The organism is Elusimicrobiota bacterium, assembly GCA_016788905.1.
Taxonomy (GTDB): Bacteria; Elusimicrobiota; Elusimicrobia; order FEN-1173; family FEN-1173; genus JADKHR01.
This window is the reverse complement of the sequence record JAEURZ010000007.1, coordinates 1-56,663: the sequence shown is the minus strand read 5'-3', so window position 1 is coordinate 56,663 and position 56,663 is coordinate 1. Positions and strand designations below refer to the sequence as shown.

Genomic DNA, 56,663 nt, shown 5'->3' with positions numbered 1-56,663 from the left:
GGACGATTTTGTGCGGGAGATGCCCGGCGTTCAAAAGCCCGCGGGGTACGATGGTTGGAGCAAAGAACAACGCATGTCGTGGATCGCTCGAGGACGATACATCGCCCCACGGGCCTCCCAACGTCAGGAGATAAAATTCAAGACCACGGATCAATGGTTTTGGTATCGCGCCCATCGTACCGCGGGAGTGGTGCGGAAGATCGCCGAGGGGTTTGGCGGGAAAAAGCCCCTGTGGGCGTTTACCTTATCGTGGCAAAAAGGGTGGGAACATGGGCAAGACCCTGCCATGATGCGGGACGCCGGCGTGGATATGAACGCCATCATGCTCTACGAAGCCGATGCCGCTCAATACCGTGGGTTGGTGAGCCAATGGAATAATTACACGGAGAACGCTGCCTTTAACTTGGTGGTGGGAAATACGTTTGACTGGCGACTTCACCAAAACACACTGAACCCCGCCGGGCCTGAGGCCATGGTTCAACGAACGTTATTGGCTGTTGAAAATTTCCAAGACGATCGGCCTGCCCGAGGAATTTTCATGCACGATCTGGCCCGGGCTCTTCGCGGTGTCCTGGGTCCGTATCCCCCTCAAGAGTGGTTTTTAGCCGCCGGGAGTGCCATCACACGGGTTCGGGAGATTCATCGGGTCACTCCCTACAGAATGAGGCTGGTGGTTCCTTCCTCCTGTACCCCGAACCTGCCTCTCACGGGGACCGTGGCTTTGGACCCGAAAACCACGAATCGCCCCGTGACCGTTCGGTTCTACTCTTCCGCGGACATGCTTCTTACTCCTTCCTCCTTTGATCTGACCCCAACGAAATCGTCGGCTTCGTTCACCCTTTCTTGGAAACCAAACGAGAAGTCTCCCTTGCGCGGGGATCGGGCTTTCGTTGCCGTGCGATCTTCCCGGGAGGGAGGAGGCAACGAACGAGCCCAAGTTCATATGGCGTATATTCAAGGGGTTCGAAAATCTTCCTTTCCAGCGAATCAATCTTTTCTCAAGGAGCCGGGCGTCTCCCGTCAACGCCCCAAGGAATAACAAATGACAAGTCCCTCTCCGTTTCGCCTTCGAGGTTGGATCCTTTTCATGGGATACATGGCGCTCCTTCTCTGGGCCTTTTGGCGGTCGGGTCGCCCCGGCGAGTTCGTGCACGAAAAGGTTGACTCCAGGGCCCCTCACGCGGGGCACTTTCATGGGGACGGGGCCATCGCCGTCCTTGATATTCAAGGACCCATCGCTCTCTCCATGGGGGGGTTTGGAGGGGACGGCACCGCGGGAGGGACCTTGCGACGTCTTCGTGAATTACGCGAAGAAAAGGAGGTGAAGGCGGTCATTCTTCGTATCAATTCGCCGGGAGGAACTGTCGCTTCCGTTCAGGAAATTTATGAGTCCATCCGGATCCTCCAAAAGAGTGGGAAAAAGGTTATTGCTTCTTTTCAAGATGTGGCGGCGTCGGGAGGTTATTATATCGCGGCCTCAGCGGATCGGATCGTGGCCAATCCGGGGTCCATCGTGGGGTCCATTGGGGTAATTTTTCATCTGAATAATTTGGAGGAGTTGGCAAAAAAAGTGGGGGTAAAATCTGTCGTCATCGCGTCGGGTAAAATGAAAGATATGGGGTCCCCGACACGATCCCTTTCCGCTGAAGAGCGACAGGTTTTTGAGGGTTTGGTTCAAAGCGCCTACGGCCAATTCTTGTCGGCGGTTTCCGAAGGGCGAAAAATGCCCCTGGAAACCCTTCGCCCCCTGGCCGATGGCCGGGTTTTCACTGGGGAGCAGGCCCTGGCTGTGGGGTTGGTGGACGTTCTGGGTGGTTTTGATCAAGCGATCGAAGAAGCCAAACGCGTCGCAGGTCTTCGGGCAGACAAACCCCGTCTGATCCTTTCGGACCGTCCTTGGGACAAAATATTTCAGCTTCTCAACATGGGGGCCGCCGGGCCCTGGGGGCGGCTGGCCCGCTGGGCGGCGCCTCGGGCCTCGCTCGAATATGTTTGGGAATAAGGGGGACCTCATGGAAACGAACCCGTCGCGCGGAGGGTTGGACCTTTTGGGGCGCTTAACTTCTGAACCTGGGCAGGCACTGGAAGAAATCGTGTCGAAACCCCATTTGGTTTCAGGCGCGTTGGTGGCCTCCCTCACGGGGCTGGGGCTAACGCTGGCGGGGCCTCTTCCTTGGGACGCGGGTTTCTTCCCCCTGGGGTATCGATTCCTGACGGTGTTTTTCGGAACACTTGTTTCTTGGCTCGGTCCCACTTTAGTTCTCCATATACTTTCCCGGATATTCAATCATCAGGGGAGCCTTTCTTCGGCTCTGGCGGTGACGGGATGGGCCGGTGCGGCTTTGTGGCCGGCGTTGGCGTTCCGTCTCCTGGGGACCGGGGCGGGCCCCCTCGGGTTACTCACAACGGGAGCGATCTTCCTTTTTTACCTCTTGTATTACGGGGTGTGGTGGTGGGGAATCCAACGGGTCTACGGTTGGTCCAAGGGGCAAGGGGTGGTGCTCCTCCCCGTTTGTTTCCTGGTCACCTCCGCTCTTTCGTTCGCCCTTCGCTTGGTTTCGGGAATTGTTAATTTCGTGGGGACCGTTTTTCCTTTCCCCTCTTGATTTGTTCTCTTTTAGGGCCCATACTGATTGAGTCGTTGACAAAAACAGAGAGGGAGGAACCATGATTTGGGTCGTCGCTTTTCTTTCGTTGGGGATGGGAACTGTCGGTTTCATTTACGCGGTGACGCTTTACAACGGGTTGGTTCGGCTGAAAAACAATGTGGCCAAAGCGTGGTCCAACATTGATGTCCTCTTGAAACAGCGCCACGACGAGTTACCGAAACTCATTGAGACCTGTAAGCAATACATGAAATTCGAATCGGAAACTCTGGAAAAAATAATTCAGGCGCGCGGGGCCGTTTTCTCCGCCCGCGAATCCGGCAACGTGCAATCCCTTGGAGAGGCTGAGGGGAAATTGCGAGGCTTGATGGGCGGTCTTTTTGCCTTGGCGGAAAATTATCCGGACCTTAAATCGAATCAATCCTTCCAAAGTCTTCACACCCGGATCGCGTCCCTGGAAAGCGCCATTTCAGATCGGCGCGAACTGTACAACGAGAGTGTCACCTTGAGCAACACCCGTCGGGAGATGTTTCCCGATTCCTGGGTGGCGGCTTATGGAACCTTTCCTTCCTACCAAACCCTGAGGTTCGATCCTTCGGAAACCAAAGACGTCGACCTTCGCGCCGCTTTCAACACGCACGCTTCCTAGCATGAAGGGGTTTTCTACCGAGGGCCTTTTCGGCTCCGGCGTTTTTTTTGCGGCGGGGGCGATCCTTCCTTTCCTGACGGGGAGCGCCTCTCCCCGCGGCCTGGATCGATGGGTCCTTATCCTCTTTTGTGCGGCCCTGGCTGGGATTTCATTTTGGAAGCTTTGGAAATATGTTCGGCTGGTCCGCGCTGTGGAGGATACCCCAACGGCCAAAGTCGGGTCGGCGTCCCAAGGCGAGGTTGAATTGGCGGGGACCGCCGTGGCGGTTGAGGGAAAAACCCTGGTCTGTCCTTTAACCGGGAACCGGTGTCTCTGGTATTCGTTTAAAGTGGAACGCTACGAATCTCGGGGGAAAAGTTCCTCTTGGGTCACCCTTTCCTCGGGTCAAAGTTCGGAAGCTTTTGGACTTCAGGATGAGACGGGGACCGTTTTGGTGGTGCCTTTTGACGCGACGTTTCGCCTCCGTCAATATCGAAGGTGGAAAGGTTCCACGGCCTCTCCATTGGCCCCAGGGGGGGACCGTGGATTTTTTAGCGGGTTCCATTCCTATCGGTATACGGAGGAGCTGATTGTCCCCGGAGAAACCGTCTACGTTCTTGGATGGTTTGAGTCTCTCAGCGGAACCTCTTCTCTCCAGGGGGATCTTCATGAGAAATTGCGGGAGATCAAACGGAAACCCCAAGAGATGATGGCTCGTTTTGATTCGAATAAAGATGGAATGATCAGTGGCGAGGAATGGGACGCCGCCCGGGCCGTGGTGGAGGCCGAAATGGATCGAGAGCGAGCGCTGATCCCTCCTTCCGCGGATGTTCACCTGGTGCGTTCTCCCCCAGCGGACACGCACACCCCCTTCCTCATTTCCTCCTTTTCTCAAGAGGAATTGGCCACCACCTACAAAAGGCGCGCTTGGATTGCCCTGGGGAGTTTTTTGGCGTTTGGGTCCATTTCTGTATTTGTTCTGAGGTGAATGGGATATAATAGGGAAAGGTCATGGATTCGACACCCCCTCCTTCACCGATGGAAGTAGACACCTACGCTTATCAGCGGGAGGAACTTCTTTCCCTTCTTCGACGATTGTCCAAAACAAACGAACCGTTACTGATCCATGGGGTCCCCTGTTTGACTTCAGACGACGCCGCTCGTCTGTTGCACAAGACCCGTCAAGGGACCTCCTTCTCCGATCGGGAACGGAGAGTCCTGACTGAGGCGGGGTTCGATCTGCACAATATTTTTCCTAAGCTGTAGTGAATGATGCCCGATCCGCGCCCACTTATTGAAGAAACGTTGGCGCGGCGATTTAACCGCCGTTTCTGTGTCCTCACCAATCGGGGAACGACCGCGCTCACGGCAGCGCTTCACGCTTTGAATCGTCCCGCGGGAACGCGGGCCCTCTTCCCCGCCGTCATGTGCTCCATTCCTGTTTTCGCCGCACGGTTTGCGAAATGGGAGCCGTCTTTTTCTGATGTGAACCTAAAAGACGCCAACTTTGATCTGAATCATGTGGAAGGGGTGTTGAAGGCCGGCGGGGTCGGGGTCGTCATCCCCATTCACATGTTCGGAAAACCGGACGATATGGAGCGATTATCGGATCTCTGTGCGCGGTATGGCGTTGACCTGATGGAAGACGGGGCCCTTTCCATGGGAGCCGAATTCAACGGCCGGCCCGTGGGGTCCTTCGGGCGCATATCTTGTTTAAGTTTTGTTCGTAAAATGTTGCCCTTGGAGATGGGGGGGGCGATGTTAACCGATGAACCCTCTTTAGCCGAGAGGGCCAGAGCGTTTGTTAACAAATTTCCAGAGGAACAGGTGTCCCGGCGGAACGAGGTCTCTGCCGCCATGAAGGCGTTTCATGCCCTGACGGGTTTCGTGGCGGCGGGGAACTGGGTCCGGTCAACACTTCTGACTTCTTTCGAAGGAGAATTTCGCCGGCTCCTTTTGGCCTCCACAACCGAGGAGGATTGGTCCTCCTCTGTCGTCTTGGACGAATTGGAGAAACTCAACGATTCGCTCCAGTCCAGGCGCGCCCGGGCGGAAGTGTATGAGAACGTTCTGGGGGAGGGGCCCATTCAAGCGTTGGACCGAACTGGGTCCAGCCTTTTCGCTTACCCGGTTCGGCTGCCGGGGGTGGCGGTGGAAGATTTTCTGGCATTTTCTTTAGATCAAGGGTATACTTTTAAACGAATCGCGTACCCGGATATTCACCCGGTGTTTGGCCCGAAAGGGTTCTTCCCCAATGGGGAGACGGTGGAACGGGAAGTGATCGGGTTACCGCTGGATGAGGACCACCCGGTCTCTGCCTTTTGGGAATACGCAGCGGATTTTCGGTCGGCGGTTGAACACTATCTGAGGGTTGCGCCCCCGCTAACGAAAATGGATTGTCGGGGAAAATTGGAGTTAAGAATGGGAGGAACGGTATGAAAGGAAATGAAAGGTTCAGATTTTTCGTCGTTTTTATCGTTGGTGTTTTTGGACTAACCGCTTGTGGGGGAAAGTCGGAATCGTCGGGTGGGACTGAAGTAAAGGCGACTTCTGGCCGGGGAAATCCCGCTCAGATAGACACGAGTGAGAGAGATCTTAAACAGGAAGAAATTCAGAAACAAATCATGGAACAGCAACACCACTCCCAGCAAATGGCCAATCAGCAACGTCAAATGATTATGCAGCAAACCCAGGCCCAGCAAGCTCAGCAGCAAGCGATTCAAAACAGTCTTCAGTCTCAACGACAAACCCAACAGGCCATCGACGCGGCCAATCAGGCGCGCAAGGCCGGAAACCGTTAAACTCGTTTCTTCGGACAGGAGGATCACCCGATGACAGAATCCGACCGATTTGACAGCCAAAAACTTGTGACACTGGTGGGCTACTTTGCTACTCCCTTTGCGCTTTTTTTGGGGGGGCTGGCCGTGGCTTTTTCGGAAACGGACAGTTGGGGGAAATCCTTTTCTCTTGGACTTCTTGGATTTGCGGCGTTCTTTAATGTGGTTTTTCCCCGGTTCCTCCGCCAACAAGATGTCGTTAAAAAAAGTTGGAACGTAAAGTTTCGACTCTATATGAATCTTATCGTTAACAGTGTGGTGATTTTCCTTCTGGGGGATAAGTTTCAACCGTTGTGGCTTCTCCTCGCGCTGACGCCTTTTGCCACCGCGATTTATGGAAACCAAAGGAGAACGCTCACCAACGCGATCACCGCTTCCGTTATTTTATTCCTCATTCAGGCCCTCCGTTCGGGAGGAACCTCTGCGGATTGGGCGGTTGTTTCCGTTGAAGTGGCGTTTATCGTTTTAATCAGTTTGTTGATTAATGGAGTTGCGAATATGGCCGGGCATCCCGAAAAGTCTGTCCAGATGCCTCACGTGGGGTGAGCATTCTCCTTCCGGGTTCCCCGCTTTTCCCGTGAGTTCTGACGCTGTGGGGGCACCCCAGACTCAGCTGGATCTTTTTCCCCAGCCCCAACAATCGAAAATCACGCGAATCATCAAACGTGATGGGCGTTTGGTAGCCTTTAATAAACTAAAAATCACGAACGCCATTTACCGCGCGGCCGCCGCCTTGGGTGGGCGTGACAGGGCGCGCTCCGAGCATCTGGCGGATCAGGTGATTCAACGCATTCACGTGGCCTACCCGGCCGGATCCACCCCTTCCGTTGAAGATATTCAAGATTTTGTTGAAGGCGTCCTTATTGACAATGGGCACGCCAAAACGGCCAAAGCCTTCATTCTTTTTCGGCATGAAAAAACTCGGACGAGAGAACAAAAGCCCGAAATCGCGGGCGTTCAGGACAACATCCCCTACAAGGTTCTCTGGCGAGTTCTCTCTTGGAATGTGGACCATGGGTGCCATACGGTGAACGCTTTGAAAGAGAAGATGCAGAGAGGATGGCGATCATTGATTCGGGACGCTGAACGGTCTTATCATGAGGAAATCCGTCACGTGGCGGGTCTGATCGTTAAGAGACTCCCGGACCTGCGATTGGTGATCGTGGCGGGGCCCTCCAGTTCGGGAAAGACAACCACCACAACGAAAATCAGTGAACGCTTGAAGGAGCGGGGGCACAGTTTCCTTCTCATGAACCTGGATCATTATTTCAAAGACCTTTCTCATCAGCCCAAAGACGAATACGGGGACTACGATTTTGAAATGCCCTCCGCTTTGGACCTGGACCTGATTAACGAACACCTTGGGCTTTTGTTGGAGGGAAAACCGATCCGTATGCCCTTCTATAATTTCAAAACGGGGCTCCGTGAAAAAGAAACGAAGGAGTTTCAGTTGAAAGAGAAGGAGATCCTTTTGATCGATAGCCTTCACGGCCTTTACGATGGAATGACGCGGAGCATCGCTCCGGAAAACACCTTTCGTTTTTATATTGAGGCCCTCTGCCAAATCAAAGAGGAGGGGGGCGAGTTCGTTCGATGGGCCGACCTCCGCCTGATGCGAAGGATGGTGCGCGATAGCTGGCACCGGAGTTATGACCCCGCCATGACCGTTGGGCATTGGCACTATGTTCGCAAGAGTGAATTGCGTTATATCGTTCCCTATATTCACTCGGTGGATTATATTTTTAATGGATCGCTTCCCTACGAACTCCCCTACCATGGGGCACGCCTACTGCCTTTAATGCCAGGTATCGTTAAACGGTTTAAGGATGATCCCAAAAAGGTAGATGCCTTTCTTCGCGCCCAACGGGTGGAGCGGCTTCTCTGTTCTCTTACGGCGAATGTTAAGGAAAGTGACGTGCCCGACGATTCCTTGTTAAGGGAATTTATTGGGGGGGGGCGCTATCACTATTGAGAGGGGATATTCAGATTCACCCCGACTTTACGCGATTATTTTCATGATGTACAATAAAAGCCGATGATTCTTAAAAGCGCAGGACAAACGATTGAATCCCCATCGTCTGAAACCACAGAGGGGTCCCGATCTTTTACGGGGTGGAAGACGATTTTGTTTAATTGCGATTGCCACAGTTTTCCGGAGGTGGCGATCCAGTTGGTGCGGGCCATCCGGTGTGATTACCAACGGGGGCTCGCGTTGGCCAATGTGATCCATTACACGGGGAGTGCCACCGTTTACACGGGGCCTCGCGAGCGGTGTGAGGCTGTGGCTGAAACGTTAGGGACAATCGGTCTTCGTGTCTCTGTCTGTTCATAGAACAGAGAACCCGATTGAGTAAGTTCGATTAAAAAAGGGAGGATTGCGATGCTGGGAAAAAAGACAGTGGTGAAAAAGAAACGTGTGACAGGTGAAAAGACCGGGGTCGTTGCTCCAAAAACGAGGCCCCCTGTTGCCCGAGCCGAGGCTCTGCTTCCTTCCCCAGAGGCCTTGGGAAAAAATTATATCGGGATTGATTTTCCCCAGGTGGGAGAAATTTTAACGAGCCCCCATTACGCCCTTCGTGTTTCCACGAGCGCGACGGATGGGGTTGAGGTTTCTGTTGATGGGAAAGAGTGGCAGCCGTGTCGTGAGTGCGTGGGCTTTTGGTGGTATGACTGGTCCGGGTATGGGTCCGGGGTTCACACGGTGGTCGCACGAATCACGGTGGGGAAACGAACGTTGAAATCGAAGCCCCGTTCCTTTACGGTTATCGTCTAACAACGGACCCGTTTCAATGAAAAAGCTTGAGCTGATTACACGCGTTACCCGTGACGCGGGGGTTCGTCGGGGCCAAGCGGTGAAGGCGGTGAAGGCGGTGGTTTCCTCGATTCGGGAGACCCTTCGGAAAGGGGAGAAGATTTCCTTGGCGGGTCTTGGCACTTTTAAAATAAAGGCCCGGAAAGCTCGTCCCGGTCGAAATCCGATTACCGGAGAGACGATCGCCATTCCCGCGGGTCGGAAAATTTCTTTTAAACCCAGCCTCTCCTTAAAAAAAATAGCTAAAGGTTAATTCCACTTCTTATGCCCCCTGCGCCGTTTGAAAAAGTAGCGGTGGCCGGGTTGGCCCGTGTAGCGGCCTATCTTTTCTGGGCCGTGGGGGGAATAGCTTTAGGAAAGGGGTTGTGGGATATGGTTTCGGGGCAACCCGAGGCGAACCTTTTCACACCTCAAGCGTGGTCCATCATCGCGCGGATCGAGTGGTCGCGTTTTGCCATTTTTGAGGCGGTCTTTGGGTTGGCGAACGGGGGCCTCGGGGTGTCTGTTTGGGTCTTTTCACGGCGCCTGCCGGAATGGGTAAAGAGGCCTGTTCTTCATGTCTGACAGAGGGGTGGTTTGTCACTTGTTTTGGTGCGGCCTTAGGGCCGGTGTGTGGTTAATCTTTTCTCCGAGGTCTTCCCATGGTTGAATGTTCTCAGAAACTCGAGCAATTACCACCTTACATTTTTACCCGGATCAAAGCTCTTGCGGCCGAAGCTCACCGCCAGCGGTTGGACGTCATCGATTTGGGGATGGGCAATCCCGACTTGCCGGCCCCATCCCACGTGATTGATCGGCTGGTGGATACCGTTCGGAATCATCCTCGGACTCACCGATATCCCCAGGCGAAAGGCATGCCCAAGTTTCGAAAAGCCGTGACCACCTATATGAACCGACGTTTTGGGGTAAAACTCGACCCCGATGAAAATGTGTTGTCTCTGATCGGTTCAAAAGAAGGTATTGCCCATTTGTGTCAGGCCTACTTGGACCCTGGGGATTTTGCCCTTGTTCCGGTACCCAGTTATCCCGTCCATTCCAATGGGGTCATTTTGGCGGGGGGACGGATTCATTACATGCCCCTCACACCTGAAAATAATTATTTGCCGGATTACAGCAAAATTCCTGCGTCGGTCTTAAAACGAGCGAAGATTATGTTCCTGTGTTATCCCAATAATCCCACCGCCGCTGTTGTGGATGATCCCGACTTTTTTAAGGAAACGGTGAAATTCGCACAGAAGAATGACATTCTTGTGGTTTACGACAATCCCTACTGCGAAATTACATTCGATGGTTATGAGGCGCCGAGCTTTCTTTCCACTCCCGGGGCAGAAGAGGTGGCCTTGGAATTTCATAGTTTTTCGAAAACCTACAACATGGCGGGGTGGCGAATTGGGTGGGTCTGTGGCAAGAAGTCCCTCTTGGCTCCCCTGGAAAAATACAAAGCGTTCGTGGACTACGGTGTGCCCACGTTTCTCCAATTGGCGGCCGTGGCGGCTTTGGAAGGGCCACAGGATTGCGTGAAAGCGATGGTGGCGACCTATAAAAAACGACGAGATTATTTTGTCGGAGAGCTGAACAAGATGGGGTGGCCTGTCCCCACGCCTCGAGCCACCATGTACGTGTGGGCGCCTCTCCCGGAGAGTTGGAAGTCCCGTGGGTCTTTGGCGTTCGCCGAAGAATTGGTTAAGGAAACGGGTATTGTGGTGACCCCGGGCATCGGGTTTGGCGCTGAGGCGGAAGGGTATGTCCGCATGGCGTTGGTAACCCATGACGACCGATTTTATGATGCTGTTCTCCGCATCCGAAAATTCCTGCGTAAGGGAAAATCCGATAAAAAGATTCGTTCGAACTCCAAATGAAAAATGGAATTGTCCAGATTGGCTTGGTGGGCTGTGGTGTGGTGGGAAACGGTGTCGTTCGTTTGTTCCAAAAAAACATGGCGTTGTTGGAAGCGAAAGCGGGGACAAAGCTTCAGTTGGCAATGGTTGCCAGTCGGCGAAAAAAGAATCTTCCTTCCATCGGAGGGGTTCGGCCTCGTTTTACGAAAAACTGGCGTGAAGTGGTTGAGTCCCCTGAAGTTGACATCGTTGTCGAGTTGATCGGAGGGGAAGAACCCGCTCGGACGGTCATCCTCTCGGCACTAAAAGCAGGAAAACAAGTGGCCACGGCCAACAAGGCTGTTTTGGCACGGCATTGGGGAGAAATTTTTACAACCGCCCAGGAAACCCGGGGACTGGTTTATTTTGAAGCCGCGGTGGGAGGCGGAATTCCCGTTGTTCAAGGGTTGAACGAAGGGTTGGGGGCCAACCGAATTCAACGGCTCTACGGTATCGTCAATGGGACGACCAACTATATCTTGACCCGAATGTCGGAAGAAGGAATGCGTTTTTCAGTCGCGCTGAAGGCCGCCCAAGTGGCGGGTTTCGCGGAGGCCGACCCTTCCTTTGATATCGATGGCGTGGATGCCGCTCACAAACTCGCCATCCTTTCTTCCTTGGCCACGGGTGGATGGGTTCGCGTGGATGACGTTCATCGGGAAGGCTTACGGAATTTAGACCTTTGGGACATCAAGTTTGCTCGCCGACGGTTGGGCCTTGTGGCGAAATCCCTTGCTTTGGCGGACTTTAATGGGGACGAGGTTTTCGCGCGTGTCCAGACCACCCTTATTCCAGAAAACCATCCTTTCGCCACTGTCCGAAACGAATACAACGCCGCTGTGATTCACGGCGACGCGGTGGGCGACGTCATGTTTTACGGGAAAGGCGCTGGTTCGATGCCTTCCGCCAGTGCGGTGGTTTCCGATATTATGTATTTGGCTCGACAAGTGGCGGGGGGGATGGCGGGGCGTCTTCCCTATGTGATGTTTGATGCCAACAAGAAACTCAAAATCCTTGATCCGGAAAATCGTTGTCTTCGTCATTATCTCCGTTTTAGTGCCGCGGACCGAACCGGGATCCTGGCGGCGGTGACCCAGCTCCTCAGTAAACATGAGATCTCCATTTCATCCGTTCATCAAGAAGACAACGCGGTGACAGAGTCCGATGTGGTCAAAAAATTCGTTCCCATCGTCATCGTCACGCACGAAGCCCCTGAAGGGGCCATTCAATCCGCCATAAAAGAATCACGCCGGATTCGTGGGCTGTCCCGCTCGCCCGTTCATCTTCGGATCGAGTCGTTGGGCTAATGATTTATTCACTTCAATACCCTGGATTTACCCATAAGGCTCGAGGCTCATCTCTCCATAAATGAAGAAACCTCAACTTCGCGAGAGAGTCACTCAATGGATGTCTCGCTTCATCACGAGGCGCCCCGGTTGGGTCATGACTTCAGCGCTCCTTTTCGGGGTTTTCTTTTGGTCTTTCCTTCCCCGAGTCTCCCTTCGGCCCGATGTCGACGATTTTATTGCGGACAAAGACCCTTCCTTTATTCTGAGAGAACACCTCCGATCTCTTTTTCCTAACAATGAATTTATTGTCATTGCTTTTCAAAACGATGACCTTTTTACGACTGAAAACCTTAAAGTTCTTCGACAGCTGACGGAGGATTTGGAGGGACTTGAAGGGGCTAAAGACGTCAAAAGTTTAGCCAATATCACGGACATGGTGGGGGAGAATGACACCTTTTCGGTCGCCCCCTTTTTGGAGTCTATTCCCTCCGATCCTGTTGAGTTGGCGGCCCTCCACAGGCGCGCGGTGGAAAATCCTCTTTTTGTAAACAGCTTGATTTCCCAGGATGGTCGAACGACAGGGATTGTGGTGTTCACCCGGACCGACAAAAATTCCTCACTTCAACGGAGCGAATTAATTCGAACCATTCGATCGGTTCTCGTCTCCTACGAAACACGTGGTTACCGTTTCCATTTGGCGGGATGGCCCGTGACCAACTATTTCCTAGCGATGTATATGAATGAAGACATTGTTCGTTTTGTCCCCGTGACGCTTCTGCTGGTGGCCGGTACCATTTGGTTGGTTTTTCGAAATAAGCGACTTCTCCTTTTGTCCAGCATTGGCATTTTGGCTACGGTGGGAGCGACGTTGGGGTTGACCTCCATCCTGGGGGTCCCCTTGAATAACGCGTCCGCGGCGGTCATTCCTATTGTGATTGCCTTGGCTCTTTCGGATAACGTTCACTTGTTTACCCATTTAAAGGCGGGTGTGCTTGAATTGTATCCGGACCGGCGTGCGGCGCTTACCCATGTTCTGGACCAAATTTTATTTCCCTGCCTTCTCACCAGTGTAAACACGGCCATTGGTTTTTTCTCTCTCTCCTTTAGTGGAATTCCAGCGATTCAGGTTTTTGGCTGGTTGGCGGGGGCGGGGATGATATTTGAATTCATTTTTACTTTTGGGATCGTGACCCCGCTCCTTTTGACATTTCGAACAGAAACGATTTACCGTGCAACAGATGTCCATCAAAGCCGCCTCATCACCCGCCTTCTGCGGTGGATCTTTGGGTTTGTTTCACGCAACCCCTGGTCGACCCTTTTCATGTGTGGGACGATCCTGGCATGGGGGGCGTGGGAATGTCGGTGGTTGCGGGCAGAGACCGATCTGGTCGGCAATTTCAAATCGAGCGCCCAGGTGCGTCAGGACGCGGAATTTGTGCGAGATCATCTCGCGGGGATCATGCCGGTTGATCTTTTCCTGGAGGGGGAAACCCCTGGGGTTTTTCAGGAGCCGGCCGTTCTGGCCTACATGGAACGGCTTCAAAAAAAGGTGAGGGGGGTCCCCGGGGTGGACACCGCCACCTCGCTTGTTGAGTTTTTTAATGAAATGAACAAGTCTTTCCACAATGAGGACCCCGCCTATTACCGACCGCCTTCCACACGACGGATGGCCGAACAGTATCTCCTCCTCTACAACGCCGACGAATTAGAGGATTTTGTGACCCCAGACTATCAGCGGGCTCGCATCGTTCTTCGGCTTCATAGCACGAGCACAAGGGTGAACGCCGATGTTCTTAAGCAGGTTGAACGCCTGATCCAGGAGGAAGTGTTTCCAGGGATCCGGGTGCGCGTGGGTGGGGATGCCCCTGTTCATATTGAAACAGCTCGGGTTTTGGTTGGGGAGCAGGTCCGAAACGTTTTTTCGGCAGTTTTTTCTATATGGATCGTGATGGCGGTGGTCCTTCGTTCCTTGGGGATGGCTGGATTTTTCCTGGTTCCCAATTTGTTTCCCATTGTGGTTAATTTTGGGATCATGGGGGCTTTTGGGATTCCCTTGGACTCCGGGACCTCTCTTATTGCCGCCGCCGCCTTCGGCATTATTGTCGATGATACGGTTCATTTCTTTACACGATTTCAGGAAGTGAGGGCCAACGGGGTTCCCTATTTCCAGGCCCTAGAAGAGGTGAGTTTAGAGAAAGGGGACGCGAGCACTTCTTCTTTTCTGGTGCTCTGCATTGGGTTTGGTGTTTTGACGTTAAGCGGATTTCTTCCCATCATGTATTTTGGACTGCTCAATGTGGTGGTCCTTGTGGTGGGGTTCTTTGGGGATCAATTTTTATTAAAATCTGTCCTTGTTTTGTGGAAAAAAAAGAAGCACCTTGCCCCTGCGCCGGAATCTCTTTCGTGAAAAACTTGGATTTCGCGTCTCGCATGAGCGGCTCTGCCGCCTCAAGCGCCAGACGCTCTGAGCCTGGCCGGTCCTTGCGCTCAACTGGGGATCCCGGGTTAAGGGAGACAACGAGTGAAGAGGCTATTTGATCGGATGTTTCATCAGATTTTTCCTGCCATTGCTTGGCAATATCCGAGGCAGGAATATCTTTTTTTTCCATTTGGACAATCGTTCCCGCTGGGGACAGGGTTGACAATCTACGGTTTGTCTGTTAAATAATAAGCACTATGACCCCTTCTCCGGCACACACGTCTTCTTCGTCAAAAAAAGATCCCTTTCAACCTCCGCGGATTAAGCGCAAGATCGTTATTATAAAGCGCGGCATGCAAATGAAGTTTGTCATGCTGGTGAGCCTTTTCGTTCTGATCGCCATTACGGCCATTGGGCTCGATTTTTATTTCCATTTCGGTCGTGAGGTCCAGAACTTTATGGACCCAAGTCTCTATGAACTTTTTAAGTCCGATAGTTATGTTTTCCTCTTGAAACTGGTCTTGTACATGATCGGGGTAACCATCTTTGCTGTTTTGGCTTCCCATAAGTTGGCGGGACCCATCTACCGGTTTGAGCGTTCCGCTCGGACGGTGAGTTCCGGGGATTTGACACACCGTGTTCGTCTTCGCGCGGGCGATGAATTGGAAGACTTTCGCGATGAGTTTAACACGATGGTCGAATCCCTCCAGAGGCTTGTTTCCCAAGACGCCCATGTGGCCCTGCGGGTTTCGAAACAACTGGCCGATTTGCTCGATGAACGGAAGTCGGGCGCGGATTTACAACACCGTCTTGAACAAGTGAAGGCCGACGTGGACCACCTCCACAAGGGCTTCAAAATTTAAGCCCCTCGACTTTTGACAACAACGGCCGCGTCCCAAAATCCCATGGCCGCGGCCGTTGTTCTTCCCTACCCGTTTCGTCGTCCTCTCCTTCTTATGGTGCCCTTCGTGGCGGGAGCGATCGCGGTCCTCTCGTTCTGGAAATCCTCAACTCCTTTGTCATCGGGGCTGGCCCCGTTTGCCGGTCGACCCGCGCTCTTGGTGGGAAGGGTTTCAGGTTATCCTATCGGATACACGGGGGGAGACGCGTTTTTTCTCCGGGTTCGCTGGGTTCGACCTTTCGGGGGAGAGTCTTTTCGATCGGAAGAGACCGTGAGTGTGTTTCGAAAAAATCCTGGGGATTCGTTGACCTGGGGAGACGAGGTTTCCGTTTGGGGCCCTCTGTTGGGATTGGACCCCCATCGTGGCCCGCGGGGGGGGGCCTCGGCGCGCTTGTTTGTTCCGGAAGGGAAAAGCGTCCTGCTTCGACGGGCCTCTCCTCTGAATCCGATCCGGTGGGCCACCACCTTGCGCGGTCGGTTTCACGTTGCTTTTAAAACACATCTTCCTCCCTCAACCGCCCATCTTCTTTCAGGTGTTTTGTTGGGAGAACGGCCCCCCGCCCTTGCCACGTTTGCCGATGATTTTCGACGCAGTGGAACGTACCACCTTCTGGTGGCTTCTGGGTCGAACGTAGGATTTGCCTTAGGGGTCTGGTGGGTCTTGGCCCGATGGGTTCTTTGGTGGCCGCGGCGCTGGACGATGGCCGTGGCCCCTCTGGTCGCTTTTCTTTATGCCGTCATGGCTGGCGGGGATCCCCCTGTCCTTCGCGCGGCGGTCATGGCTTCTGTGGCGGCCGTGGGGGCGCTTCTGGGTCGCTGGGATCGTTTGGAGCATCCTCTCTTTCTTTCCGCTGGGATTCTTCTTCTCTGGAATCCCGGATCCTTGTTTGAAGCCGGGTTTCAGATGTCGTATGCCGCGACACTGGGGATCGCTGTCGTGTGGGGATCCCGAAATTCCGCAAGACTTGAAACCGTTGAGGCGCGATTTGGCGGGCACGGACTCTTGGGGAAATTGAGCCAAGGGGCTCGGGATCTTTTTTTGACCAGTCTTGCGGCCCAGGTGGCTTTGATTCCCTTTCTCCTGCACTATTTCGGGCGACTCTCCTGGGTCGGCGTTATTTCCAATATGTTGGCGGTTCCCTTGGCGGGGGTGTGCCTCTCGATGGGCGCGGGATTAACGATCTTGGACACCGTATGGCCCACCGCCGCGACCCTCTGGGCGGTCCCCACACGATGGGGAGCCGAGGCGTTGGCGGGGTGGGCCCATCTCTGTGCCCAGATCCCCGGTGCCGAGTGGAACGTGGGGTTCAATGGATCGCAAAATCTTGTTCTGGCTTTAGGGATCATTTCTGGTTTTCTCACCTTATCTCTGAAACAAAAAAGGAAGACGGTCCTTTTCCTTCTCGCCTTGGTTACGGCAGGAGGCGTTTGGTGTTTGGGAACCTCAACCCCGACGCCTTCCCTTGACTTGTCTTGGCGGGGGGGGAAGTCTCCCTCTCTTTGGGTTCGCACGGAAACGGGCGCGACTGTTTTTCAAAGGCGAGCGACCGCTCGTCAGACGGCCGGTCGAAATCCACCTCGATGGGTTTCTCTTGACGCCCCGGACGTCTCCTCTGGTGAACCGTGGTCTGTGGATGGACGACACTGGGTGGAAGGCTCTACGCGCTGGGAAGTTATTCGCCCTCCTGGTGGAAATGGATTTGGGGTTCGGATTGATTCTGGTCTGACCCGAACGCTCCTGGCTTTTGGTTTAACGCCACGCCAACAGAAGGAATGTGTTCTTCGTTTGGAGGGACCGGTGGATCTCCTTTCTTGGAATTCCGGAACGGGTGGTCCTCCCCGGGACGATTTCCTTGAGCGGATGAAGCCACGGTGGATCGTTTATCACGGGCCGAGAATCTCTCTTTCGGCCCGTCGATCTCGAGCCGCTGTCTATCGGCCCGGCAGGGCCGGTCTCCGTTGGCACGTCACTGAAAAGACATCGGGGTTTGTCTCGGTACAACGATAAGAGTTCTTTTCCCATGCACCCCTCCTTTTTTCGTGATGAAGACTGAAAATCCCTAAAATTGATAGGATGTTCGCTCCATGGAAACCTCTTTAGGTGTGGATATTGTGGAAGTTCGACGAGTGGCGCGGTTGGTCAAAAATCCACGGTTTGTAGAGCGGGTTTTTTCCGATCGAGAAGTCGCCTATTGCCGGGACAAAAAGAACGCCGCCCAACATTTCGCGGTCCGTTTTGCCGCGAAGGAAGCGGTTTATAAAGCGTTGGGGCGTTCGGCTGTTGCCCACAAAGATATTTCAGTTAAAAACGATCTTTCCGGTAAACCCTGTGTTGAACTGGCTCTTCGGTTAAAGAAATTCGAATCGCGTCTGAGTTTAACCCTATCGCATACCGCGGATTACGCTGTGGCGGTGGCCCTCTATCAACCCAAATCCCGCGGTGGGTAAAATGGGCGGCCCCTCGCAATCGGTGTTTTTAAAAAGAATCCGTTCGTGGCTTCCTCCGCGCAACCGCGACGCTCATAAAAACGATTTTGGACATGTCCTGGTTATTGGAGGTTGTCGCGGGATGATGGGGGCACCGCGGTTGGCCGCCCTAGGCGCTTTGCGAGGCGGGGCAGGGTTGGTGACTCTCGGTGTTCCCGAATCTCTCGAACCTCTTGCCGCTGTCGGGCCTTGGGAAGCCATGACGCTGCCTCTTCCGGATCGCTCGGGCGGGTTGACCGCTCGGGCGATCTCACGCGTTCATTCTTACGTTAAAGAGAGGCGTGTTTCATCGGTGGCTCTCGGCCCGGGCTTGGGTGGGGAAAAAGGCGTGGTGGCGTTCGTTCAGAACTTCCTTTCTTCCGTTTCTGTTCCGACCGTGTTGGACGCGGATGGGTTGAACGCCCTCTCACTGAGAGCCCCTTCTTCGGACACCCCTCCGCTCCTGCTCACACCCCATCCGGGTGAACTGGCCCGTCTTCTTGGTGTTTCAACGGGAACGGTTCAGAAAGACCGATCTTCTTCGGCCCGAGCGGTGGCCCTTCGTTATGGATCCGTGGTTGTATTGAAAGGGCATGGGACGGTCGTGACGGATGGGAATCAGACGTATGTTAATTCGACAGGCAACCCGGGCATGGCGACCGGAGGAACGGGCGATGTCCTGGCGGGACTTATTGCGGCTCTTTTGGGCCAGGTGTCCGCCGAAGACGTTTCCCAACGACTCTGGCGAGCCGCCGTCCTCGGGGTGTATCTGCACGGAAGGGCGGGAGATTTAGCGGAAAAGGAAATCGGGTCCGTGTCCCTTCTGGCCAGGGATGTCCTCTCCTATTTGCCCAAAGCCATTCAAGGCTTTTCTTCGATCCATCCGGCCTGACAATTATAAGCGGTCCAGGGCTGTCGGCGGGACGGCCCCCTCCGCGTTCGCCCCGTACCCGTGAAACTTTCAGATCTGTTGTCGGGCCTTTCTCCGGGAAGGATCTCCGCCCTCAAATGGAATTTGTTATAATCCGTCCTAACCCATGGGCTTAATTCCTTCCTTAACCTTGAGACGATGAACGAACGATCGATGCTGGATTTGGTTGTTTCTCTTCGGCGGAAGATTCACCAAAACCCTGAGCTGGGTGGAAAGGAATTCGAAACCACAGCCTTAGTGTCCCAAACCCTTCGTCAGGCCCGGGTTCCCTTTCGTCGCTACCGCCCCACCGGCCTCGTGGCCCAACTGAAAAGCGGGCGAGGGCCCTGCGTGGCCTTCCGGGCCGACATGGACGCTCTTCCTCTTAACGAAATTCCCACACTCCCTTTTCGGTCACGTCGTGCCGGTGTGATGCACGCGTGCGGACATGACGCGCACACGGCCATGTTGGCCACAGCGGCGCTCTGTCTTAAAAAACAAGGGCTGGGAGGAACGGGCGTCCTCAAGTTTATTTTCCAGCCGGACGAGGAGGGGTCGGGGGGCGCTCGGCAAATCCTCCGCCAGGGCGCTTTTCGTTCGCCGGCCGTGGACGCTGTTTTTGGGCTGCACGTTAATCCTCGATTGCCCGCGGGGACCATCGGAATCAAAACGGGACCCTTGATGGCCGCCGTCGATCGTTTCACGCTTACCGTGAAGGGAGAAGGGGGCCATGGGGCGTATCCGCACGAAGGACGTGACGCTGTTGTGATCGCCGCTCAAATTATTTCTTCCCTCCAGTCCTTGGTGTCCCGCCGAGTGGACCCGGTGGAACCCGTGGTGTTGACCGTGGGCACGATCCATGGGGGGGAACGGTTTAATATTTTAGCGTCCACCGTGACGATGACGGGGACGGTGCGAACGTTGTCCGATCGATGGCACGCCCGAATGCCGCGGATGATCCGCGAAGTGGCCCAGGGCGTGGCCCGGGCGCATGGGGGGAGGGCCGAATTGGTTTATGAAACGATTGGGAGCCCCGTGATTAATGAGCCTCGGATGACCGCGTTGGCTCGTCGCGCCGCCGTTGATGTGGTGGGAGAAAAGCGTGTGGTGGATTTGGATGTCCCTTCCATGGGTGGCGAAGATTTTTCGGAGTATCTCCATCAGGCCCCGGGGTGTTTCGCCTATATAGGTACTGGGGCCGGACCTCGAACACGTCGTCCCTGGCACCATCCCTCTTTTGTTTTGCACGAACCTTCCATGGTGGTGGGTGTGAAATTTTTTCTGGCTTTGGCCCGTCGTTCTTTGACGGAAATAGATCGCTAGAGTGGGGAAGAAGGGGTCTCGGAAGTCCCTTTCCTTGGCCGCGTTGGGTGAATGGGGGTTGTTAAATCGAATTCTCCCGCGGTTATCCGAGAAACGATCGAAGCGGGTGGTGTTGGGACCAGGGGACGATGCCGCGCTGGTTCGTGTGGAAAAATCTGTTCAGGTCTTGACGACGGATATGCTGGTGGAAGGGGTTCATTTCCGGCGGGAGTGGGGCTCGGGGCGGGACTTGGGGCATAAGACGTTGGCTGTTAATTTGTCGGATCTGGCCGCCATGGGGGATGTGGAACCCACCGTAGGGGTTCTTTCGGCAGGGATCCCAGCGGAGACGCCGGTGGCGTATCTCGAGAACTTTTTTAAGGGGTTGAAATCTCTTGCCCAGGAACACCGGTTTGAACTGGTGGGGGGGGATACGGTGAGGGCCTCTTGTTTGACTTTTTCCCTTACCGCTTTGGGGCGCGTCCGGGGGCCTGTGTTTAAGCGGTCCGGCTCTCGGGTGGGGGACGCTCTCCTGGTGACAGGCACATTGGGGGACGCGGCGGCGGGATTGGCGCTTGAGAAGAAGAGAACACCCTTGGGCCCGGGGACGGCCTTTCTTTTGAAACGATTTCATCGTCCCGAACCTCGGTTGGCGTGGGCGCGTCGGTTGGCTGTAACGGGCGGGGTCACGGCGTGTTTGGATTCCTCCGACGGTTTTTGGCGGAGTGTTTCTATCCTCGGGGAGGCGTCCGGCGTGGGCGCGGAGGTGTGGGTCGATCAATTGCCGATCTCTCCTTCTCTTCGGAAGTGGGCGGGTCGGCGGGCTCTCGATTTGGCGTTGGTGGGTGGCGAGGATTACGAATTGGTTTTCACCGCGCGGCCCGATTGTGTCGGGCGTCTTTCCGCGTTGGGTTTCGTCCGCGTGGTGGGAAAAATTGTTCCCCCACAGAGAGGTCTATCGGCGATCCATTACGGGCGCCCACAGGAGGTTCCCCCTGTCTTCGAACATTTTAACGGTTAAAAAGGTCCCCACGTTGTCCCGGGAAACCACGAGTGAGGCGGAAACGCTGGCCCTGGCGGCTCAGTTGGGCGGTTTGCTGAAGGCGTCCGATTGGGTGGCGTTGATGGGAGAATTGGGAAGCGGGAAAACTGTTTTTGTGCGGGGGTTGGCCGACGTCTTGAAATTGGAAGGAACCCCGCGGAGCCCCACCTTTGCGATCGTTCAAGTGCATCGGCCCAAGAAGGGAGGGATCCCTCTCCGGCATGTGGACCTGTATCGGCTGGCGCCCGTTGAAGTCCCCGCCCTGGAATGGGAAGAACTTCATCAGGACACGGGTGTCACTGTTGTGGAATGGGCGGAAAAGTGTCAATACCTGTGGCCCACTCAATGTCTCCCTATTCGCATCTCGCATCAAGGCAACGACGTCCGACTTTTTGAATTCTACATCTACGGCGCTCGATCGGAAGAGATCATTCGTCGCTTGAAGGATATAAAAACAAAATGAAAATTCTCGGTATTGAAACAACAGGTTCCCATCAAGGGGGCTGTCTTTGGGAAGATTTTCGGGTTCGGTCGGAACAGTCTTTTGTGGACCCCAAATCCAAAAACCAACGTTTGATACCCGCGTTGGACGCCATTTTCAAGAAAGTTTCCTTTGGGCCCCATGATTTGGACGCGTTGGCTGTGGACGTGGGGCCGGGGCGTTTCACGGGGATTCGGTTGGGCGTTTCCGCGGCACGAACCCTGTCGCAAACGCTTCAGAAACCTTTGGTGGATTTGACCAGTTTGGAAGTCCTTGCGGCGGAGGGGTCGGATTGGCAGACGGGAAAAACCTTTGTTTGGAATTTCCGCCAAGACATGTTGTGCGTGTTGATGGACGCGTTGCGGGGGGACGTGTATATGGCGGTGTGGCGGTTTCATAAATTGACCGAAAAAAGCCGTCGGGGAATTCCGTCCGGACGATCCTACCACACTTTTGGGCACCATTTTAAGTTGGTCCATGCCCCCACCCTGTTCCCGTTTGAGCGGTTTCTCCATTTCTTTCAAAGTTGTTTCCAAGCCCAGTCCCTGTTGTTCGTGGGCTCCGCGGCGGCCCGCTATAAAAAAGAGCTCGCCAAGACGTTTGGGTCTCGGGCTCATTTTCGACCGGACGTGATTGACCCGAAGCCTTACTGGGTCGCCGCCTTGGGGTCGGAGAAATTTTTTCGGCGAGAGGTGAAGTCCTATCCTCAAGTCAGGCCGCTCTATCTTCGTCCTTCCTACGCGGAAGAAAATACCGCTAAAGGTTCATCCTCTCGGTGAGGAGCCTCTCGATTTCCTCCCGGCGTGTCGACGGGATGGACATCGATTTCGAGTTCTGATAAAATGGCCTTTCCTCGCCTAACGTGTGTCTCTCGCTGTCTTCCATTCTATCGAGGGGGGGCTTTCTTGTGAAACGCGTCTTTGGTTTTTTTTCTTTCGTTGTCGCGGCCAGCGTGGTGTGGGGAGTGGAAATTCCCCTCCATCGTGGGGCGGGCACTGGCGGAACTTCGGTCGGGTATGTGGACATGGAACAGGTGTTTCGGGATTATCCCGAGACCATTAAAGCCCGGGAAGATTATCAAAAAGAAGTTCTTCGTCACAAGACAGAACTGGCCGCAAGGGAAACGGCTTTGGACGAATTTAAACACGGCATCGATCTTTCTTCCGGTGAGTCCCCTTCCCCCTTTTCATTGGATGTCTCATCCATTTCTCAGGGCAGCGCAGACACCGTTCGGGTGAGCACGGCAACGGGAGGGGCTTCCTCCTCTGCCGTTCCAGCGGACAGAAAATTACCCCCACCGGAACTGATTTTGAAACGGACGGAGGAACTTGAAAAAGCACGGGCCACTTCGGCCCAAACCTTGCGCGCCTTTGAAGCCGAGCGGTCGAAAAAAATTTTGGGACGTTTGTACAAGGCTCTCGTTCAGTTGGCCGATGAAAAAGGGATCCGCTTGGTGGTGGACAAATCGGCTATCCTCTATGGGGAAGACACGATTGACCTCACGGAGGCTCTCCATCGAAGGGTTCGGGGGCTTCCCGAAGAAGGAAAATAGATTTTTTAGGAATTCCTTTACATGAAACTGACCTTATCTGAAATCGTTGACAAAGTGGGGGGCGTCCTTCGGGGGAACGGGTCCGTTCTGATTGAGGGTGCGGCCGGGTTGGGTGAAGCCGGTCCAGGGGATATCAGTTTTTTGGTGAACCCTAAATACAGTTCCCAAATCGCAACCACGAAAGCGGGGGCTCTGATTGTGACTCCGGGTGTGGAAACCGGGGACTGTCCTGCCATTGAGCATCCGCACCCTTCCTTGGGGTGGGCCAAGGTGTTGGAAATCCTCGATCTGGAACGGACCCGCCGTCCTTCGGGTGTGCACCCCACGGCCGTGATTGCCGCCACCGCCACGATCGGTCAAAACGTGACGGTGGGCGCCCACGCGGTGGTGGAAGAAGGGGCTTTGATTGGCGATAACACTATTTTATACGCCCAGGTGTACGTGGGCTTTGACACCGCCATCGGGTCCGATTGTATTCTTTACCCTCACGTCACCTTGCGGGAACGGGTCGCGGTGGGAAACCGGTGTATTTTTCAACCCGGTGTTACCATCGGGGGAGACGGTTTTGGTTTCACCCCTGTGCGGGGGGATCAATACAAAATCCCCCAGGTCGGGACGGTGGTGATTGAAGACGATGTGGAAATTCAAGCCAACGCAACGATTGATCGCGGTGGGGTGGGCGTGACCCGGATCGGCCGGGGCACCAAGATCGACAATTTGGTGCAGATCGCTCACGGGGTTGAGATGGGGCCCAATTGCTTGGTGGCCGCGTTAACGGGTGTGGCGGGGTCGACGAAAATTGGTAAAAACGTGACTCTGGCCGCGCAAGTGGGGGTTGTGGGGCACATCGAAATTGGTGACAACGTGGTGGCGGCCGCGCGGAGTGGAATTTCTCACTCCATCAAACCGGGGCAAGTTATTTGGGGAACACCGGCCCAGCCCATTCACGAAGAAATGAAAATGCTTGCGGCGCTCCGCCGATTGCCAAAACTTTTAGAGGATTTTAGAAACTTAAGGAAGAAAATTTCATGAAAACGTTTTCGACAGGGGAACCCCAGCGTTCCTTAGCCCGAGAAGCTGTGTACAAAGGTATCGGTCTTCACACGGGAAATAAATGTCAACTGATCTTTAAGCCGGCCCCGGCCAATCATGGGGTGGTTTTTGTTCGGACCGACCTTCCCGGATCGCCGCGTCTTCCGGCGAACCACAACATTGTTTCCAGCGTGATTCGGGGAACCACCTTGAGCTTGGACGGAGAAAAAGGTCATGAAGCTCGGGTTCATACGGTGGAACACGTTTTGTCGGCTTTATCCGGGCTGGGTATTGATAATCTCGAAATCGAAGTGAACGCCAACGAACCGCCCGTGGCGGATGGGAGCGCGTTCCCGTTTTGGGAAGTTCTTTCCAAGGCGGGGGTGATCGAGTTCCCCGAACCGAGAGTTTTCTTTCAACCGGACCCGCTGGTTTATTCGGCGGGGGAAACGCGGTACGAGGTTCTGCCCGCGGACGAGTTGATTTTGGAGACCAGTATTTTCTTTAAGCACCCCTTGGTGGGAGAACAGAAAAACGAATTGATTTTGACCCGCGAAAATTTTCTGAAAGAGATTGCTCGGGCCCGGACTTTTTGTTTCGATTTCGAGGTGGAAAGTTTGCGGCGTCAGGGGTTAGCCCGAGGGGGCTCTCTGGACAACGCCGTTGTGGTGGGCATGGACCGTGTGCACAACAAGGAAAAAGTCCTTCGCTACCCGGACGAATTTGTTCGCCACAAGACGCTCGACTTGATCGGCGATTTGTTCTTGTTGGGGATGCCATTGAAGGCCCGGATTAAAGCGTTTCGGGTGGGTCACGGACACAATGTCAATTTGGTTAAACAGTTGGCCGCGCAAATGACGGGGGAGAAAGTATCTCCCTCGTCTCCCGTCGTTTCATCTTACTGACTCCTCGGAGGTTTTATGGATTCCGCTTCTCCTCGAAAATTATCAGCGGTTGAAGTCATGAAAGCGATTCCCCATCGCTACCCCATTCTGATGATTGATACGGCGGTCATTCTTGAAGCCGACAAGAAAATTACAGGGTATAAGTCTGTTTCCGGTAACGAACCTTTTTTTCAAGGGCATTTCCCGGGTCGGCCGATCATGCCGGGTGTTCTGATCGTGGAAGCCATGGCGCAGACGGCGTGTGTCCTTTTTTTAGAGAAACCCGCGAATAAAGATAAGCTGGCTTTCTTTATAGGGATCGATAAAGTGAAGTTTCGCAAACCAGTGGTGCCGGGGGATCAATTGGAGTTGCGGGTCGAGATTCTTCGTCCGGGTCGCATGGGAAAGGCGAAGGGCGAAGCTTTCGTTTCGGGAGAGCTTGTGACCGAGGCTGAATTCATGTTCGCCATCGTCGATAAGGAACCTCAATCCTAATGGAATCAACCGAAACCCGCGTTCACCCCAGCGCGGTTGTTGACCCCACGGCAAAATTGGGGAAGGGGGTTCAGATTGGGCCCTTTGTGGTGATTGGGCCCCAGGTGGAATTGGGGGATCGTTGTTTTGTCGGACCCCATTCGGTTGTGGAATACGCCACGGTGGGGGCCGACTGCCGTTTTCTTCCCCACGCCTTTGTCGGGACAGAACCTCAAGACCTGAAATTTAAGGGGGAGATCACCCACGTGGAGATCGGCGCCCGGACGACCGTCCGGGAATGCGCCACGATCCACCGGGGGACTTCCGCGTCGGGTGTCACCAAAGTCGGTTCGGATTGTTTGATCATGGCGTATGCCCACGTGGCTCACGATTGTGTTTTGGCGGACCACGTGATCCTCGCCAACGCGGCCACTCTGGCCGGCCACGTGGACGTGGGCCCCGGCGCTTTTTTTGGTGGATTGTCCGCGATTCATCAGTTCGTCCGAGTTGGGGCGGGAGCCATGATCGGAGGTGGGTCCATGGTCCCCAATGATGTGGCGCCCTTTTGTTTAACACAAGGGGACCGAGCCAAAATTGTTGGGCTCAATGTCGTGGGCCTACGTCGTCGTGGGTTGTCCCGGGAGAGCCTGTCCGTTCTTAAAGCGGCCTATCAGACGCTTTTTTACACCGGGGTCAGTTTGTCGGAAGCGATCGTTCGCATGGATCGGGGGCCCCACACCCCCGAACTGGATATTTTCCTTTCCTTTCTTCGAGGTTCTTCCGCCCGGGGGATCTGTCGCCCGGCGCCAAAAAGTTCGGGCGAAGACGCCGACTCGAGTCTCTCCTAGCTTTTTTCCATCCGCCTTCAAATGATCCCCCTTGGACTTATTGCTGGGAATGGGCAATTCCCTTTTCTTCTGGCTCAGGAAGCGCGCCGTCAGGGCCGCTCCGTGGTGGTGGCGGCCATTGAGGGAGAAACGGATCCCGCCTTAGAGAAGGAGGTGGACGTTTTTCACTGGATGAAACTGGGCCAAATGAAACGGACCATCCAAATCTTTAAAGACGCGGGCGCCCATGAGGCGGTCATGGCGGGACAGGTGAAACATGTGAGTATTTTCGACCTTCGCCATTTGGATTTGACCGCGGTCAAAATTCTCGCCACGCTGCCGAACAAAAAAACGGACACGCTGTTGGGGGCCGTGGCCGAAGCGTTTGCGAAGGAGGGAATCCGTTTTCTTTCGTCCACCGTTTATCTCGCGGATCGGCTTGCCCCGGAGGGGTCCTTGACCTCTCTCCGCCCAACGGCGGAACAACAGCGGGACATCCATTTCGGGTTTCGGACCGCCAAATCCATCGCTTGGCTGGATCTGGGGCAGACGGTGTGTGTGAAAGATCAAGCGGTTCTTGCGGTCGAAGCCATTGAGGGGACCGACGCCTGCATTCGGCGGGCGGGCACCTTTGCACCGGGGTTCACGGTGGCCAAGGTTTCTAAGCCTCGCCAAGACGTCCGTTTTGATGTCCCCGTCATCGGGTTGCGGACGCTGGAATCGCTGAAGGCCGCCGGGGCCGCTGTCTTGGCCTTGGAGGCGGGAAAAACGTTATTGTTCGACAAAGAACTGTTTGTTCAAGGCGCCCAGGAGGCTAAAATTATTGTGATCGGTGTGAAGGAGAGCGCGTGAGTTTGTTCCGAAAAGCCCCGAAAGAGAAAGAACCTTTTGTTCCTGAGGGCGACCGGGTTCCGGTGGGCGTTGTGGGGGTGGGGCAGATGGGCCGTCACCACGCGCGTATTTTATCAACCCTCGGGTCCGCACGCCTTGTGGGGATTGCGGATAGGAACGTGGAAAAAGCCCAAGCGTTGGGGAAAGAACACGGGGTTCCCGCGTTCCTGTCCGCTGACGAGTTTCCATCTGAAACCCGTGCCGTGGTGATCGCGGCTCCCACACCCGCGCATCACGGATTGGCCCGGTCCTTCCTCGAACGGGGATGGCATTGTTTTGTGGAGAAACCTTTGACAGAGCGGGTGGAAGAAGCGGAAGAGATCATTTCGCTGGCCCGGGAAAAGAATCTGGTCTTGCAAGTGGGGCACATCGAGCGATTCAATCCCGCAGTCGTGGAAATGGCCAAACAGGCACGAGATCCCCTTTTTATTGAGGCGTCCCGCCTCGGACCTTACGACCCGCGGGTGTCCAACGTCAGTGTGGTCTTGGATCTGATGATTCATGATTTGGACATCGTATTGGCCTTGGCCCAGGATAAGGTGGTTCGGTTGGATGCCGTTGGCGGTCGGGTTTTATCGCAACAGGAAGACATCGTTAAGGCCACCTTGTTCTTCTCTCGTGGGTGTCGGGCGGACATTTCCGCCAGTCGTGTGAGTTTGAAAAAGTTCCGTAAAATCCGGGTGTTTCAGAAAGACGCTTACATGTCTCTGGATTACTCCGAACGAAGTTTAAAGATTTATCGAAAAAAACGGGATCCCATTCGCGGTCTTTTCGACGTGGGAATTCATCGTCCCCGCTTGGAGAAAAAAGACCCACTGGAAACGGAGCTTCACCATTTTCTTCAATGTGTCCGAGAAGGGAAACCGCCTCTCGTGGGGGGAACCCATGGGCGGGACGCGCTGGAATTGGCGTTGGAAATTCGCCGTTCCATGAGTTTGCATTCTCTCTGATGCGAATCCTTTTCGTGGCGGGAGATCTTTCCGGCGACCAGCACGCGGCGGATGTGGCGGCGGAAGCGAAGGCCCGCGGGGCGGAGATCGCCGCGTTAGGCGGGCCGGCTTTAAAAAAGGTTGCGGACCTCTGGTTGGGCGATTTGGTGTCAGAGAGCGTTATGGGTTTTTGGGAACCGATCAAAAAGATCCCGGTATTTTTTCATTTTCTCAATAGGGTTCTGCGGCCCGCCCTGGATCAATTCAAACCCGACATGGTCGTTCCCACGGATTTCTACGGCTTTAATCGTTTTGTGGCACAGACGGCCAAGGCGGCCGGGCGGCGAGTCTGTTATTTCGTTAGTCCCCAGGTGTGGGCAAGCCGTCCGGGTCGGGTTCAAACCCTCAAGAAATGTGTGGATCGTATGCTGGTGATCTTTCCTTTCGAAGAGAAACTCTATCGTGACGCCGGCGTTCCCGTGACCTTTGTGGGGCACCCACTCTTGGACCGGCTTCCTCTTGTTTCTGGTGAAATTCCATTGAAAGTGGAGCCCACCGTGGGCCTTCTGCCGGGCAGTCGGCCGGGAGAAATTCGACGGCTTTTACCGGTGTTCCTCCAGGTGGCGGAACGATTACCGTCTGGGACCCGCTTTGTTCTCTTTGCCGCCCCGAACCTGTCCAACGCGTTTTACGATGGGTTTCTGGAATCCCATCGGCTCCGTGGACGTTTCCTGGAAGTGGTGCGGGATGAGAACCATGAATGGAGACGGGGGGTGGATGTGGCGTTGGCCTGTTCCGGGACCGCCACGCTTGAAAACGCTCTCCTGGGGCTTCCCACCGTCGTGGCCTACAAAACGAGTTGGCCCACCTACGCCCTGGCCCGAAGTTTGGTTCAGGTTAAAAATATTGCCATGCCCAACATCTTGGCTGGAAAAATTTTGATGCCTGAATTTATCCAATCCCGCGCCACGCCGCCTCTTTTAGCTGAAGCGGTTCAACGTCTGTTGGTTCATCCGGAACATCGCCGATCGGTTCGAGCCGAACTTTTGGCTTTGCGGGGAATCTTGGGGGGGCTGGGGGCGGCGGGCCGCGCGGCCGAAACTATTTTGAGGGAGGCCGCGTGAGTGGAATCAATCAGATGCCGTTGAGGCAAGGGATGGTTCAAGAGGGCGCGCGGCCTGGGATTTCTTCGGGAGAAGTGGCCCGGCGGCTCCTTCCCTATTTTCGTCCGCATATCGTTCGCTTGGTGATTTCCCTGATCGCGATGGCCTGTGTGGCGTTGATCACCGCGGGGGCCATGTGGATACTAAAACAAGTGATCGACCGGGCGCTCATGTCCGGGGATCTGGGCACGTTAAGGGATGTGGTTTTCCTCTTGATTGTGATGTATTTCATGAAAGCGGTCCTCTCCTATGTTCACGATTTCATGACCGCTTACATTGGGAACGCCATTGTTCGACGGATGCGGGACGAAACCTACGGCAACATTCACTCGCTTTCGTTGGACTTCTATACGGCCAACGATTCGGCACGGGTGATCGCTCGTCTGACCAACGACGGTCAATTGGTTCAAGGCGCGCTCACCAAAATCCCGGTGATGATCGTACGGGATGGGCTCACGGTGATCGGATTATCGGTTTTCTTGTTCTATCTTCATTGGAAGTTTGCTTTGATCGCTTTTACCCTGCTCCCGCTCTCTGGTATTCTCATTTCCCGTTTTGGAAAAAGTTTGCGGAAAACGTCCCGGCTGGGCCAATCAAAAATGTCCGATCTTTACACCTTAATCCAAGAAACCATTGTGGGGGCGCCGGTGGTCAAGGCGTTTCAAAGGGAAGACTATGAGCGCGAACGGTTTCGTCGGGAAAACCAAACCTATTTTGAGATCTACATGAAAAACGCTCGGGTGGAATCCCTCTCGAGTCCTGTGATGGAAATGTTGGGGGCGTTGGGAATGGGGGTCATCCTCTGGTTTGGCGGCAAAGACGTGGTGAATCATGTGTGGACCACCGGTGCTTTCTTTGCGTTCATTGGAAGCGCGTTGTCGTTGTATCAACCCGTCAAAAACTTTTCCCGTTCCAACGCGACGCTTCAATTGGCTTTTTCCGGAGCCGAACGAATGTTCCAATTAATGGATGAGCGACCGACCGTTAAAGAGCTCCCTCAGGCGGAGGACTTACCTCCCTTTACAGAGACGATCACGTTCGAGAACGTGGGTTTCGCCTATCAACCGGATCGTCCTGTGCTTCACGGGGTGAACATCACGGTCCGGCGCGGTGAGGTGGTGGCTCTGGTGGGACCCTCCGGGTCCGGAAAAACAACTTTGTCGGCGCTTTTACTTCGGTTTTACGATCCCAGAACGGGGACTGTCCGAATTGATGGGCGGGATATTCGGGAGGTCACGTTTCAAAGTTTACGCCGACAAATTGGTCTTGTGACTCAAGAAACCCTTTTGTTTAACGACACCATCCGTGCCAATATCGCCTACGCCCGAGCGGGGGCCACCGAACAGGAAATTCGGGAGGCGGCCCAGGCCGCCAACGCGTGGGAATTTATCCAAGACAAACCGCTTGGCCTGGACACGCTGATCGGGGAGCGGGGCCTTTTGCTCTCCGGTGGACAGAAGCAGCGGTTGGCGATCGCCCGAGCGATCTTAAAGAACCCGCCGATCCTGGTTTTGGATGAGGCCACAAGCTCTTTGGACGCGCAATCGGAGCGGTTGGTCCAAGAGGCTGTGGAGCGGCTCATGAAAAATCGCACGGTGATCGTCATTGCCCATCGGCTGGCCACCGTGAAAAATGCCCATCGTATTGTCGTCATGGAACATGGGTCGGTGGCCGAGACCGGAACCCACACCGAATTGCTCTCGACCAACGGAATTTACCAACATCTTTACGAACTTCAGGTTTTGGAGAGATAATGGGCCCCCTCTCTTTTTCTGTCTTAGCGGTCTTCGCCACCTGGGGGGGGGGCTTCTTGATCCTTCGCCAAAAAGCGTGGGCGGAAAAACACCTCTGGCGCTTTTTAGCTTTCGGGAGTGGAATTCTGTTGGCCATGACGTTCCTTCATCTTCTTCCGGAAGCGTGGGCGCTGAACGCTCGGGCCACCGGGGTGGCGGTGGTGGTGGCGTTTGTCATCCTTTTGGCTGTGGAACAATTTACAGTGGTTCACGCCTGTGGGGAAGTGGGCGAACATTGTACGGTCCATCGGGTGGGGCACGGGGCGCTGGTGGCGCTCTTCCTTCACAGTTTGGCGGATGGGTTGGCCATTGCTTTTTCGTTTGTGTCCTCGCGGTTCCTTGGGTTTGCGGTGGCCAGCGCGGTGATCGCCCATAAATTTTCCGATGGGATGACGCTCTCCACTCTTTTTTTGGATTCCGGCCATTCTCATCGGGCCACGAGGAATCGGGTGGTCGTTTTGTCCTTGGCGACGCCTTTGGGGGTGGTTCTGGGAATGGCCTCCGGGGGATGGGCGAGTGGGACGGCTTTGGCGGCTCTTCTTGGATTGGCGGCGGGGGGGTTTCTTTACATCAGTATGGCGGACATCCTCCCGCGTATTCACAAGAGCCGTGACCGCTGGTGTTGGGTTTTGTTGGTGGCAGGCGTGGTCGTCAGCGTGCTCCTTCCACACCCATGAACGTGACCCTGAACGGGGAACCCCGTCACGTGACGGAGGGTCTGACCTTGGCCGATTGGGTAACCGAACTTGGGCTCGTTTCTGGGCGGCTGGCTTGCGAGGTGAACGGACAGGTCATCCGTCGGGCCGATTACGCCACAGTTCATTTGTCGGAAGGGGATCAGATCGAAATGGTCCAAATGATTGGTGGGGGTTGACGACTCCCGAAACTGGTAGAATGCGGAGATGAAAATGAAAGATAAAACCTTGGTTATTGCGGGGAAAAAATACTCTTCCCGTCTGATTGTGGGCACGGGAAAATATAAGTCCATGGACGCCATGGAACAGGCCCTGATGGCTTCCGGGGCCGAAATGGTGACGGTGGCGGTGCGGCGGGTGAATCTGAACGATCGCGCGGCGGACGATTTTTGGAAACACATCCCCAAAGGTTTGGTGATCCTCCCGAACACCGCCGGCTGTTACAATACCGCCGATGCCCTTCGCGTGGCCCGTTTGGCCCGGGAAGCCTTGGACACTCCCTTAATTAAATTGGAAGTGTTGGGGGATCCCAAGACCCTTTTACCGGACGTGTTCGCGCTTCTTGACGCCACCAAGATTTTGGTGAAAGAGGGGTTCCACGTGTTGGCTTACACCAACGACGACCCGATCACCGCCAAGCGGTTGGAGGAGGCCGGAGTGGCGGCGGTGATGCCCCTGGCCGCGCCCATTGGTTCCGGGCGGGGAATACAAAACCCCCAAAATATTTTGTTTATTCGCGAAGTGGTGACTTCGGTTCCAGTGATCGTGGACGCGGGGGTGGGGACGGCGTCCGATGCTGCCGTGGCCATGGAATTGGGAGTTGATGGGGTGTTAATGAACACCGCCATTGCCGACGCTCAAAACCCTACGCTTATGGCCGAAGCCATGAAATGGGGTGTGGAAGCGGGCCGCGCCGCTTTCTTGGCCGGACGTATGCCTCGACGCGACTACGCCGCCCCTTCGTCTCCCGTAACGGGAATCGTTGGGTCTCCCTCTCCGGTGAGCGGTGACGCCTAGAAAATCTTTTTCACTGGTCGCGACGCTCCTTCTGGCGTCGGTGCCGGTCCTGGCGAAGCCCAGGTCCGGCATTCCGCCCGAAGACTTTTTGGGGAAACCCGTGGGGGCTCGGTTCATTGGAATGGGGGAGGTGGGCGCGGCGTTGGCGGGATCCGCCCAGTCTCCCGTCTATAATCCGGCCTCCTTGGGTGAAGTGGCTGGTTCCGCCTTCTCAGCGGATTTTCAATTGGCCAACCAAAGCAATCTTCCGGAAGAAACCATCCTCAAAAGTTCCTCCTTGCGCGGGAAAAAATTGACGTATTTGGGTTTCGCGGGGAAGGGCCGCGCCATTTTTTATCGACCCCTGACCGACTACGACGAAACCGTTTCCACGGACTCTTTCAACTTCACACAAAATTCTGTTCGCGTCACTCAATTTGGACTCAGTGCTTCGCAAGAAACGGAGAAAGGCTATTCGGTGGGGTTGGGGCTCTCCTTTATCAGTGCACGGCGGGGTTACGCCAAAGCCGAAACGGGGGAACCTTCGGTCTTAACTTTAGCGGACGGAAACGGTTTCGCTGTGGATGTGGGGTTTCGGGACAAGAAGGGGGACGTGGCTTATGGGTTGGCCCTCCAAAACGTTGCCGGTTTTATCTATTGGGACCAATACAAAACAGATCGGTTGCCTCTCCTCTTGCGGGCGGGTCTTGGATTTCAACCGGTGCCCGCCATCGGATTTTACGCGGACTATGAGAAGAGGTTTTTTTCAGGGGATACCCCAGACGCCGATTTTTGGCATTTTGGTCTTGAGTTGGCCCCCCTCTCTTGGATCGTGCTCCGCACCGGGAGCGTGAGTGAGAACTTGAACGATCAGGCCAAGACGGCTTTTTCTTGGGGATTTTCTTTGGGGAACGCCAAACGCTACACGCTGGATGCCTCTGTGAAGTCGCGAAAAGTAGAGGGAGAGCGTCTGAATCAGTTCGATCTTTCCATCGTCCTTCCCCTTCCATCGGCCAAGGACTAGCGACGCGGAGGGGAGGACGTTTTTGCGTTTAAGCGGCTTTTTTGGCTTTCCCGGACCGCAGGCACGACGTGCAGACGTAAAGTCGGCGCGGACCCGATGTGGTCAGAATCTTCACCCGTTGGAGATTCGCGGAAAAAAGGCGGTTCGTTTTTCGGTGAGAGTGACTCACGGTTTTTCCGGCGCTCACTCCCTTTTCACAGACGGTGCATCGATAGGCCATACCAATCTCCTTGGGCGTCACCCAGGTGCGCCAACTCTAAAATAGTTGAAGAATATTACCACTTTGACAACCAAACAGCAAACCACCTCCGTTCCTTGCGAGAAAGACTCTCTTCTTCTTTCCCGGCCCCTTCAGTTTGTCCCTGGGGTGGGGCCCGCCAAAGCGAAAGCGCTCTCTCGGTTGGGATTAATAACGGTGGGCGACCTCCTCCGTCATTTTCCCAGAAGCCATGAGGACCGTCGTCTCTCCACCTCTGTTTTGGGTGGGCCCGGCGGATCGCTGGCCCTCCAGGGAAAAGTCATTGGTTTCCAGGTGTCCGGGGGAGGGAAAGACCTGTTGATCGCGCGCGCCGTTTTGGCGTGTGAAGGGAAAACCATTGAGGCTATTTGGTTTCGTCGCCGTTCCTTTCGTTTTGATCCCTTTGACGGAATGAAAAAAAAACTTCTTCCAGGAACCCTCTTGTTCGTCTATGGCCCCAGCCAACCGGGGCCCCGGGGGATGGAGATCCGCGTCGAGGATTTCGATGTGGTGACGGGAGAACCTTCCCCCCATAGGGACCGGCTGGTTCCGGTATACGATCTGACGGAGGGCGTGGAGGGGCGATGGCTTCGGGCGTTGGTTTGGAAGATGCGCGAGGCGGTTCGAGAGGAAAGGGATGTTCTTCCCGAATCGGTTCGTGAAAAGCAGGGGCTCCTGGGTTTGGCCGAAGCCATGGGCCAATTCCATTTTCCTTCGGATCCAGCCGCTCGGGAACGGGCCCGGCGACGTTTGGCTTTTGATGAATTTTTCTCTTTAGAAGTTGCCCTGGCCCGGGTTCGTCAAGCGCGGACGGATGGTCCTCCCGCCCCCGTCTGTCGGCCCAACCGAACGTTGCTCACCCCGTTTCGCCAAGCGTTTGGGTTTGATTTTACCCCCGCCCAAAAGCACGTCATTAATGAAATATTTAATGACATGGCGGGGTCCCGTCCTATGAACCGATTGTTGATGGGGGAAGTCGGTTCCGGAAAGACGGTCGTGGCGGTGGCCGCTCTTCTTCTCGCGGTGGAAGCGGGGCACCAGGCGGTTCTCATGGCTCCGACTGAAATTCTGGCGGAGCAACACGCCCATGGTCTTACTCGCCTTCTCCGGGATCTCCCGGTTCGATGGGCCCTCCTGACGGGGGGGCGGAAGGGGGCGGCGAGCCGCCGGGATCGTGAGGCCTTGGCCGCGGGAGACATTCAAATCGCTGTGGGCACCCATGCCCTCTTGGAAGATCAGGTGGCTTTCAAGGATCTTGGTCTCGCGGTCATTGATGAACAACATCGGTTTGGTGTGGAACAGCGGGCGGTGCTCGGCTCAAAAGGTGTTGCGCCCCACGTTCTTTTGATGACGGCTACCCCCATCCCCCGAACTCTTGCGCTCACTCTTTATGGGGACTTGGTTGTTTCGATCATCGACCAACTTCCCCCAGGTCGCCCCGTCATCACCACCCACTGGTCCCCCGAGTCCGCGGCCCTCGCCGCGGTGCGGCGGGCGGTGACGGAAGGACGCCAAGCCTTTATCGTGTTCCCGCTTGTGCATGAGTCCGAACGGTTGGATTTGCGGGCTGTTTTGAAGGGATGGGAACATTTAAAGACGGTATTTCCCAACGTCCCGGTGGGGCTCCTGCATGGACGGATGAAATCGGCCGAGAAAGAAGCTGTGATGTCGGCTTTCAATCGAGGCGAATTGAAAATTCTGGCCGCGACCCCCGTCATCGAGGTGGGAATTGATGTCCCGAACGCGACGGTCCTAGTGATCATGAACGCCGAGCGGTTCGGGTTGGCCCAGCTCCACCAATTGAGGGGGCGGGTCGGTCGAGGAATCCACCCGTCTTCCTGTCACCTGGTGTCCGGCGCTCCCTCCCTGGAGGCCGCGGACCGACTGAAACTTCTCTGCCGAACCAAAGACGGGTTCAAATTAGCGGAAGAAGACCTTCGTCGTCGGGGTCCTGGAGAATTTCTAGGTGAAGCCCAACACGGGTTACCCGAATTTCGAGTAGGAAACCTGGTCACGGATGGCGCGCTCATTGGGGAAGCCCGAGAAGCCGCTTTTGCCCTTATCCAGGAAGATCCGGACCTCTCTCACAAGGACCACCGCCCTCTCGCCCAGGCCATTTCCCACAGATTCAAACACCGCTTACGCTTTGGCCAGGTGGCTTGACCACGTAAAGGCATCAACATCCGCGTGCCACTTAAGCGGGGGGGGGGATTAGGACCGCAGGGACTGCCAGAGGGATTGGGAGACGAGGGGTATTTGGGTGCGGAGATCTTCCGTAAACCCGCCGTACATACGGGCCGTACACACCCGAATCACGCCGCCAAAGAGGAGGGCGCCCAGAATCCGGACCGGCCCCTCTTTGATGTCGCCATTCTTTTGTCCTTCTTCAATGATCTGATTGGCAATCGTCCCGGGATGTGCGAGATCTGATGGATATTTCTTGAACTCTCTGGTTTCAGCGACAATCAGATAGGTAAATAAGTCTGGGTTGGAATCAAAGGCATTAAAACACGCTTCCACATAGAGGCGCACTTTTTCCTCACTGTTTTTACCTTCCGCCAACTGTTTAGAAAGTTTTTCTGTAAACGCCTGAAGATGGGTTGAAAATAGGGCCCAGGCCAATTCATGTTTCCCCTTAAAATGGTTGTAAAGGGCCCCCGCCGAAACACCTGCAGCGTCGGCAATATCCTTGATTGTCGTGGCCTCCACACCCTGTTTAACAAATAGGGCAACAGCGGCGCGCATAACACGCGGCAGGAGGGTTGAAGACTTATCATGGTCGAATATAAGGTCCATAATTTCGTGAACGAATGTTCGTTAAGTTATAATTCCATCGATCTAAAGTCAAGTTCGAATCTAAAAATTGAGTCAATTTTTTTTAACATTACTTATTGACATTTTAGATAATCGGTGTATAATATGAACGAACATTCATTCGTGCGAAAGGGTGAATGTTTTTTGTTTGCCGTGATATGCAAATGAACGTTCATTCAAAAGGAGGATTAAGATGAAAACCTTGTGCAGAAAAATAAGTGTCCTGATGGTTTGTCTCGTTACGGCTGGGTTGGCTTTTTCAGCGGGGACGTTGACCGTGACTGGGTCACCCAAGCAACCCATTCAAATTAAGGACCACCACGTGGATGTTGTCATTAATAATGGGTTCGCTCGAACTGAAATGGTTCAAACATTCCATAATCCCAATGGGGTGGACCTCGAAGGCTTGTACGCCTTCCCTCTTCCCCAAAAAGCCAGCCTAGCGGAATACCGGCTGACGACCGGGGAAACTGTCATGGATGGCGAAGTGGTCCCTAAAGAAGAGGCCCGCAAAGCCTATGAGGAAGAGCGGGACAATGGCCAACAGGCCGGTGTGACAGAAAAAAAAGACGATCAGCGATTTGAGTTCCATGTGGCGAAAGTTCCTGCCCAATCGGACGTGACCATGCGGGTGGTCTACTATCAACCCCTGGAAATAGACACCGGAATCGGCCGCTACATCTATCCTCTTCAAGAGGGAGGCACCGATGAAGTGGCCAAGAGCTTCTGGGTTCCTAACAGCAAGGTGGAAGGAACGTTTTCCATGAAGTTAGAACTGAAATCGGCATGGCCCGTGGCCGAAGTCCGTGTGCCTGGTCGTGAACAAGCCGCGCAAGTGATCCGCGTCGCAGACGGCCACTACCAGGTCGCCTTGTCCCAAATGGGCGGAAGTTTAAACCAAGACGTCGTGTTATACTACCGGTTGGCTGATGATCTCCCTGGGCGCGTGGAAGTCATTCCTTACCGAGCTCCCGGTGCAACAGAAGGGACCTTTCTTATGGTGGTTACCCCCGGCATCGACCTGCAACCCCTTCAGAAGGGGTCCGATTACGTGTTTGTGCTTGACGTCTCGGGAAGCATGCAAACCAAAATCCACACGCTGGCCAATGGGGTCACCCAAACCCTGGGCCAAATGAACGACCGAGACCGGTTCCGAATCGTCACCTTCAATCAGCAGGCGAAGGAACTGACCTCCGGCTGGGTCAATGCCACGGGTCCTTCCGTTAAAGAATGGGTGGATAAAATAGGGAAGATCGGTACGGACGGCGGCACGGATGTGCACGCGGGGCTCTCCCTCGCTCTCAAAAACCTAGACAACGACCGCGTGACCAGCGTGATCTTGGTCACCGACGGGGTCACGAACAGCGGTGTCATCGACCCCAAAGCCTTTCGAACACTCCTTGAACAATACGATGTTCGGGTGTTCGGATTCGTGATGGGCAATAGCGCCAACTGGCCCTTGATGCGCGTGATCGGCGAAGCGAGCGGCGGGTTTTCCTCCGGGGTGTCCAACGATGACGACATCGTGGGACAAATCCTCCTGGCCAAATCCAAAATTCGCCACGAAAGTCTCCACCACGCGGACGTTGAAATCACGGGGGGCAAGACCCACGACGTGACCCGGGTTCCCAAGAAAATCTACCGTGGTCAACAGGTGGTCCTCTTGGGAAAATACGCCCAACCTGGCGAGGCCACGTTTACCTTGAAAGCCCGTTTAAGCGGCCAAGACAAGGAGTATGTCACCCGCTTCGTTCTTCCAGAGGTGGACCAAGAAAATCCAGAACTGGAACGGCTGTGGGCCTTAAACCGAATCGAAGAAATTCAAGCCAAGACCAACGCAGGTTTAGGTGATCCGATCGAGTCCGCCACCGCGATCCGGGACCTGGGCGTCTCTTATCAAATCGTCACGGACGAAACCTCCATGTTGGTGCTAGGCGATGAAGCCTTCGCCCGGCGTGGGATCGATCGCAAGAACAAAGCTCGCGTGGCCGTGGAGCAGGCGGCCCAATCCGTTCGGGCCAACGCCCCCATTCGTCATCACCGGGTGGACACATCGAAGCCGGCGTTTCCTCGTTCCGCCCCTCGGCTGGGTGGCGGCGGAGCCCTGGACCCCGGGAGCGCGGTCATCGTCCTCCTTGGGTTGGGCTACGCGATTCGTCGCCGGTTCATCGGGGGAAAATAATGGTTCGAACGTCTTCCCTGATGGAAGACGGGAAGGGAGCGGGCCTCTGGCCCGTTCCCTTCCTGGCGGCAGGGATCGCCCTGGTCCTTATGGCTTTTCCGGCACTGGGAGACAGGTTCCAATGGATCCAGGGTGACCCCTGGGCGCCCCTGCGGTGGGTCGGGTGCCATTGGACCCATTGGTCCTGGCCCCACGTGGTCTGGGATGCCCTGGTGTTCGCGGTCCTCGGCCTCTGGGCCCAACGACTTTCCCCATGGGGATTTTATTGGACACTCGGTCTCTCTGTCCTTGCCATTCCGGTTGCCATCGGTTTTTTATTACCCGATTTGCCCAGTTACCGGGGTTTATCAGGGCTGGACTCCGCCCTTTTCGGTCTCGTGGCAACCCATTTAGCCATCGAGGCCCATCGATTGAAAAAACGCTGGGATCTCTTCATCATCTGTTTTTTAATGGGAGGATTTGCCTTGAAAGTTCTATTTGAAATTGTATTTTCCACATCCTTTTTCGCAGGCGGCTCCGAGATCATGGTACCCATCCCATTGGCGCACGCCGTTGGCGGTTTTATCGGTAGTGCTGTTGCCGGCGCTCTGGCGCGGAGCCATCCCCTCGCTAAGTAGAGAAGGGGAACAACATCTCTCTCTCAACTGGGGATTCCAGGTTAACCCGAAATCCCCAGTTGAATCACGGGATTCGACAAAAACATCGGGCCTTTTTCCTTCACAAAAAAGTTTGTCCGTAGTCCCCGCTACGACCTGCACTTTTTTGTTCGTAAAAAAGCCCGCTTTTTTCGTCTCGGTCCTCGCGCTCAACTGGGGATTCCGGGTTAATTGGAAATTGGACCAAGATGGGGGATCATCTAAGGTTATTTGCGTTTGCCAGCGTTAGGGAGAGAAATGCGGCTGGCCAGAGTGAAGATTTAGGATGCAAAGCTGAAACAAGCGGCGTGAATTCCGTGGCCAATTATAACTAAAAAAGATTGCGCCAAAAACAGTTGAGAAAGGAAAATGAGAAAGGAGGGAATGGTCTCGGAGGGCTAAGGTGGGGGATGTTTCAGACTCCCCAGGCTCTCACAGATCCTCCCGTGAATCTGAAAAAGGCCGAAAAACAACAATATAAGGGGATTCTTTGATGAAGAGTTCGCAACGTGGGAACAGTGGAAATTTCCTTGTTTACATGGGGGTCGTCCTGCTGTGTTTCTTTGCGCTCCTATGGGTCACGGGAAGGAACGAGAAGCCGGAGAAGTCCGCCGTTTCCTTGTCCCGGGATTCGTCCTCCTTGGCACCAGAATCTGTTCTCCTCACGGAACCCGAAACGGACCCCAGCGGAAAAATCCGTCAGGCCTTTGACCGCGTGATGAAATCTTATCCATACAAACTTGAAGAGAGGGTTTGGTTAAAAGAAGGGCAAGTTCCCCATGTCTACGTATTCGAAGTAAAGGATGAATATCATGGCAAGAGTTCAATGTTTTTGGGGATGAAGATAGAGCATGGTAGTATTCGCTTAAAAAATGAGCTCTACGCTCTTGACAGCACCTCGGGAGTTTGGAATTTGCTTCGTCCCGCCCGTCTTAAGGGTCGATCTATTTCAGGGCGACAACAATACGATAGCCACGTCAACCGAACCTCTACGGCTGTTGACCCGTTTAATCTGGCGGGGTTGGTGTTTGAAAGGAAGGAAATATTTGCGGGACGAGAATTCGCCCGGTATTCAAGTGATACCGTTTCAAAAGTGGGAGGTGACAACCCTGGCACGAGAGTGGTAAAGACCTTGTTGGTGGATCTTAAGAGGTTTGTCCCCGTCCTGTTCGAAATAAGCCACTCCCTTCCTGATGAATATGCCAATCAGCAGACTCTCATCCCCGGAAAAACCATGGGGGATATTTTGGGACGAGGGACTCACTATCGGCGCTTGACAGAGTGGAACTACGATTGCCTCGTTTCAGTTCAAGAACCGACTTCTTATCAAGTGATTGATGATGCTCCTCTGATCCTGTCAAAAATCAAGAGGCTCGAGATGATCCCGGATGCCTCGTTAATCGGCGATATGGGGCCCAAAGGGGTCTTTGAAAAAAGTCTTTGGGGGCATTGACGGAACAAGGGCGAGTCTCCCGGGGGATTGATCAGAGAGGGGGACATGTCTGCTTAATTGCCTTTCTCGCGTTTAAGACAAAGGGTCAATACTAGACCTCGTCTCTCATCCAGGACAGTGGGCTTTTTTTCTTTTGGCTTTTTGGTAACGGTCAACAAGGGTCTCTCTCTTTTCCATTTTGAAGGTGTCGATCGGCATGTAACCCTCTTTTTCGTGAGGAATAATATAGCGGACTCAACACCCATTTGGTCGGTAACATTACGCAGGACGCAATGCGGGGGTTTGACACTTGCCTCTCAATTCCCTACAATTGGGCCGAATTCTGTGGTTTAACCCTCCGTTGGTGGGTTGATCGGGTCTTTTGGGGGGCGGGCGATGAGGTTGCGTATCCGAGATATTGTGCGGGAAAAGTCGATTGAGTTGGACGAGTCGATTCCTGCTTCCCGGTTCACCCTGGAGTCTCCGGATCGCCCCGAGCTGGTGAGGCCTGTTCAGGCCCATATGAAAGCCGAAATTCAAGAAGAAGACGCCTGGGCATGGGTTCAGGTTCGGGCGTCGTTAACTCTTTCGTGTGCGCGGTGTTTGGAACGGTATGAATTGGAGGTTCGGCCTTCGTTTGAAGTCGAGGCTCCCGTGACGGAGGAATACCTCGATATTGACGACGACATCCGTCAAAACATTTTCTTGTCCCTGCCTCCGAAACCGTTGTGTCGGCCGGGATGCCGGGGCCTTTGTTCAATGTGTGGGAAGAACCTCAATAAGGGGCCGTGTGGATGCCCTCCCCCTGAAACAAGTTCAGTTTTTGACGTGTTGAAAAATTTGAAACTTAAATAAGGATAATCAATCCCCATGGCTAACCCAAAGAAAAAACATTCACCCGCCCGTCGTGACAGCCGACGGTCCGCGAACTTTAAGTTGGTTTACGGTTCGCTTTCCCGTTGCCCGAATTGTGGCGCGGCGCGTCCTCCCCATCGTGTGTGCGCCGCCTGTGGCTTTTACGGGAAAGAATTGGTTGTCGCTCCGAAAGCGCCGAAGAAAAAAGACGAAGGAAAATAGGTTCTGGTGCGTTTTTAATTTACCATGACCATCCGCATCGCTCTGGACGCCATGGGCGGGGATCGGGGGCTCCCTCCCAACATCGAAGGGGCCCTCCTCGCTAAACAAGAGTTGGAGCATGAGATTATCCTTGTGGGCGACCAGGGGATGATTGAGCAGGAGCTGGCCCACCATGGGGCGTCGGGCAAATTCATTATCCAACACGCGCCGACCGTCATTGGAATGCATGAAAAACCCGCGGAAGCTTGTCGCTCGAAGAAAGATTCCTCTATTATGGTCTGCGCGGACATCGTGTCCCAAGGGAAGGCCGATGCTTTGATTTCCGCGGGCAATTCCGGGGCGACGATGGCGGCCAGTTTGTGGCATTTGCGGCGCCTGCCCGGGGTGTCTCGTCCCGCGATCGCGGCGATCTTTCCAACGTTGGAAGGAAACTCTGTCCTCCTGGATGTGGGGGCAAACGTGGATTGCAAACCCAAACATCTTCTCCAATTCGCCATCATGGGCTCTATTTATTCCAAGGCTGTTTTTGGTATCGCCAACCCCCGGGTGGGTCTTTTAACCATTGGGGAGGAAGAGGGGAAAGGAAACGAATTGACTTTGGAAACCCATCCGTTACTGCGTGCCAGTGGTTTGAATTATGTGGGACACACGGAAGGACGTGACATCCCCGCGGGGACGGCCGACGTCTTTGTTTGTGATGGTTTTGTGGGGAACGTCCTTTTGAAGTTTGGTGAGGGGTTGGCGGCGGCGGTATTAAAATTGATTAAGCAAGAGGTTCGCAAACACCCTTTGGCTATTTTTGGGAAATACTTGCTTAAAGGGGCGTTTAAAGAGCTCCTCAAAAAAACAGACCCTTCCGAATTTGGGGGCGCTTTGTTGTTGGGGGTCAATGGGGTCGCTTTGATTGCCCACGGGGGGTCCGACGCTAAAGCGGTAAAAAATTCGGTTCGGACCGCTGCCGCTTTTGTGGAGAAGGGAATTAATCGGCAGATTTCCGAACAGATTCACCGTCTGCCTCCCACTCCCTTGCCCGCGCCGGTGGGGACTTAACCCATGGGCGTGAAATTTCTATCGACCGGCTCAGGACTTCCGGCTCGGGTTCTCACAAATGATGATTTGACTAAAATGGTGGACACGTCGGACGAGTGGATCACCGAGCGGACCGGAATTAAAGAACGGCGGATTGTCGCTCCGGACCAAGCGACATCGGATCTGTCCACCCAGGCGGCTCGTCAAGCGCTGGAGCGGGCCCATCTCCGGCCCGATCAGGTGGACGCGATCGTCGTGGCCACCTGCACGCCGGATCATCTATTCCCGTCGACAGCATGTCTGGTTCAGAAAGCCTTAGAGGTGCCCTCGTGCATCGCTTTTGATGTTTCGGCGGCCTGTTCCGGGTTTATTTACGGGCTGGCCGTGGTCAATGGTCTTATCGAGACAGGTGTTGCAAAGACCGTTCTTTTAATTGGCGCGGACACCCTTTCTCGGTTTACGGATTGGACGGATCGAGGGACCTGTGTCCTTTTTGGTGACGGGGCGGGGGCTGTTGTTCTGGCCGCGTCAGATGGGCCATCCGATTTGCTTTCCCTTCATCTTTCCGCGGACGGGTCTAAGGGGGATGTTTTGAATATTCCCGGCGGTGGGTCGCGTCATCCTTTGAATAGCACAGACGACATCCGCGCCTTTCCGCCTCTCATTAAAATGGAGGGGAAAGAAGTGTTTAAAAATGCCGTAACCCGGATGGTGGAGGCCGCTACCGCGGCTCTCGCTAAGGCGGGCTTATCTCCCCAAGATCTTCGTCTCCTCATTCCTCACCAGGCCAATTTGCGGATCATTGACGCGGTGGCCAAAAGAGTCAATATCCCGGACGACCGAGTGTTTCGTAACGTTCAAAAATTCGGCAATATGTCGGCCGCCACCACGATCATCGCGTTGGACCAAGCGGTTTCTGAGGGGCAAGTGAAACGGGGGGACAAAGTGGAATTGATCGCTTTTGGCGCGGGGTTGACCTGGGGTGCGGCGGTCCTGCAATGGTGATGAAAACGGCGTTTCTTTTTCCGGGTCAAGGGGCTCAATACGTGGGGATGGGCCGCGAGCTTAACGATCATTTTCCGGAGGCGCGAGCCATCTTTGAACGGGCGGAATCCCGGCTGGGCCGTGAATACATTGATGTGATTTTTTCGGGTCCAGAAGAAAAGCTTCGGCAGACGCGGTTCACGCAGGTCTCTCTTTTCATCGTTTCCATGGCGGCCCACGCGGTCCTTCGGTCTTCCGGTCGGCGAGCGGACGTGATGGCGGGGCACAGTTTGGGGGAATACTCGGCACTTTGTGCCGCGGGGGCGTTTGATTTCGAAACGGGTTTGGATTTGGTGAAAGCCCGCGGGGAAGCCCTAGGGGCTGCCGCGGAAAAGGCTGCGGGATCGATGGCGGCCCTTTTGGGCCTCGAACGTTCTGTGGTGGACGACCTGTGTCGAAAGGCGGCCGTGAAGGGGCTGTGCCAACCCGTCAATTTCAATTGCCCCGGACAGATTGTGGTGGCAGGGACGGCGGAAGCCATGGACGAAGTGGTTCGACTGGCCCAGGAGGCTGGGTCTTTAAAATCCCTGCGTTTGAATGTTTCCGGCGCTTTCCATTCCTCATTGATGAATCCAGCCGCGACGGCCATGGCCCCGGTTCTGGCGGCGGCGCGGATCGTCTCGCCGGACGTTCCCGTGGTGGCCAACGTGGACGCCCGGCCAGTGCAGGATCCCCAACAGATTCGTGAGAAATTGGTTCAACAGATCGACCACGCGGTGTTATGGGAAGAGACCCTGCGGTTTATGATCGACGCGGGGGTCGAAACTTTTATTGAACTGGGACCGGGCCGGGTTCTCTCTGGGCTATTGCGGCGCACCGATAAGACGAAAAAATTTTCTAATATAGAAGACAAGAAATCTGCGGACGCGCTTCTCGCTGTGTCCTCGACCCCCTCCTAAAAGGATAACCCTATGCGACTCAAAGACCAAACAGCATTGATTACCGGCGGCGCCCAAGGCATTGGCCGGGCCATCGCCGAAACATTTGCCAAAGAAGGGGCGAACTTGGCGCTCTGCGATGTGAACGAGCAGGTGTGTCAGGCGACAGCGGATGAGTTGGCCAAAACCTTTGGTGTGAAAACCCATGCGGCCAAAGTTAATGTGACGGCGTTCGCGGATTGTGAGAAATGGGTCCAGTCGGTCTTCGCGGTATTCGGGCGGGTCGACATCTTAGTGAATAACGCCGGGATCACGAAAGACAATCTTTTGATGCGCATGTCCGACGCCGAATGGGACGCCGTCCTCGCGGTCAATCTGAAGGGGCCGTTTAACTGCACGAAAGCGGTGGTTCGCCCCATGTTTAAAGCCCAACGGGGCCGCATTATCAACATCGCTTCGATTGTGGGGTTGATGGGGAACGCGGGGCAGGCCAACTATTCGTCTTCCAAAGGGGGCCTGGTGGCCCTGACCAAAACGTGCGCGCGGGAATTTGCCAGCCGCCAGGTTCTTGTCAATGCCATCGCGCCCGGCTTCATTCGGACCGCCATGACCGACAAACTATCGGACGACCAAAAAAAGAAACTCACCGATCTCATCCCGTTAACCCGTTTGGGCGAGTCCCAGGACGTTGCCAACGCGGCACTCTTTTTGGCTTCTGATGAAAGTTCTTATATCACCGGCCACGTTCTTTCCGTGAACGGTGGGATGTACATGTAGGGATCCCTCTCCCCGATCCTCTCCCGCTCTGCGGGAGAGGGTGGGCCGACGGCCCGGGTGAGGGGAAGTTTAATGTTTTGCAGTCGGGCAGGATAGGCCCAACGCGCGCGGGGCGAACCCACGCACGTTGAGCTTCTCCTCCCACATCGCGTAAGGAGGCACAAGTGGCAGACGACATCGAGACAAAGGTAAAAGAAATCATCGTGGAACAGTTGGGCGTTGACGCGGCGCAGGTGAAGCCGGAATCGTCCTTCGTGAATGACCTCGGGGCCGATTCGTTGGACACCGTGGAGTTGGTGATGGCGTTGGAAGAAGCCTTCGACATGGAAATCCCTGACGAAGAAGCGGAGAAAATCCAAACCGTCACACAAGCTGTTTCCTACATCACCAGTCATAAGAAATAGATGACCCCCCGGTCCCCGAGGGGCGAGCGGCCGCGGGGCACCGACACTTTGGAGAAATCCCTATGTCCATGAATCAAAAACGAATCGTCGTCACAGGCCTCGGGGTGGTGAGCCCCATCGGAATCGGCAAGGCGGCGTTCCTGGAATCCATTAAGGCCGGTCGTTCCGGTGTGGGCAAGGTCAGTTATTTCGATGTGTCCACTTACCCCTGCCAAATTGACGCGGAGGTCAAAGGATTTCAAGCGGATCAATTCATAGACCGCAAGAAAATAAAACGCATGGATCCTTTTGCTCAATTTGCCATGGCCGCGGCGCGGATGGCGGTGACAGACTCGGGGATCGATTTTTCAAAGGAAAATCCTGAACGGTGTGGGGTGATTGTGGGGTCGGGAATTGGGGGCCTTCAAACGATTGAGGCGGAGCACAGCGTTATTCTTAAAAAAGGCATGCGCCGGGTTTCTCCATTTCTGATCCCCATGCTGATTTCCAACATTGCTTCAGGGGAGATCGCCATTGAATACGGGATCACGGGTCCCAACTATTCCGTGAGCTCCGCCTGTGCCACAGCCAACCACGCTCTGGGCGCATCGTTGCGGCATTTGCGCTATGGGGACGCGGACGTTTTAATTGCGGGAGGAGCGGAGGCCGCCATTACCGCTTTGGGTTACGCGGGGTTTTGTCAGGCGCGGGCTATGACAACAGATTTTAATGATTTTCCCGAAAAGGCCAGCCGGCCGTTCGATAAAAACCGGTCGGGTTTCGTGATGGGTGAAGGCGCTGGGGTTTTGGTTTTGGAAACCTTGGAGCACGCTTTGGCCCGGGGCGCCAAAATTTATGGGGAGTTGGCTGGGTTTGGTGCGACGGACGATGCGTATCACATTACCGCGCCGTCCCCTGAAGGCAAAGCGGCGACCCGTGCCATGCAATTGGCGTTGGCCGATGCGGGCGTCCGCCCGGAAGAAGTGGACTACGTGAACGCGCACGGAACTTCCACCGAACTGAACGACAAAACGGAGACCATGGCCCTGAAAAAGGTTTTTGGGGCGCACGCCCAAAAACTAGCCATTTCTTCGACCAAATCCATGACCGGCCACTTGCTGGGGGCCGCGGGTGCGGTGGAATTGATCGCCACTCTTCTCTGCATGGAAAATGGGTTTATTCACCCCACCATTAATTACGAAACACCGGACCCTGAATGCGACCTGGATTATGTCCCCAACGTGGCGCGCCCGGCTCAAATTCAATGTGCCCTTTCAAATTCCCTTGGGTTTGGCGGCCACAACGCGGTGGTGGTGGCCAAGCGCTATAACGGGTAAACGGGCCATGGCACGCGTGGACGCCGCGCCCCTGGAAAAGGTGCTTCGGCGTGTTTTCAAGTCGCGGAAGTTGTTTCAGGAAGCTCTGACCCACAAATCCTACGCCATCGAACATGGAAGCAAATCTTTTAACGAGCGTTTGGAATTTTTGGGGGATAGTATTCTGGCCGCGATCGTGGCCCATTACCTCTTTAAGCGGTATCCGGACGAAGACGAGGGAAAACTTTCCAAACTGAAATCTCAATTGGTGGCCCGTCCTTCCTTGGTCCTCTGGGCCCGAGAAATCGGTTTGGGTCAGTATCTCTGGATGTCGGATGGGGAAGAGGCCACCGGGGGCCGCGACCGGGAAAGTCTTTTGGCGAATGCTTTTGAGGCTCTTTTAGGGGCCCTGTTCCTGGACGGTGGGTTTCCTGTTGCCCAGCGGTTTATTGTCCGATTGGTTTCCAAGAAAAAAAGAATTATTGAAACCGATTATAAAAGCAAATTGCAAGAAATCATCCAAAAGCGTTATAAAGTACCACCTTCTTACACACTGAAAGAACAGACGGGGCCCGACCATAATAAAACCTTTGTGATGCATGTTCATGTTCGACGACGGCTCCTGGGAGTTGGGGACGGGCGATCCAAAAAAGAGGCCGAACAGGCCGCGGCGTGGGAAGGTTTAAAAAAAATTCGAGTTCATCGGCTTTCCCCACTCATCGATCCAACCCATATGGCCGAAGACAATACGGTGGCGGTTCCCTCACCCCGGCGTCCCTCGCGCTGAAATCGTTAAGATTTTGTATATTGGTTTTTCCAAAGACTATTTTCACCAGCTCAGAGAGGAGATTTTATGAACTATTTTTTGACCGAAGAACAACAGGCCATTGCGGAAACGGCCCGCGAGATCGCGGAAAAAAAGATTAAACCGGTTCGTGAGAAGCACGATGCCGAGGAAAGTTTCCCCTGGGAAGTGGTGGAGGAGTTAAAAAAAGCCGATCTCTTCGGGGTGTATTTTCACCCGAATTACGGAGGGCTTGGCGGGGCTGGTTTTGAGTTGGTTCTCGTTGTGGAGGAACTCTCGAAAGCCTGTGGCGGCATCGCGCTTTGTCTCGCGGCGACGGCGCTCGGGGCGTTCCCCATCATCCTCTTCGGAACCCCGGAACAAAAAAGGAAATGGCTCCCGGATTTGGCCAGTGGCAAACGCTTGGGCGCTTTCGCCATCACCGAGCCCGAAGCCGGTTCCGATGCCACGGCGACAAAATGTTCGGCGAAAAAAGATGGGGATTTTTACATCCTCAACGGGGTAAAGAATTTTTGTTCCAATGGAGAGGCCGCGGAAATCTACTCCATTTTTGCCACAACGGATCCCAAGCGGGGGGCGCGGGGAATTTCAGCTTTCGTGGTTGAGAAAGGGATGAAAGGGTTTACTTTCGGGAAGAAAGAGACGAAAATGGGGATCCGCGCCAGTTCCACTTATGAACTCGTATTTGACAATTGCCGGGTCCCGGCCGCCAATATGTTGGGAAAAGAAGGGTTTGGTCTCTTTGTGGCCCAAGCGACTTTCGACATTTCCCGTCCAGGTGTGGCCGCCCAGGCTTTGGGTATTGGGACAGGGGCGCTGAACGAGTCTTTGGCTTACGCCAAGGTTCGACGGCAGTTTGGACAGTCGGTGCTCTCGTTTCCCTCTTCCCAACACATGGTGGCCGACATGGCCACGAGCCTTGAGGCTTCGCGCGCGCTCCTTTATTCCGTGACGCGGGCCATGGACGTGGATATGAAAGCCGCTGTGGACGCTTCTGAGGAATCGGGGAAAACGGTTTATGAGGAAATGAAGAAGGTGTCCACGGGGCGTTGGACAAAATATTCGGGTATGGTGAAGTTGTTTTGCTCAGACACGTCTTTCTGGGTTTCGGACAGTGCCATACAACTGTGTGGTGGGATCGGTTACATGCGGGACTTCCCTGTCGAGAAATTTTTGCGCGACGCAAAAATTACGCAGATTTATGAGGGCACCAATCAGATTCAACGTAACGAGATCGGCATGATGATCACGAAAGAACTGGCGGCGAAACCGGCCTAGGCGGGCCAACCCTCCTGGGTGGATCAGGGGCGTCGTTCGGTTCGGGGTAACGGCTGAATGACGGATACGTGTTGGAAGCATTTTCAGAGAGTAGAATGGGATCGACCAACTCATTAAAATAGAGGGCCTATGGGAATCCATATCGTTGTTTGTATCAAACAGACCCCCGCCACTTCCAATATTCAAATAGACCCGGTCACGGGAACATTGAAACGGGAAGGCATGGCCGCGGCGATCAATCCGTTTGACGAATACGGGATCGAAGAGGCGGTTCGGATAAAAGAGCGTATTCCGGGGACCACCGTGAGCGTGATCACCATGGGACCTCCCCAAGCGGAAGAATCTCTTCGGGAGGCCATTGCCCGGGGAGCGGATCAGGGGTTTCACCTGACCAGTCGCGCCTTCGCTGGTGCCGACACCTGGGCGACTTCGTACACCCTTTTTAAGGGGATTGAAAAAATTGTTAAAGAGAAAGGGCCGGTTCATTTGATCCTTTGCGGAAAACAAACGAACGATGGGGACACGGGTCACGTGGGTCCTGGAATAGCGGCGTGGCTGGATTGGCCCAACGTTGCTTATGTGAAAAAAGTGGAGTCCGTGGATGACAAAAAAATTGTTGTGCATCGGATGATGGAAGATGGGGTGGACGTTTTGGAAATGGATCTCCCCGCGGTGGTCGCGGTGGTGAAGGAGATCAATGAGCCTCGGGTGGCCGGTTTGAAAGGGAAAATGGCCGCCAAAAAAGCCATTATTCCCAAATGGAACGAAACGGATATCGAAGCCGATATCAAGAGTATTGGACTGGGCGGCTCGCCGACCATCGTGGCGAAGTCGTTCAATCCTCCTCCGCGGAAGGGCGGCGTCAAAATCGATGGCGCGACGGCTCAGGATAAGGCGAAAGCCTTGGTGGACAAACTTCAAGAGATGAAACTCATTTAACCATGCCCAATACAATCTTTGTCACGAAAAACCGTTGCACCGGATGCACCTCCTGCGCGAAGGCTTGCCCTGTCTCGTGTATCGATATGGTGGATCGCCCGAAAGAGCCTGGGGTTCCCTGGAGGAAGTTGGCTGTTATTGATGAAGCCAAATGTATTTTTTGCAACGCCTGTGTGGAAGCCTGTGATCAACTGGGTGAAAAATCCAAGAACAAAGAGGTGTTCCACGCCATCACGCTGATGAAAGAAAAGGTTGAGGGGAAAACGATTGTGGACGTTTCCCTCTACAAAAATGTTTGGATTTTCGCGGAGATGCGGCACGGGAAACTGGTTCCCACTGCTTTTGAACTGTTGGGGTTGGCTCGGACGTTGGCCGGGACCTTGGGCGAACAGGTGGCCGCTGTTCTTATCGGAAAAGACGTGGGGCCTCACGCCCAGGAATTGATCGCCCACGGGGCGGACATTGTTTACGTGATCGATCACCCGTCTTTGGAAAATTTCGTTGACGAGGTGTATACCCAGGCGCTCACGGATCTTATTCTTCAGGAAAAACCCAACAAACTTTTGCTCCCGGCCTCCACCATCGGCCGTTCGTTTGGATCCCGGGTGGCCATCGCCGCCAACACGGGGATTACCGCGGATGCCACGGAACTCTCCATTGATCCTGGGTCGCGAATGCTTCACGCCACACGGCCTTCCTTTGGCGGGAATTTAATGGCCACCATCCTCTGTGAAAACCATCGTCCGGAAATGGCCACGGTTCGACCCATGGCGTTTCCCCGTTCGCCCGAAGAACAAGGCCGGACCGGAAAGGTGGTGGTTGTTCCTGTTGATGTTTCGAAATGGAAGGAACGGACCCGTTTTGTCCGGTTTGAGGCGGAGAAAGGGGAAGCCCAAGACATTACGGCCGCCGACGTGATCGTGGCGGGGGGGCGTGGGGTAGGGGGGGCGGATGGTTTTAAGGCTTTGGAAGCGTTGGCCTCCGCTCTGAAAGGAACCGTGGGGTCCAGTCGTGCCGCGGTAGACGCGGGATGGATTCCTTATCGGACCCAGGTCGGGCTTACCGGCCGAACCGTTCGTCCTAAACTTTATATTGCCGCTGGGATTTCAGGCCAAATTCAACACTTGGCCGGGATGAGTTCGAGCGAGGTTATTGTGTCCATCAACAAGGATGGGGAATGCCCATTGAATAAAATGGCCACCCTATCCATTGAAGGGGACATGTTCGAAGTGATTCCCGCCATCACCGCGGAAATCAATAAACGTCGAGGGCACTGATCCTATGAAAAAACAAATTCTACTCCTGACTCTTTCTGTGGGCTTTCTTTCGGGCTGTGGTTATAATACGTTTCAGACGACGGACGAGACCATCACGTCGTCTTGGGCCGAGGTGGTGAACCAGTACCAGCGGCGGGCCGATTTGATCCCGAACCTGGTCAATACCGTCAAAGCCGTCGTCAAACAGGAAAAAGATGTGTTTTTAGGTGTGACCGAGGCCCGGTCTCGGGTGGGGGCTATTCAGGCTTCACCGGAGACCTTAAAAGACGCCGCCGCTTTCTCGAAATTTCAAGCGGCGCAGGGAGAATTATCAGGGGCCTTGTCCCGCCTCTTGGCCGTGACAGAAAACTATCCCCAGTTGAAATCCGACCAGAATTTCCGAGACCTCCAAGTCCAACTCGAAGGCACTGAGAACCGTATTGCCGTGGCCCGTAATCGCTACATCGCCGCTGTTCGGGAATACAACGTGACGGTGCGCCGATTCCCAACGAACTTGACCGCCAAGATGTTTGGGTACACCACGAAACCCACTTTTTCCGTTGAAAATGAGAAAGCCATCGCCACGCCTCCCCTTGTTGATTTCGGTGCCGATGCGAAGTAAGCGGTCCGGTTTTAAAAAGGGCCTTCTGGGCACCTTCCTGTGCTTCTTTTCTCTTAGTCTCCTGGCCGACCAGCCAATCCCTCCTCTCACCCGACGTGTTACCGATTTAACCGGGACGCTGAACGCGACCCAACAGTCGGCCATCGAAAAAGTCCTCGAACAATTTGAGCGAGAGAAAGGGTCTCAGGTGGCCGTCTTTATTGTCCCTACCACCAAGCCCGAATCCATTGAACAATACGCCATTCGGGTCGCGGAGCAATGGAAACTGGGACGAAAGAGTGTGGATGATGGGGTTTTGTTTTTGGTGGCGAAAAACGATCGAACCCTTCGTTTGGAGGTGGGGTATGGTTTGGAAGGTGTTCTTCCCGATGCTCTCTGCAACCGTATTATCGATGGATTCGTTGTCCCTCGGTTCAAAGAAGGTGACTTTTTTGGAGGGATTCGCGATGGGGTGGCACGAATTTTAGGGACCATTCAAGGGGAGCCCCTTCCCCCGCCTGTTTCCGAAAAGAGTAAAACGGGGGGGGGCGTGATTATGGTGATTTTTATTTTTCTTCTTCTCTTGATTAATCTTCTCCCCCGTCTTTTTGGATTTTCGTCTCTCCGATCGGGACGGGGGGGCTGGCGGTCCGGTGGCGGTGGCTTTGGCGGGGGAGGTTTCGGTGGTGGGGGCGGTGGGTTTGGTGGTGGGGGAGCGTCTGGACGATGGTAAACACATACGATTTAAAGCGATGGGCACAGCATGTTTTTTCTCTGCCCGGTCTCCTTCGGCGGCGGTTTCCCGCACCCCTATTAAAATCCATCGAGGAAGCGGTTGGCAACTCGGAAAAAAAGCACAACGGAGAAATTCAGTTTGCGGTGGAAGCTTTCCTTCCCCTTCGTGATCTGGTGGCGGGCGTCTCTCCTCGGGAAAGGGCAGAAGAGATATTTTCAAATCTCCGGGTTTGGAACACGGAAAACAACAACGGTGTTTTAATCTATATCAATTTATCCGATCGGGACGTGGAAATTGTCGCGGACAGAGGGTTAAACAAAAAAATATCAATCGCGGAGTGGGAAACGATTTGTCGATCTATGGAAAACCACTTCCGGGAAGGCCGTTTTGAAAAAGGGGCGTTGGCGGGGATTGAAGGTGTAACCCAGCTTCTCTCCCGTCATTTCCCTTCCCAGGGGGACAACCCTAATGAACTTTCGGATCGGCCTACCCTTCTTTAACCCAGGACACAACAGCCCCGCTCTGCCCGAAGAGGTTTTTCGAAAAGGTCTTTAGTCTGTGAGGGGAGAAACCCGCACAGAGAGCCAATAAAAAGCCCAGATGAAGGCAAGGCCGATGGCGCTAAAGACCAGAAAGGTTGTTAAATTGATGGCGCTGTAATGGGCCGCCGCCATCATCCCGAACAACATGGGACCTGAAAGAAAGGTGTTGATCCGGGAAAACAAAGCCGATCGGGACTTGAGGATGGGAACAATTTCCGGCGAGGCTTTGGGGACGCCCAACCCAAAGAGACTCTTTTGGGCTGGCCAAATGATGAACCAGACGTTAAACCACATGAGGGAGCCCAGGATCATCCCGATCAGGATCCACCAGGCTCGGCCAGTCACTCCCTCCGCGTTTGAGAAAAAAGCGGTGGGCCCCCAAAGTCCGGGTTGGTACATATAGACCATTGAGAAAAGGATCCAGCCCGAGAGAAATGTCCCCATGGCGCTCCATCGGAACCACCACAGGGCTCGGGGAATAAGTTGAGGGTTGACCGCTTTTTTTGTGGTGTCGTCCATGCTGGCTTGAAGCTGAATGTTGACGAAGTTAAAAAAGAATAAATGCCCAACCCAAACGATCCCAAAGAGAACATGGAACCAGCGCATAAAAAGGTGAAAATTGTTGTAGAAATCGGTGAGAGCCACGGATCCTCCGTATATATGATTATTTTGTCATAATTTATTAATTTCATAAAAGAAAAGCAACCATGATAAAACTCGCCACCTTGTGTTATGTGAAACGTGCCGGAAAAACCTTGATGATGCACCGCGTCAAACGGTCCAACGATATCCATTTTGGGAAGTGGAATGGTCTGGGGGGAAAACTATTTCCAGGAGAAACGCCTGAAGAGTGTGTGATCCGAGAGGTTCGAGAGGAAAGCGGACTTGAATTACGAAGCCCCGAATTAAAGGGTTTTCTAACGTTTCCGGGTTTTGACGGGGAAGACGACTGGTACGTTTTCGTCTTCGTGGCCCGGAAATTCTCCGGGGTTATAGGCCCCTGCCCCGAGGGCGATTTGTCCTGGATCCCCGACAGGAAACTCGCGTCTCTCCCTCTTTGGGAAGGCGACCGGATCTTTATGAAATGGCTGAACGGCCGAAAATTCTTTTCAGGAAAATTTGTCTACAAAAACCATCGTCTGAAAACCTTCAAAGTGACCTTCAACAAACCGAACCAAGATTTTTCCTCTGGCCGCGGAATTCGGGTGGGTGGACGGTCCGGATAAGAAGGATTTGGAACCATAAAACAGGATATTATCCAACCAAAACGATGGGTTGAAAATAAAAACGCCCACCGCCCTGGAGCTTCCAAGGCGGTGGGCGTTTTTGGCCAATCTTAAACTTTCGGGTTTCCCCATTTAATCTTTAGTTTTGCCCACATTTTCGAAACATCATCTTTCCCTCTTGTATCATAGGTTAGGTAATCCCCTGTAAACAACCTTGCGTAACCGATCTCGGCTTTGACATTTTCGGAGTGTTTGTATTTTAGGGCGACATCAAGCTCCATCCCAATGTCATCCCCTGCAAGGACTGAGCTCTCTTTGACTGAGGCTGAAAAGAGATCGATAGAACCCGTGAACTTGTTTTCCAAGATGGGGGGAGTGAAGTCAACCCCGAGGGCCCCCACCGACAGACCGTCTCCTTGCAAAGCTGAGTCGTAGGCTAATCCCTGAAAGGAGTAATCGGTTCCAGCTAAAAAGTTATTAAACGCGAAGTGAAAATCATTGCTTAATATTTCACCATATCGAAAATCCGAATTTATAGGGTGAAAAGATTCATCATCTTGGTCATTGAAATTGGGGTCCCCCGTTGTTTCCAGGAGTTTAGCACGAAGACTAATCCCGGATGAGGGGATCGTGTAATCGGCAAAGAGAACGAAAGCCGAACCCATGTAGGTGAGCTTTTTATTTCCTAGGGCCCCATTATTAATATTTCCGAAATTTCGGGCCAATTCAATTCCGGCCCGATTTCCCTGTTCGTCTTCCATTCCAAAGCGAAGGTCAGCCACCTTAAGATTGTCGTTGTCTGACTCGGAATCATTCCCTTTGGAAGTCAACATGTAAAGCCCGAGTTCCAGGGGCATTTTGGATTGTGTCCCAGAAGCAAAATCGAATGCAACCGTTCCCCAGGAAACATTGACGTCCCCAACCGTATCTCCATTGTCGGTGTCAAGAATGTGATCGTCCTCATAGAGTTTTCCTGAAACGACTTCCGCTGATAATGGGCCCCAATTACGGGTCGCCGAAAAGGCATCCAACGCATTGACAAAAAGCAAATTGTCATTTGTGGGACCAAAATAGGCAATAAGGTCTCCCTTTCTCCCTGCATACTGTCGCCCGAGTCGGATATTGTCAAGACCGAGGAACCCCGCAATATCTACGTAGGCATTTTCAATAACAATGGAATCTTGTTCTTGGTTCAATGTTGTCGGTCGAGAATCTCCCCCGTATTGTGCTCCCGCTCCCGTGTAAGCGGGACTCCGGACCGCTTCGACGCGTGCGGTCACTCCATCCGTCACGTCTGCGTTCATTCCCAATCTCACGCGGGTGATCGTTCCACCGCGGGTGTCTCGGGATGCGTCAGACAGGTCCGTTTCATTGGTGGCTTGTTCGCCAAGGACTTCTAAGGAGCCATCAAAGGTGACATTTTTCATTCCCAACAGATCTCCTGAGAATGCCAAGCTGGACATTCCCATGAGGGCCATTATTGCGATTAGATTTTTCATCGGAAGGATACCTCCATTGTTGAATTTTAATTTGAGTTCTACTTACGGAATTTAAATCATGTAACTTGCGGTGAATTCAAGCGGCTATTGCACCAAGCCATGAATTGAAGACCTCGTTTGGAGTTTTGTATCCCAAGCATTTCATG

At 54.3% G+C, this 56,663-nt stretch carries 62 protein-coding genes (1 of these 62 running past the window's edge); 58 read left to right on the top strand and 4 right to left on the bottom strand.

The window, feature by feature from the left end; genetic code table 11:
- The 38 genes from JNK54_04495 to JNK54_04310 form a co-directional block, all read left to right on the top strand.
- On the top strand, nt 1-1,039 hold the 3' portion of the coding sequence (locus tag JNK54_04495; GenBank protein MBL8023528.1) for a hypothetical protein. Its footprint begins 1,001 nt before the window's first position; the window shows 1,039 of its 2,040 coding nt (coding positions 1,002-2,040); its start codon lies off the left edge, out of view; it ends in the stop codon at nt 1,037-1,039.
- 3 nt (nt 1,040-1,042) lie between these two features.
- Complete coding sequence (gene sppA / locus JNK54_04490; GenBank protein ID MBL8023527.1) at nt 1,043-2,002, top strand: signal peptide peptidase SppA; 960 nt, start codon at nt 1,043-1,045, stop codon at nt 2,000-2,002.
- A 10-nt stretch (nt 2,003-2,012) separates the two neighbouring features.
- Entirely contained in the window at nt 2,013-2,606 is a 594-nt protein-coding gene (locus tag JNK54_04485) for a hypothetical protein (protein ID MBL8023526.1), read from the top strand.
- Between the two features lie 94 nt (nt 2,607-2,700).
- Complete coding sequence (locus JNK54_04480) at nt 2,701-3,255, top strand: LemA family protein (protein ID MBL8023525.1); 555 nt, start codon at nt 2,701-2,703, stop codon at nt 3,253-3,255.
- Nucleotide 3,256: 1 nt separating this feature from the next.
- Nucleotides 3,257-4,222 carry a hypothetical protein gene (locus JNK54_04475; GenBank protein ID MBL8023524.1) on the top strand — a complete coding sequence of 322 codons (966 nt, stop codon included), beginning with the start codon at nt 3,257-3,259 and terminating at the stop codon, nt 4,220-4,222.
- 23 nt (nt 4,223-4,245) lie between these two features.
- The gene (locus tag JNK54_04470; GenBank protein MBL8023523.1) at nt 4,246-4,500 is read left to right on the top strand and encodes a hypothetical protein; all 255 of its coding nucleotides are present in this window, start codon (nt 4,246-4,248) and stop codon (nt 4,498-4,500) included.
- 3 nt (nt 4,501-4,503) lie between these two features.
- Entirely contained in the window at nt 4,504-5,673 is a 1,170-nt protein-coding gene (locus tag JNK54_04465) for a DegT/DnrJ/EryC1/StrS family aminotransferase (protein MBL8023522.1), read from the top strand.
- A complete protein-coding gene (locus tag JNK54_04460; protein MBL8023521.1) occupies nt 5,670-6,035 on the top strand; it encodes a hypothetical protein in 366 nt (121 codons plus the stop codon). The genes JNK54_04465 and JNK54_04460 overlap by 4 nt, the downstream gene beginning before the upstream one ends.
- A 30-nt stretch (nt 6,036-6,065) precedes the next feature.
- On the top strand, nt 6,066-6,617 hold the full coding sequence (locus JNK54_04455) for a hypothetical protein (protein MBL8023520.1): 552 nt from the start codon (nt 6,066-6,068) through the stop codon (nt 6,615-6,617).
- A gap of 31 nt (nt 6,618-6,648) precedes the next feature.
- Entirely contained in the window at nt 6,649-8,043 is a 1,395-nt protein-coding gene (locus tag JNK54_04450; GenBank protein MBL8023519.1) for an ATP/GTP-binding protein, read from the top strand.
- A 63-nt stretch (nt 8,044-8,106) separates the two neighbouring features.
- Nucleotides 8,107-8,403, top strand: a complete 297-nt coding sequence (locus tag JNK54_04445) for an ATP-dependent Clp protease adaptor ClpS (protein ID MBL8023518.1) — start codon at nt 8,107-8,109, stop codon at nt 8,401-8,403.
- Nucleotides 8,404-8,451: 48 nt separating this feature from the next.
- Nucleotides 8,452-8,844, top strand: coding sequence for a hypothetical protein (locus tag JNK54_04440; GenBank protein MBL8023517.1), 393 nt, complete (start codon nt 8,452-8,454; stop codon nt 8,842-8,844).
- A gap of 16 nt (nt 8,845-8,860) precedes the next feature.
- Complete coding sequence (locus JNK54_04435) at nt 8,861-9,136, top strand: HU family DNA-binding protein (protein ID MBL8023516.1); 276 nt, start codon at nt 8,861-8,863, stop codon at nt 9,134-9,136.
- Nucleotides 9,137-9,147: 11 nt separating this feature from the next.
- On the top strand, nt 9,148-9,447 hold the full coding sequence (locus JNK54_04430; protein MBL8023515.1) for a hypothetical protein: 300 nt from the start codon (nt 9,148-9,150) through the stop codon (nt 9,445-9,447).
- Nucleotides 9,448-9,524: 77 nt separating this feature from the next.
- A complete protein-coding gene (locus tag JNK54_04425) occupies nt 9,525-10,742 on the top strand; it encodes an LL-diaminopimelate aminotransferase (protein ID MBL8023514.1) in 1,218 nt (405 codons plus the stop codon).
- Nucleotides 10,739-12,067, top strand: a complete 1,329-nt coding sequence (locus JNK54_04420; protein MBL8023513.1) for a homoserine dehydrogenase — start codon at nt 10,739-10,741, stop codon at nt 12,065-12,067. The genes JNK54_04425 and JNK54_04420 overlap by 4 nt, the downstream gene beginning before the upstream one ends.
- 61 nt (nt 12,068-12,128) lie before the next feature.
- Nucleotides 12,129-14,456: an MMPL family transporter gene (locus tag JNK54_04415; GenBank protein MBL8023512.1), complete on the top strand. Its 2,328-nt coding sequence runs from the start codon at nt 12,129-12,131 to the stop codon at nt 14,454-14,456.
- Nucleotides 14,457-14,725: 269 nt separating this feature from the next.
- Nucleotides 14,726-15,331, top strand: a complete 606-nt coding sequence (locus tag JNK54_04410) for a methyl-accepting chemotaxis protein (GenBank protein ID MBL8023511.1) — start codon at nt 14,726-14,728, stop codon at nt 15,329-15,331.
- Between the two features lie 42 nt (nt 15,332-15,373).
- Nucleotides 15,374-17,377 (top strand): ComEC/Rec2 family competence protein, encoded by a 2,004-nt coding sequence (locus JNK54_04405; GenBank protein ID MBL8023510.1) that lies wholly within the window; start codon nt 15,374-15,376, stop codon nt 17,375-17,377.
- A 77-nt stretch (nt 17,378-17,454) separates the two neighbouring features.
- On the top strand, nt 17,455-17,817 hold the full coding sequence (acpS, locus tag JNK54_04400) for a holo-ACP synthase (protein ID MBL8023509.1): 363 nt from the start codon (nt 17,455-17,457) through the stop codon (nt 17,815-17,817).
- Between the two features lies 1 nt (nt 17,818).
- Nucleotides 17,819-18,727, top strand: a complete 909-nt coding sequence (locus tag JNK54_04395) for an NAD(P)H-hydrate dehydratase (protein MBL8023508.1) — start codon at nt 17,819-17,821, stop codon at nt 18,725-18,727.
- A gap of 177 nt (nt 18,728-18,904) precedes the next feature.
- Entirely contained in the window at nt 18,905-20,068 is a 1,164-nt protein-coding gene (locus JNK54_04390; protein MBL8023507.1) for an amidohydrolase, read from the top strand.
- Nucleotide 20,069: 1 nt separating this feature from the next.
- Nucleotides 20,070-21,068, top strand: coding sequence for a thiamine-phosphate kinase (thiL, locus tag JNK54_04385; protein ID MBL8023506.1), 999 nt, complete (start codon nt 20,070-20,072; stop codon nt 21,066-21,068).
- 13 nt (nt 21,069-21,081) lie between these two features.
- A complete protein-coding gene (gene tsaE, locus JNK54_04380; protein MBL8023505.1) occupies nt 21,082-21,552 on the top strand; it encodes a tRNA (adenosine(37)-N6)-threonylcarbamoyltransferase complex ATPase subunit type 1 TsaE in 471 nt (156 codons plus the stop codon).
- On the top strand, nt 21,549-22,349 hold the full coding sequence (gene tsaB / locus JNK54_04375) for a tRNA (adenosine(37)-N6)-threonylcarbamoyltransferase complex dimerization subunit type 1 TsaB (protein ID MBL8023504.1): 801 nt from the start codon (nt 21,549-21,551) through the stop codon (nt 22,347-22,349). The genes tsaE and tsaB overlap by 4 nt, the downstream gene beginning before the upstream one ends.
- A 128-nt stretch (nt 22,350-22,477) precedes the next feature.
- A complete protein-coding gene (locus JNK54_04370; GenBank protein ID MBL8023503.1) occupies nt 22,478-23,122 on the top strand; it encodes an OmpH family outer membrane protein in 645 nt (214 codons plus the stop codon).
- A 21-nt stretch (nt 23,123-23,143) separates the two neighbouring features.
- Nucleotides 23,144-24,154, top strand: coding sequence for a UDP-3-O-(3-hydroxymyristoyl)glucosamine N-acyltransferase (gene lpxD, locus JNK54_04365; protein MBL8023502.1), 1,011 nt, complete (start codon nt 23,144-23,146; stop codon nt 24,152-24,154).
- Entirely contained in the window at nt 24,151-25,059 is a 909-nt protein-coding gene (lpxC, locus tag JNK54_04360; protein MBL8023501.1) for a UDP-3-O-[3-hydroxymyristoyl] N-acetylglucosamine deacetylase, read from the top strand. The genes lpxD and lpxC overlap by 4 nt, the downstream gene beginning before the upstream one ends.
- 15 nt (nt 25,060-25,074) lie before the next feature.
- Nucleotides 25,075-25,533 carry a 3-hydroxyacyl-ACP dehydratase FabZ gene (gene fabZ / locus JNK54_04355; GenBank protein ID MBL8023500.1) on the top strand — a complete coding sequence of 153 codons (459 nt, stop codon included), beginning with the start codon at nt 25,075-25,077 and terminating at the stop codon, nt 25,531-25,533.
- A complete protein-coding gene (gene lpxA, locus JNK54_04350) occupies nt 25,533-26,360 on the top strand; it encodes an acyl-ACP--UDP-N-acetylglucosamine O-acyltransferase (protein MBL8023499.1) in 828 nt (275 codons plus the stop codon). Before fabZ ends, lpxA begins: the two co-directional genes overlap by 1 nt.
- 21 nt (nt 26,361-26,381) lie before the next feature.
- Nucleotides 26,382-27,191 (top strand): UDP-2,3-diacylglucosamine diphosphatase LpxI, encoded by an 810-nt coding sequence (gene lpxI, locus JNK54_04345; protein ID MBL8023498.1) that lies wholly within the window; start codon nt 26,382-26,384, stop codon nt 27,189-27,191.
- The gene (locus tag JNK54_04340) at nt 27,188-28,180 is read left to right on the top strand and encodes a Gfo/Idh/MocA family oxidoreductase (protein ID MBL8023497.1); all 993 of its coding nucleotides are present in this window, start codon (nt 27,188-27,190) and stop codon (nt 28,178-28,180) included. The genes lpxI and JNK54_04340 overlap by 4 nt, the downstream gene beginning before the upstream one ends.
- Nucleotides 28,180-29,283, top strand: coding sequence for a lipid-A-disaccharide synthase (lpxB, locus tag JNK54_04335; protein ID MBL8023496.1), 1,104 nt, complete (start codon nt 28,180-28,182; stop codon nt 29,281-29,283). Before JNK54_04340 ends, lpxB begins: the two co-directional genes overlap by 1 nt.
- A complete protein-coding gene (locus JNK54_04330) occupies nt 29,280-31,076 on the top strand; it encodes an ABC transporter ATP-binding protein (GenBank protein ID MBL8023495.1) in 1,797 nt (598 codons plus the stop codon). The genes lpxB and JNK54_04330 overlap by 4 nt, the downstream gene beginning before the upstream one ends.
- A complete protein-coding gene (locus tag JNK54_04325; GenBank protein ID MBL8023494.1) occupies nt 31,076-31,792 on the top strand; it encodes a ZIP family metal transporter in 717 nt (238 codons plus the stop codon). The genes JNK54_04330 and JNK54_04325 overlap by 1 nt, the downstream gene beginning before the upstream one ends.
- Nucleotides 31,789-31,989, top strand: a complete 201-nt coding sequence (thiS, locus tag JNK54_04320; protein MBL8023493.1) for a sulfur carrier protein ThiS — start codon at nt 31,789-31,791, stop codon at nt 31,987-31,989. Before JNK54_04325 ends, thiS begins: the two co-directional genes overlap by 4 nt.
- A gap of 34 nt (nt 31,990-32,023) precedes the next feature.
- A complete protein-coding gene (locus tag JNK54_04315) occupies nt 32,024-32,827 on the top strand; it encodes a thiazole synthase (GenBank protein ID MBL8023492.1) in 804 nt (267 codons plus the stop codon).
- Nucleotides 32,817-33,830: a hypothetical protein gene (locus tag JNK54_04310; GenBank protein ID MBL8023491.1), complete on the top strand. Its 1,014-nt coding sequence runs from the start codon at nt 32,817-32,819 to the stop codon at nt 33,828-33,830. Before JNK54_04315 ends, JNK54_04310 begins: the two co-directional genes overlap by 11 nt.
- A 28-nt stretch (nt 33,831-33,858) precedes the next feature.
- Here JNK54_04310 and JNK54_04305 read toward each other — a convergent pair whose 3' ends face one another.
- Complete coding sequence (locus JNK54_04305; protein MBL8023490.1) at nt 33,859-34,050, bottom strand: 50S ribosomal protein L28; 192 nt, start codon at nt 34,048-34,050, stop codon at nt 33,859-33,861.
- A gap of 63 nt (nt 34,051-34,113) precedes the next feature.
- On the opposite strand from JNK54_04305, the gene recG reads away from it, so the two are divergent.
- Complete coding sequence (gene recG / locus JNK54_04300) at nt 34,114-36,231, top strand: ATP-dependent DNA helicase RecG (protein MBL8023489.1); 2,118 nt, start codon at nt 34,114-34,116, stop codon at nt 36,229-36,231.
- 48 nt (nt 36,232-36,279) lie between these two features.
- On the opposite strand, the gene JNK54_04295 is transcribed toward recG, so the two are convergent.
- Entirely contained in the window at nt 36,280-36,864 is a 585-nt protein-coding gene (locus tag JNK54_04295; GenBank protein ID MBL8023488.1) for a TetR/AcrR family transcriptional regulator, read from the bottom strand.
- 211 nt (nt 36,865-37,075) lie between these two features.
- Here JNK54_04295 and JNK54_04290 point away from each other — a divergent pair, with 211 nt between their 5' ends.
- From JNK54_04290 to JNK54_04205, 18 genes are all read left to right on the top strand, one after another.
- Nucleotides 37,076-39,064, top strand: coding sequence for a VWA domain-containing protein (locus JNK54_04290; GenBank protein ID MBL8023487.1), 1,989 nt, complete (start codon nt 37,076-37,078; stop codon nt 39,062-39,064).
- On the top strand, nt 39,064-39,681 hold the full coding sequence (locus tag JNK54_04285; GenBank protein ID MBL8023486.1) for a hypothetical protein: 618 nt from the start codon (nt 39,064-39,066) through the stop codon (nt 39,679-39,681). Before JNK54_04290 ends, JNK54_04285 begins: the two co-directional genes overlap by 1 nt.
- Nucleotides 39,682-40,192: 511 nt before the next feature.
- Nucleotides 40,193-41,152: a hypothetical protein gene (locus JNK54_04280; GenBank protein ID MBL8023485.1), complete on the top strand. Its 960-nt coding sequence runs from the start codon at nt 40,193-40,195 to the stop codon at nt 41,150-41,152.
- A 375-nt stretch (nt 41,153-41,527) separates the two neighbouring features.
- Nucleotides 41,528-41,986, top strand: a complete 459-nt coding sequence (locus JNK54_04275; protein MBL8023484.1) for a DUF177 domain-containing protein — start codon at nt 41,528-41,530, stop codon at nt 41,984-41,986.
- A 15-nt stretch (nt 41,987-42,001) separates the two neighbouring features.
- The gene (rpmF, locus tag JNK54_04270) at nt 42,002-42,208 is read left to right on the top strand and encodes a 50S ribosomal protein L32 (protein MBL8023483.1); all 207 of its coding nucleotides are present in this window, start codon (nt 42,002-42,004) and stop codon (nt 42,206-42,208) included.
- A gap of 30 nt (nt 42,209-42,238) precedes the next feature.
- A complete protein-coding gene (gene plsX, locus JNK54_04265) occupies nt 42,239-43,258 on the top strand; it encodes a phosphate acyltransferase PlsX (GenBank protein MBL8023482.1) in 1,020 nt (339 codons plus the stop codon).
- A 3-nt stretch (nt 43,259-43,261) separates the two neighbouring features.
- Entirely contained in the window at nt 43,262-44,242 is a 981-nt protein-coding gene (locus tag JNK54_04260; GenBank protein ID MBL8023481.1) for a ketoacyl-ACP synthase III, read from the top strand.
- On the top strand, nt 44,239-45,180 hold the full coding sequence (fabD, locus tag JNK54_04255; GenBank protein MBL8023480.1) for an ACP S-malonyltransferase: 942 nt from the start codon (nt 44,239-44,241) through the stop codon (nt 45,178-45,180). The genes JNK54_04260 and fabD overlap by 4 nt, the downstream gene beginning before the upstream one ends.
- Nucleotides 45,181-45,192: 12 nt before the next feature.
- Complete coding sequence (gene fabG / locus JNK54_04250; protein ID MBL8023479.1) at nt 45,193-45,936, top strand: 3-oxoacyl-[acyl-carrier-protein] reductase; 744 nt, start codon at nt 45,193-45,195, stop codon at nt 45,934-45,936.
- A gap of 164 nt (nt 45,937-46,100) precedes the next feature.
- Nucleotides 46,101-46,340: an acyl carrier protein gene (gene acpP / locus JNK54_04245; protein MBL8023478.1), complete on the top strand. Its 240-nt coding sequence runs from the start codon at nt 46,101-46,103 to the stop codon at nt 46,338-46,340.
- A 62-nt stretch (nt 46,341-46,402) separates the two neighbouring features.
- Nucleotides 46,403-47,656, top strand: coding sequence for a beta-ketoacyl-ACP synthase II (gene fabF / locus JNK54_04240; GenBank protein MBL8023477.1), 1,254 nt, complete (start codon nt 46,403-46,405; stop codon nt 47,654-47,656).
- A 7-nt stretch (nt 47,657-47,663) separates the two neighbouring features.
- Nucleotides 47,664-48,422 (top strand): ribonuclease III, encoded by a 759-nt coding sequence (gene rnc, locus JNK54_04235; protein MBL8023476.1) that lies wholly within the window; start codon nt 47,664-47,666, stop codon nt 48,420-48,422.
- A 66-nt stretch (nt 48,423-48,488) separates the two neighbouring features.
- On the top strand, nt 48,489-49,718 hold the full coding sequence (locus tag JNK54_04230) for an acyl-CoA dehydrogenase family protein (protein MBL8023475.1): 1,230 nt from the start codon (nt 48,489-48,491) through the stop codon (nt 49,716-49,718).
- Nucleotides 49,719-49,853: 135 nt separating this feature from the next.
- On the top strand, nt 49,854-50,657 hold the full coding sequence (locus tag JNK54_04225; protein ID MBL8023474.1) for an electron transfer flavoprotein subunit beta/FixA family protein: 804 nt from the start codon (nt 49,854-49,856) through the stop codon (nt 50,655-50,657).
- Nucleotides 50,658-50,659: 2 nt separating this feature from the next.
- Nucleotides 50,660-51,934 (top strand): FAD-binding protein, encoded by a 1,275-nt coding sequence (locus JNK54_04220; protein ID MBL8023473.1) that lies wholly within the window; start codon nt 50,660-50,662, stop codon nt 51,932-51,934.
- A gap of 4 nt (nt 51,935-51,938) precedes the next feature.
- Nucleotides 51,939-52,535 (top strand): LemA family protein, encoded by a 597-nt coding sequence (locus JNK54_04215; GenBank protein ID MBL8023472.1) that lies wholly within the window; start codon nt 51,939-51,941, stop codon nt 52,533-52,535.
- Nucleotides 52,525-53,247 carry a TPM domain-containing protein gene (locus JNK54_04210; protein ID MBL8023471.1) on the top strand — a complete coding sequence of 241 codons (723 nt, stop codon included), beginning with the start codon at nt 52,525-52,527 and terminating at the stop codon, nt 53,245-53,247. Before JNK54_04215 ends, JNK54_04210 begins: the two co-directional genes overlap by 11 nt.
- The gene (locus JNK54_04205) at nt 53,241-53,750 is read left to right on the top strand and encodes a TPM domain-containing protein (protein ID MBL8023470.1); all 510 of its coding nucleotides are present in this window, start codon (nt 53,241-53,243) and stop codon (nt 53,748-53,750) included. The genes JNK54_04210 and JNK54_04205 overlap by 7 nt, the downstream gene beginning before the upstream one ends.
- Before the next feature lie 51 nt (nt 53,751-53,801).
- Here JNK54_04205 and JNK54_04200 read toward each other — a convergent pair whose 3' ends face one another.
- Nucleotides 53,802-54,437: a urate hydroxylase PuuD gene (locus JNK54_04200; GenBank protein ID MBL8023469.1), complete on the bottom strand. Its 636-nt coding sequence runs from the start codon at nt 54,435-54,437 to the stop codon at nt 53,802-53,804.
- Between the two features lie 62 nt (nt 54,438-54,499).
- Between JNK54_04200 and JNK54_04195 the strand changes: the two genes are divergently transcribed.
- Nucleotides 54,500-55,018, top strand: a complete 519-nt coding sequence (locus tag JNK54_04195) for an 8-oxo-dGTP diphosphatase (GenBank protein MBL8023468.1) — start codon at nt 54,500-54,502, stop codon at nt 55,016-55,018.
- A 110-nt stretch (nt 55,019-55,128) separates the two neighbouring features.
- Here JNK54_04195 and JNK54_04190 read toward each other — a convergent pair whose 3' ends face one another.
- The gene (locus JNK54_04190; protein MBL8023467.1) at nt 55,129-56,517 is read right to left on the bottom strand and encodes a hypothetical protein; all 1,389 of its coding nucleotides are present in this window, start codon (nt 56,515-56,517) and stop codon (nt 55,129-55,131) included.
- Between the last annotated feature and the right edge of the window lie 146 nt (nt 56,518-56,663).

Coding starts and splice junctions, on each gene's coding strand:
- JNK54_04465 (MBL8023522.1), top strand. CDS start 4,504: ATGATGCCCGATCCGCGCCCACTTATTGAAGAAACGTTGGCGCGGCGA.
- rpmF (MBL8023483.1), top strand. CDS start 42,002: ATGGCTAACCCAAAGAAAAAACATTCACCCGCCCGTCGTGACAGCCGA.
- lpxA (MBL8023499.1), top strand. CDS start 25,533: ATGGAATCAACCGAAACCCGCGTTCACCCCAGCGCGGTTGTTGACCCC.
- JNK54_04295 (MBL8023488.1), bottom strand. CDS start 36,864: ATGGACCTTATATTCGACCATGATAAGTCTTCAACCCTCCTGCCGCGT.
- JNK54_04435 (MBL8023516.1), top strand. CDS start 8,861: ATGAAAAAGCTTGAGCTGATTACACGCGTTACCCGTGACGCGGGGGTT.
- JNK54_04445 (MBL8023518.1), top strand. CDS start 8,107: ATGATTCTTAAAAGCGCAGGACAAACGATTGAATCCCCATCGTCTGAA.
- JNK54_04280 (MBL8023485.1), top strand. CDS start 40,193: ATGAAGAGTTCGCAACGTGGGAACAGTGGAAATTTCCTTGTTTACATG.
- thiS (MBL8023493.1), top strand. CDS start 31,789: ATGAACGTGACCCTGAACGGGGAACCCCGTCACGTGACGGAGGGTCTG.
- JNK54_04470 (MBL8023523.1), top strand. CDS start 4,246: ATGGATTCGACACCCCCTCCTTCACCGATGGAAGTAGACACCTACGCT.
- JNK54_04415 (MBL8023512.1), top strand. CDS start 12,129: ATGAAGAAACCTCAACTTCGCGAGAGAGTCACTCAATGGATGTCTCGC.
- JNK54_04290 (MBL8023487.1), top strand. CDS start 37,076: ATGAAAACCTTGTGCAGAAAAATAAGTGTCCTGATGGTTTGTCTCGTT.
- fabF (MBL8023477.1), top strand. CDS start 46,403: ATGTCCATGAATCAAAAACGAATCGTCGTCACAGGCCTCGGGGTGGTG.
- JNK54_04275 (MBL8023484.1), top strand. CDS start 41,528: ATGAGGTTGCGTATCCGAGATATTGTGCGGGAAAAGTCGATTGAGTTG.
- JNK54_04230 (MBL8023475.1), top strand. CDS start 48,489: ATGAACTATTTTTTGACCGAAGAACAACAGGCCATTGCGGAAACGGCC.
- JNK54_04195 (MBL8023468.1), top strand. CDS start 54,500: ATGATAAAACTCGCCACCTTGTGTTATGTGAAACGTGCCGGAAAAACC.
- rnc (MBL8023476.1), top strand. CDS start 47,664: ATGGCACGCGTGGACGCCGCGCCCCTGGAAAAGGTGCTTCGGCGTGTT.
- fabZ (MBL8023500.1), top strand. CDS start 25,075: ATGGATTCCGCTTCTCCTCGAAAATTATCAGCGGTTGAAGTCATGAAA.
- acpS (MBL8023509.1), top strand. CDS start 17,455: ATGGAAACCTCTTTAGGTGTGGATATTGTGGAAGTTCGACGAGTGGCG.
- sppA (MBL8023527.1), top strand. CDS start 1,043: ATGACAAGTCCCTCTCCGTTTCGCCTTCGAGGTTGGATCCTTTTCATG.
- JNK54_04305 (MBL8023490.1), bottom strand. CDS start 34,050: ATGGCCTATCGATGCACCGTCTGTGAAAAGGGAGTGAGCGCCGGAAAA.
- JNK54_04395 (MBL8023508.1), top strand. CDS start 17,819: ATGGGCGGCCCCTCGCAATCGGTGTTTTTAAAAAGAATCCGTTCGTGG.
- JNK54_04315 (MBL8023492.1), top strand. CDS start 32,024: ATGAAAGATAAAACCTTGGTTATTGCGGGGAAAAAATACTCTTCCCGT.
- fabG (MBL8023479.1), top strand. CDS start 45,193: ATGCGACTCAAAGACCAAACAGCATTGATTACCGGCGGCGCCCAAGGC.
- lpxI (MBL8023498.1), top strand. CDS start 26,382: ATGATCCCCCTTGGACTTATTGCTGGGAATGGGCAATTCCCTTTTCTT.
- JNK54_04410 (MBL8023511.1), top strand. CDS start 14,726: ATGACCCCTTCTCCGGCACACACGTCTTCTTCGTCAAAAAAAGATCCC.
- JNK54_04325 (MBL8023494.1), top strand. CDS start 31,076: ATGGGCCCCCTCTCTTTTTCTGTCTTAGCGGTCTTCGCCACCTGGGGG.
- JNK54_04190 (MBL8023467.1), bottom strand. CDS start 56,517: ATGAAAAATCTAATCGCAATAATGGCCCTCATGGGAATGTCCAGCTTG.
- JNK54_04390 (MBL8023507.1), top strand. CDS start 18,905: ATGAACGAACGATCGATGCTGGATTTGGTTGTTTCTCTTCGGCGGAAG.
- JNK54_04440 (MBL8023517.1), top strand. CDS start 8,452: ATGCTGGGAAAAAAGACAGTGGTGAAAAAGAAACGTGTGACAGGTGAA.
- lpxB (MBL8023496.1), top strand. CDS start 28,180: ATGCGAATCCTTTTCGTGGCGGGAGATCTTTCCGGCGACCAGCACGCG.
- JNK54_04220 (MBL8023473.1), top strand. CDS start 50,660: ATGCCCAATACAATCTTTGTCACGAAAAACCGTTGCACCGGATGCACC.
- JNK54_04485 (MBL8023526.1), top strand. CDS start 2,013: ATGGAAACGAACCCGTCGCGCGGAGGGTTGGACCTTTTGGGGCGCTTA.
- JNK54_04425 (MBL8023514.1), top strand. CDS start 9,525: ATGGTTGAATGTTCTCAGAAACTCGAGCAATTACCACCTTACATTTTT.
- lpxD (MBL8023502.1), top strand. CDS start 23,144: ATGAAACTGACCTTATCTGAAATCGTTGACAAAGTGGGGGGCGTCCTT.
- JNK54_04210 (MBL8023471.1), top strand. CDS start 52,525: ATGCGAAGTAAGCGGTCCGGTTTTAAAAAGGGCCTTCTGGGCACCTTC.
- JNK54_04455 (MBL8023520.1), top strand. CDS start 6,066: ATGACAGAATCCGACCGATTTGACAGCCAAAAACTTGTGACACTGGTG.
- JNK54_04215 (MBL8023472.1), top strand. CDS start 51,939: ATGAAAAAACAAATTCTACTCCTGACTCTTTCTGTGGGCTTTCTTTCG.
- JNK54_04430 (MBL8023515.1), top strand. CDS start 9,148: ATGCCCCCTGCGCCGTTTGAAAAAGTAGCGGTGGCCGGGTTGGCCCGT.
- lpxC (MBL8023501.1), top strand. CDS start 24,151: ATGAAAACGTTTTCGACAGGGGAACCCCAGCGTTCCTTAGCCCGAGAA.
- JNK54_04405 (MBL8023510.1), top strand. CDS start 15,374: ATGGCCGCGGCCGTTGTTCTTCCCTACCCGTTTCGTCGTCCTCTCCTT.
- tsaB (MBL8023504.1), top strand. CDS start 21,549: ATGAAAATTCTCGGTATTGAAACAACAGGTTCCCATCAAGGGGGCTGT.
- JNK54_04480 (MBL8023525.1), top strand. CDS start 2,701: ATGGGAACTGTCGGTTTCATTTACGCGGTGACGCTTTACAACGGGTTG.
- JNK54_04205 (MBL8023470.1), top strand. CDS start 53,241: ATGGTAAACACATACGATTTAAAGCGATGGGCACAGCATGTTTTTTCT.
- JNK54_04420 (MBL8023513.1), top strand. CDS start 10,739: ATGAAAAATGGAATTGTCCAGATTGGCTTGGTGGGCTGTGGTGTGGTG.
- JNK54_04475 (MBL8023524.1), top strand. CDS start 3,257: ATGAAGGGGTTTTCTACCGAGGGCCTTTTCGGCTCCGGCGTTTTTTTT.
- JNK54_04285 (MBL8023486.1), top strand. CDS start 39,064: ATGGTTCGAACGTCTTCCCTGATGGAAGACGGGAAGGGAGCGGGCCTC.
- JNK54_04460 (MBL8023521.1), top strand. CDS start 5,670: ATGAAAGGAAATGAAAGGTTCAGATTTTTCGTCGTTTTTATCGTTGGT.
- JNK54_04260 (MBL8023481.1), top strand. CDS start 43,262: ATGGGCGTGAAATTTCTATCGACCGGCTCAGGACTTCCGGCTCGGGTT.